General features: G+C 66.5%; 59 protein-coding genes and 2 tRNA genes (2 of these 61 only partly in view). 35 read left to right on the top strand and 26 right to left on the bottom strand.

Annotated features, from left to right (window positions below):
- On the top strand, positions 1-246 hold the end of the coding sequence (locus ACQZF9_RS00575; RefSeq protein ID WP_428311335.1) for a DMT family transporter. The gene continues 675 nt to the left of window position 1, outside the view; only the last 246 of its 921 coding nucleotides appear in the window; its start codon lies beyond the left edge, outside the window; it ends in the stop codon at positions 244-246.
- A 6-nt stretch (positions 247-252) separates the two neighbouring features.
- Here the strand turns inward: ACQZF9_RS00575 and ACQZF9_RS00570 are convergent, their stop codons facing one another.
- Both ACQZF9_RS00570 and ACQZF9_RS00565 read right to left on the bottom strand, forming a co-directional pair.
- Positions 253-1533, bottom strand: a complete 1281-nt coding sequence (locus ACQZF9_RS00570) for an adenylate/guanylate cyclase domain-containing protein (protein ID WP_428311334.1) — start codon at positions 1531-1533, stop codon at positions 253-255.
- Positions 1534-1704: 171 nt separating this feature from the next.
- Complete coding sequence (locus tag ACQZF9_RS00565) at positions 1705-3504, bottom strand: monovalent cation:proton antiporter-2 (CPA2) family protein (protein ID WP_428311333.1); 1800 nt, start codon at positions 3502-3504, stop codon at positions 1705-1707.
- Between the two features lie 202 nt (positions 3505-3706).
- On the opposite strand from ACQZF9_RS00565, the gene ACQZF9_RS00560 reads away from it, so the two are divergent.
- The 5 genes from ACQZF9_RS00560 to zwf all read left to right on the top strand — a co-directional run bounded on the left by ACQZF9_RS00560 (position 3707) and on the right by zwf (position 9242).
- Positions 3707-4330: a type IV toxin-antitoxin system AbiEi family antitoxin domain-containing protein gene (locus ACQZF9_RS00560; protein WP_428311332.1), complete on the top strand. Its 624-nt coding sequence runs from the start codon at positions 3707-3709 to the stop codon at positions 4328-4330.
- Between the two features lie 10 nt (positions 4331-4340).
- Positions 4341-5375 (top strand): phospholipase A, encoded by a 1035-nt coding sequence (locus ACQZF9_RS00555; protein WP_428311331.1) that lies wholly within the window; start codon positions 4341-4343, stop codon positions 5373-5375.
- 54 nt (positions 5376-5429) lie between these two features.
- Positions 5430-5918: a GAF domain-containing protein gene (locus ACQZF9_RS00550; protein ID WP_428311330.1), complete on the top strand. Its 489-nt coding sequence runs from the start codon at positions 5430-5432 to the stop codon at positions 5916-5918.
- Positions 5919-6075: 157 nt separating this feature from the next.
- A complete protein-coding gene (locus ACQZF9_RS00545; protein ID WP_428311329.1) occupies positions 6076-7488 on the top strand; it encodes a GGDEF domain-containing protein in 1413 nt (470 codons plus the stop codon).
- A gap of 293 nt (positions 7489-7781) precedes the next feature.
- On the top strand, positions 7782-9242 hold the full coding sequence (gene zwf, locus ACQZF9_RS00540; RefSeq protein ID WP_428311328.1) for a glucose-6-phosphate dehydrogenase: 1461 nt from the start codon (positions 7782-7784) through the stop codon (positions 9240-9242).
- A 184-nt stretch (positions 9243-9426) separates the two neighbouring features.
- Here the strand turns inward: zwf and ACQZF9_RS00535 are convergent, their stop codons facing one another.
- Entirely contained in the window at positions 9427-11307 is a 1881-nt protein-coding gene (locus tag ACQZF9_RS00535) for an ATP-binding cassette domain-containing protein (RefSeq protein WP_428311327.1), read from the bottom strand.
- An 89-nt stretch (positions 11308-11396) separates the two neighbouring features.
- Here ACQZF9_RS00535 and ACQZF9_RS00530 point away from each other — a divergent pair, with 89 nt between their 5' ends.
- Positions 11397-11588, top strand: coding sequence for a hypothetical protein (locus tag ACQZF9_RS00530; protein WP_428311326.1), 192 nt, complete (start codon positions 11397-11399; stop codon positions 11586-11588).
- Between the two features lie 152 nt (positions 11589-11740).
- On the opposite strand, the gene ACQZF9_RS00525 is transcribed toward ACQZF9_RS00530, so the two are convergent.
- The gene (locus ACQZF9_RS00525; RefSeq protein ID WP_428311325.1) at positions 11741-12397 is read right to left on the bottom strand and encodes a hypothetical protein; all 657 of its coding nucleotides are present in this window, start codon (positions 12395-12397) and stop codon (positions 11741-11743) included.
- Positions 12398-12589: 192 nt separating this feature from the next.
- On the opposite strand from ACQZF9_RS00525, the gene ACQZF9_RS00520 reads away from it, so the two are divergent.
- Positions 12590-14479 (top strand): GSCFA domain-containing protein, encoded by a 1890-nt coding sequence (locus ACQZF9_RS00520; RefSeq protein ID WP_428311324.1) that lies wholly within the window; start codon positions 12590-12592, stop codon positions 14477-14479.
- Between the two features lie 18 nt (positions 14480-14497).
- On the opposite strand, the gene ACQZF9_RS00515 is transcribed toward ACQZF9_RS00520, so the two are convergent.
- A complete protein-coding gene (locus ACQZF9_RS00515; protein WP_428313506.1) occupies positions 14498-16546 on the bottom strand; it encodes a hypothetical protein in 2049 nt (682 codons plus the stop codon).
- Between ACQZF9_RS00515 and ACQZF9_RS00510 the strand changes: the two genes are divergently transcribed.
- Positions 16459-16818, top strand: a complete 360-nt coding sequence (locus ACQZF9_RS00510; protein ID WP_428311323.1) for a DUF418 domain-containing protein — start codon at positions 16459-16461, stop codon at positions 16816-16818. The genes ACQZF9_RS00515 and ACQZF9_RS00510 overlap by 88 nt on opposite strands.
- Positions 16819-16882: 64 nt before the next feature.
- Here ACQZF9_RS00510 and ACQZF9_RS00505 read toward each other — a convergent pair.
- The 8 genes from ACQZF9_RS00505 to acpA all read right to left on the bottom strand — a co-directional run bounded on the left by ACQZF9_RS00505 (position 16883) and on the right by acpA (position 25707).
- A tRNA-Thr gene (locus ACQZF9_RS00505) sits at positions 16883-16957 on the bottom strand.
- Between the two features lie 57 nt (positions 16958-17014).
- A complete protein-coding gene (locus ACQZF9_RS00500) occupies positions 17015-19009 on the bottom strand; it encodes a hypothetical protein (RefSeq protein ID WP_428311322.1) in 1995 nt (664 codons plus the stop codon).
- An 84-nt stretch (positions 19010-19093) separates the two neighbouring features.
- The gene (locus ACQZF9_RS00495; protein ID WP_428311321.1) at positions 19094-19417 is read right to left on the bottom strand and encodes a hypothetical protein; all 324 of its coding nucleotides are present in this window, start codon (positions 19415-19417) and stop codon (positions 19094-19096) included.
- Positions 19418-19529: 112 nt separating this feature from the next.
- Positions 19530-20270 (bottom strand): type III pantothenate kinase, encoded by a 741-nt coding sequence (locus ACQZF9_RS00490; protein WP_428311320.1) that lies wholly within the window; start codon positions 20268-20270, stop codon positions 19530-19532.
- Positions 20267-21214: a biotin--[acetyl-CoA-carboxylase] ligase gene (locus ACQZF9_RS00485; protein ID WP_428311319.1), complete on the bottom strand. Its 948-nt coding sequence runs from the start codon at positions 21212-21214 to the stop codon at positions 20267-20269. Before ACQZF9_RS00485 ends, ACQZF9_RS00490 begins: the two co-directional genes overlap by 4 nt.
- Complete coding sequence (plsY, locus tag ACQZF9_RS00480; protein ID WP_428311318.1) at positions 21211-21894, bottom strand: glycerol-3-phosphate 1-O-acyltransferase PlsY; 684 nt, start codon at positions 21892-21894, stop codon at positions 21211-21213. The genes ACQZF9_RS00485 and plsY overlap by 4 nt, the downstream gene beginning before the upstream one ends.
- Positions 21895-22059: 165 nt before the next feature.
- Complete coding sequence (locus ACQZF9_RS00475; protein ID WP_428311317.1) at positions 22060-23853, bottom strand: M61 family metallopeptidase; 1794 nt, start codon at positions 23851-23853, stop codon at positions 22060-22062.
- 186 nt (positions 23854-24039) lie between these two features.
- Complete coding sequence (gene acpA, locus ACQZF9_RS00470; RefSeq protein WP_428311316.1) at positions 24040-25707, bottom strand: acid phosphatase; 1668 nt, start codon at positions 25705-25707, stop codon at positions 24040-24042.
- Positions 25708-25878: 171 nt separating this feature from the next.
- Between acpA and ACQZF9_RS00465 the strand changes: the two genes are divergently transcribed.
- Entirely contained in the window at positions 25879-27114 is a 1236-nt protein-coding gene (locus ACQZF9_RS00465) for a cytochrome-c peroxidase (protein WP_428311315.1), read from the top strand.
- A gap of 133 nt (positions 27115-27247) precedes the next feature.
- Here ACQZF9_RS00465 and ACQZF9_RS00460 read toward each other — a convergent pair whose 3' ends face one another.
- The 4 genes from ACQZF9_RS00460 to ACQZF9_RS00445 form a co-directional block, all read right to left on the bottom strand.
- A complete protein-coding gene (locus ACQZF9_RS00460; RefSeq protein WP_428311314.1) occupies positions 27248-27547 on the bottom strand; it encodes a DUF6587 family protein in 300 nt (99 codons plus the stop codon).
- Positions 27544-29379, bottom strand: coding sequence for a ferrous iron transporter B (gene feoB, locus ACQZF9_RS00455; protein WP_428311313.1), 1836 nt, complete (start codon positions 29377-29379; stop codon positions 27544-27546). Before feoB ends, ACQZF9_RS00460 begins: the two co-directional genes overlap by 4 nt.
- Positions 29379-29618, bottom strand: coding sequence for a FeoA family protein (locus ACQZF9_RS00450; RefSeq protein ID WP_428311312.1), 240 nt, complete (start codon positions 29616-29618; stop codon positions 29379-29381). The genes feoB and ACQZF9_RS00450 overlap by 1 nt, the downstream gene beginning before the upstream one ends.
- Before the next feature lie 204 nt (positions 29619-29822).
- Positions 29823-30383: a thioredoxin family protein gene (locus ACQZF9_RS00445; RefSeq protein ID WP_428313488.1), complete on the bottom strand. Its 561-nt coding sequence runs from the start codon at positions 30381-30383 to the stop codon at positions 29823-29825.
- A 127-nt stretch (positions 30384-30510) separates the two neighbouring features.
- Between ACQZF9_RS00445 and ACQZF9_RS00440 the strand changes: the two genes are divergently transcribed.
- From ACQZF9_RS00440 to ACQZF9_RS00385, 12 genes are all read left to right on the top strand, one after another.
- The gene (locus ACQZF9_RS00440) at positions 30511-31476 is read left to right on the top strand and encodes an alpha/beta hydrolase (RefSeq protein ID WP_428311311.1); all 966 of its coding nucleotides are present in this window, start codon (positions 30511-30513) and stop codon (positions 31474-31476) included.
- A 198-nt stretch (positions 31477-31674) separates the two neighbouring features.
- Entirely contained in the window at positions 31675-32298 is a 624-nt protein-coding gene (locus ACQZF9_RS00435; protein WP_428311310.1) for a glycine zipper 2TM domain-containing protein, read from the top strand.
- A 63-nt stretch (positions 32299-32361) separates the two neighbouring features.
- Positions 32362-32586 carry a hypothetical protein gene (locus ACQZF9_RS00430; RefSeq protein ID WP_428311309.1) on the top strand — a complete coding sequence of 75 codons (225 nt, stop codon included), beginning with the start codon at positions 32362-32364 and terminating at the stop codon, positions 32584-32586.
- Between the two features lie 110 nt (positions 32587-32696).
- A tRNA-Gly gene (locus ACQZF9_RS00425) sits at positions 32697-32770 on the top strand.
- A gap of 19 nt (positions 32771-32789) precedes the next feature.
- Complete coding sequence (gene thiS / locus ACQZF9_RS00420; protein ID WP_428313487.1) at positions 32790-32993, top strand: sulfur carrier protein ThiS; 204 nt, start codon at positions 32790-32792, stop codon at positions 32991-32993.
- A gap of 18 nt (positions 32994-33011) precedes the next feature.
- Positions 33012-33824: a thiazole synthase gene (locus ACQZF9_RS00415; RefSeq protein WP_428311308.1), complete on the top strand. Its 813-nt coding sequence runs from the start codon at positions 33012-33014 to the stop codon at positions 33822-33824.
- Positions 33821-34432, top strand: a complete 612-nt coding sequence (locus ACQZF9_RS00410) for an FMN-binding negative transcriptional regulator (RefSeq protein WP_428311307.1) — start codon at positions 33821-33823, stop codon at positions 34430-34432. The genes ACQZF9_RS00415 and ACQZF9_RS00410 overlap by 4 nt, the downstream gene beginning before the upstream one ends.
- Positions 34425-35153 carry a tRNA (guanosine(46)-N7)-methyltransferase TrmB gene (trmB, locus tag ACQZF9_RS00405; RefSeq protein ID WP_428311306.1) on the top strand — a complete coding sequence of 243 codons (729 nt, stop codon included), beginning with the start codon at positions 34425-34427 and terminating at the stop codon, positions 35151-35153. Before ACQZF9_RS00410 ends, trmB begins: the two co-directional genes overlap by 8 nt.
- A gap of 128 nt (positions 35154-35281) precedes the next feature.
- Positions 35282-36220: a phosphoribulokinase gene (locus ACQZF9_RS00400; RefSeq protein ID WP_428311305.1), complete on the top strand. Its 939-nt coding sequence runs from the start codon at positions 35282-35284 to the stop codon at positions 36218-36220.
- A 69-nt stretch (positions 36221-36289) separates the two neighbouring features.
- Positions 36290-36583 carry a DUF6763 family protein gene (locus tag ACQZF9_RS00395; protein ID WP_428311304.1) on the top strand — a complete coding sequence of 98 codons (294 nt, stop codon included), beginning with the start codon at positions 36290-36292 and terminating at the stop codon, positions 36581-36583.
- Positions 36584-36633: 50 nt separating this feature from the next.
- Positions 36634-37272: a GNAT family N-acetyltransferase gene (locus tag ACQZF9_RS00390; RefSeq protein ID WP_428311303.1), complete on the top strand. Its 639-nt coding sequence runs from the start codon at positions 36634-36636 to the stop codon at positions 37270-37272.
- A gap of 44 nt (positions 37273-37316) precedes the next feature.
- Positions 37317-37901, top strand: coding sequence for a peroxiredoxin (locus ACQZF9_RS00385; protein ID WP_428311302.1), 585 nt, complete (start codon positions 37317-37319; stop codon positions 37899-37901).
- Positions 37902-37903: 2 nt separating this feature from the next.
- On the opposite strand, the gene ACQZF9_RS00380 is transcribed toward ACQZF9_RS00385, so the two are convergent.
- Both ACQZF9_RS00380 and ACQZF9_RS00375 read right to left on the bottom strand, forming a co-directional pair.
- The gene (locus tag ACQZF9_RS00380; protein WP_428311301.1) at positions 37904-39253 is read right to left on the bottom strand and encodes an AmpG family muropeptide MFS transporter; all 1350 of its coding nucleotides are present in this window, start codon (positions 39251-39253) and stop codon (positions 37904-37906) included.
- Complete coding sequence (locus ACQZF9_RS00375; RefSeq protein ID WP_428311300.1) at positions 39243-40034, bottom strand: exodeoxyribonuclease III; 792 nt, start codon at positions 40032-40034, stop codon at positions 39243-39245. The genes ACQZF9_RS00380 and ACQZF9_RS00375 overlap by 11 nt, the downstream gene beginning before the upstream one ends.
- Positions 40035-40093: 59 nt before the next feature.
- Between ACQZF9_RS00375 and pyrE the strand changes: the two genes are divergently transcribed.
- On the top strand, positions 40094-40741 hold the full coding sequence (gene pyrE / locus ACQZF9_RS00370; RefSeq protein ID WP_428311299.1) for an orotate phosphoribosyltransferase: 648 nt from the start codon (positions 40094-40096) through the stop codon (positions 40739-40741).
- Positions 40742-40838: 97 nt separating this feature from the next.
- Here pyrE and argB read toward each other — a convergent pair whose 3' ends face one another.
- The 3 genes from argB to coaBC all read right to left on the bottom strand — a co-directional run bounded on the left by argB (position 40839) and on the right by coaBC (position 43535).
- On the bottom strand, positions 40839-41705 hold the full coding sequence (argB, locus tag ACQZF9_RS00365) for an acetylglutamate kinase (protein ID WP_428313486.1): 867 nt from the start codon (positions 41703-41705) through the stop codon (positions 40839-40841).
- A 129-nt stretch (positions 41706-41834) separates the two neighbouring features.
- Complete coding sequence (gene dut, locus ACQZF9_RS00360; protein WP_428311298.1) at positions 41835-42293, bottom strand: dUTP diphosphatase; 459 nt, start codon at positions 42291-42293, stop codon at positions 41835-41837.
- A 24-nt stretch (positions 42294-42317) separates the two neighbouring features.
- Positions 42318-43535: a bifunctional phosphopantothenoylcysteine decarboxylase/phosphopantothenate--cysteine ligase CoaBC gene (gene coaBC, locus ACQZF9_RS00355; RefSeq protein WP_428311297.1), complete on the bottom strand. Its 1218-nt coding sequence runs from the start codon at positions 43533-43535 to the stop codon at positions 42318-42320.
- Between the two features lie 71 nt (positions 43536-43606).
- On the opposite strand from coaBC, the gene radC reads away from it, so the two are divergent.
- From radC to mtnC, 10 genes are all read left to right on the top strand, one after another.
- Entirely contained in the window at positions 43607-44281 is a 675-nt protein-coding gene (gene radC, locus ACQZF9_RS00350; RefSeq protein WP_428311296.1) for a RadC family protein, read from the top strand.
- 122 nt (positions 44282-44403) lie between these two features.
- Entirely contained in the window at positions 44404-44781 is a 378-nt protein-coding gene (locus tag ACQZF9_RS00345) for a VOC family protein (protein WP_428311295.1), read from the top strand.
- Positions 44781-45203: an SRPBCC family protein gene (locus tag ACQZF9_RS00340; protein ID WP_428311294.1), complete on the top strand. Its 423-nt coding sequence runs from the start codon at positions 44781-44783 to the stop codon at positions 45201-45203. The genes ACQZF9_RS00345 and ACQZF9_RS00340 overlap by 1 nt, the downstream gene beginning before the upstream one ends.
- 42 nt (positions 45204-45245) lie before the next feature.
- Positions 45246-45932, top strand: coding sequence for a helix-turn-helix transcriptional regulator (locus ACQZF9_RS00335; RefSeq protein ID WP_428311293.1), 687 nt, complete (start codon positions 45246-45248; stop codon positions 45930-45932).
- Positions 45933-46046: 114 nt separating this feature from the next.
- Entirely contained in the window at positions 46047-46283 is a 237-nt protein-coding gene (gene rpmB / locus ACQZF9_RS00330) for a 50S ribosomal protein L28 (protein WP_299698252.1), read from the top strand.
- Between the two features lie 10 nt (positions 46284-46293).
- Positions 46294-46464, top strand: a complete 171-nt coding sequence (gene rpmG, locus ACQZF9_RS00325) for a 50S ribosomal protein L33 (RefSeq protein ID WP_299698253.1) — start codon at positions 46294-46296, stop codon at positions 46462-46464.
- Positions 46465-46596: 132 nt separating this feature from the next.
- Positions 46597-48069 (top strand): magnesium transporter, encoded by a 1473-nt coding sequence (gene mgtE / locus ACQZF9_RS00320; RefSeq protein WP_428311292.1) that lies wholly within the window; start codon positions 46597-46599, stop codon positions 48067-48069.
- Positions 48070-48188: 119 nt separating this feature from the next.
- Positions 48189-48803, top strand: a complete 615-nt coding sequence (locus ACQZF9_RS00315) for a methylthioribulose 1-phosphate dehydratase (protein ID WP_428311291.1) — start codon at positions 48189-48191, stop codon at positions 48801-48803.
- Entirely contained in the window at positions 48800-49363 is a 564-nt protein-coding gene (locus tag ACQZF9_RS00310) for a 1,2-dihydroxy-3-keto-5-methylthiopentene dioxygenase (RefSeq protein WP_428311290.1), read from the top strand. The genes ACQZF9_RS00315 and ACQZF9_RS00310 overlap by 4 nt, the downstream gene beginning before the upstream one ends.
- Before the next feature lie 141 nt (positions 49364-49504).
- Positions 49505-50185 (top strand): acireductone synthase, encoded by a 681-nt coding sequence (gene mtnC / locus ACQZF9_RS00305; protein ID WP_428311289.1) that lies wholly within the window; start codon positions 49505-49507, stop codon positions 50183-50185.
- Between the two features lie 74 nt (positions 50186-50259).
- Here mtnC and ACQZF9_RS00300 read toward each other — a convergent pair whose 3' ends face one another.
- Together ACQZF9_RS00300 and cysQ are read right to left on the bottom strand one after the other, a co-directional pair.
- Positions 50260-50805, bottom strand: coding sequence for a M15 family metallopeptidase (locus ACQZF9_RS00300; protein WP_428311288.1), 546 nt, complete (start codon positions 50803-50805; stop codon positions 50260-50262).
- Entirely contained in the window at positions 50802-51608 is an 807-nt protein-coding gene (cysQ, locus tag ACQZF9_RS00295; RefSeq protein WP_428311287.1) for a 3'(2'),5'-bisphosphate nucleotidase CysQ, read from the bottom strand. The genes ACQZF9_RS00300 and cysQ overlap by 4 nt, the downstream gene beginning before the upstream one ends.
- 38 nt (positions 51609-51646) lie before the next feature.
- Here cysQ and yrfG point away from each other — a divergent pair, with 38 nt between their 5' ends.
- Positions 51647-52324 carry a GMP/IMP nucleotidase gene (gene yrfG / locus ACQZF9_RS00290; protein ID WP_428311286.1) on the top strand — a complete coding sequence of 226 codons (678 nt, stop codon included), beginning with the start codon at positions 51647-51649 and terminating at the stop codon, positions 52322-52324.
- A gap of 97 nt (positions 52325-52421) precedes the next feature.
- Here the strand turns inward: yrfG and rluD are convergent, their stop codons facing one another.
- The gene (gene rluD, locus ACQZF9_RS00285) at positions 52422-53369 is read right to left on the bottom strand and encodes a 23S rRNA pseudouridine(1911/1915/1917) synthase RluD (protein ID WP_428313485.1); all 948 of its coding nucleotides are present in this window, start codon (positions 53367-53369) and stop codon (positions 52422-52424) included.
- Between the two features lie 169 nt (positions 53370-53538).
- Between rluD and ACQZF9_RS00280 the strand changes: the two genes are divergently transcribed.
- Complete coding sequence (locus ACQZF9_RS00280; protein WP_428311285.1) at positions 53539-54483, top strand: outer membrane protein assembly factor BamD; 945 nt, start codon at positions 53539-53541, stop codon at positions 54481-54483.
- Positions 54484-54520: 37 nt separating this feature from the next.
- On the opposite strand, the gene ACQZF9_RS00275 is transcribed toward ACQZF9_RS00280, so the two are convergent.
- Positions 54521-55069: the final stretch of an NAD+ synthase gene (locus tag ACQZF9_RS00275; RefSeq protein WP_428311284.1), read on the bottom strand. It continues 1077 nt past the right edge of the window; the window shows 549 of its 1626 coding nt (coding positions 1078-1626); its start codon lies off the right edge, out of view; its stop codon occupies positions 54521-54523.

Here is a 55069-nt window from a genome sequence, read left to right as displayed (position 1 = left end):
TGGATGCTGTTCACCGGCGTCTGCCTGATCCTCGGCTTGGTCACGTCCTGGGCCGCGAACGCGCTGTGGAACCAGGCCAGCACGCAGTTGCCGGCGCACCTGCTCGGCCAGCTGATCGTGTTTGAAACCATCGCCGGCATCGGCTACGGCGCGCTGTGGAGCGGCGCGCTGCCGTCGGCGACGGTGCTGGCCGGTGCGGCGATCCTGGTTGCCGGCGTCGTCGTCGCGATCGGTGAGCCGCGCTAAGGAACCTTAAAGACTGAAATGCGCGACCGGTTCGCCGAAGCCTTTCAGGTTCAGCGGCGGGCGTTCGCTGGCGTTGCTGCGGCCGGCACCGCGCTGCGTCGCATCATCGATCAGGATTTCGCCGTCCTGCGCCTGCTCGCATAAGCGACAGGCGAGGTTCACCGCCGAGCCGACCGCGGTGTACTCCAGCCGCGACACGCCGCCGATCACGCCGACCGTGACCGCGCCGCTGGCAACACCGACGCCGATGCCAAGGCGCGGCCCGAGTTGGCTCCACTGCGCGATGCAACGCTGGCAGGCCTGGCGCAGCTGCAGCGACAGCTCGGCGGCGCGCGCGGCGTGGTCGGCGAATTCGATCGGCGCGCCGACCAGGATCAGCACGCCGTCGCCGGCGTAGTCCTTGATCGTGGCGCCGTACTGCGCCACCACCTGGCCGACCGCGTCGTAATACTCGCGCAGCACCTGGATCGTCACCTGCGACGGCACCGCGCGCGCAAACACCGAGAAGCCGCGCAGATCGCAGGCCACCGCGGTAATCGTCAGCTGCTTGTCCTGCATCGCCTGGCGCAGACCGCGCTCGGCGACCAGCCGCGCCACTTCCGGCGACAGGAAGCGCGACATGAACGCGCCGCGCTGGCCCTGCATGACGTGGTACTGCACCGCGCCGATCAGCAGGATCATTTCGCCGATCACCACCGACACGGCCGCCAGCTGCGCCGGCAGCACGAAGCCCGACACCATGAACGGCGTACAGCCGGCGAAGGCCAGCAGGCGCAGCCGCTCGCTGCGATCCGGGCGCCGGTTCAGCAGCAGCACCAGCGAGGTCATGCCGGATGCCACCGCCAGCAGCACCGGCGTTGCGAACAGCCAGAAGCCGGCGCGCGTGAACGCGCGGCTGTCGCCGGCCGCGCCGAGAAAATCGTCGACGCGCAGCTGCGGCCACAACAGCGCGAACACGGTATACGCCAGGCCGCTGAGCTGGCCGAAGCGCAGCACGCCATCGCCGAAGCGCGTGTCGAAATCCTCGGGCACCGGCACCGTGCGGCGCACGCGCAGCAGCCATTCGAGCATGGTCACGATGGCCAGGGACTCCGGCAGCGCCAGCCAGCCCGAGGCATGCGCGGCCTCGGCGAGCAGGCCATGGTTGAGCATGATAGCCACGCCGGTGAACGCCAGCGCCGCGGCCAGCGCGCGCGACGTGCTGCTGCGCCGGTCCGCCGACAGGAACGCCAGCGCCATGCCGAGCGCGACCAGCGATACCAGGATCTGCGGGGTGATGGTGGCCAAGCGGTCTCCCTGTGCGGCGTCAGCCTATATCGTCGGGCGGCGGTCCGCTCCCTCGATACGCCGCAGGCGGCGACTCGGGACGAACGGAACTTGGTTGATACATCGCGAAAAAACTCCGTTCGTCCCGAGTAGCCCACGCAGGGGGCGTATCGAGGGACCGGCGCGAAACTCTCAGGCCACCCGCTTCTTCGCCAGCTCATCCACTTCGGGCTCGGCCTCGTTGTCCGAGTCGAACAGTTCTTCCAGCTCGCGATTGGCCTCGCGCGCGGCCTGCATCATCGACTGCTCGTCGCGCGAGCTGGCGAGCTGGCGCATCAGGGTCTTCTGGTCGTGCTGCTGGAACGTGGCGATGGTGCGCTCGATCTGCGCCTCGTTTTCGCCGAGTACCGCCAGCACCTTGCGCGTCATCTCCAGCGACGAGAAGTAGCTGCGCCGTATGACTTTCTTGACGCCCAGGTCCATCAGGTCCAGTGCATGCTGGCGAGTGCGCGCGGTGGCGATGATCGTCAAGCTCGGATAGTGATGGCGCGCGGTCTCGACCACGCGCTTGGATTCCACCGGATCGGCGATCGCGACCACCAGCAGCTTGGCGTCGCCGGTGTGCGCGGCGCGCAGCACTTCGAAGCGCGCGGCGTCGCTGTAGAACACCGGAATGCCGAAGCGGCGCAGAAAGGCGACGTTGTCGGCGTTCTTGTCGAGCACCGAGTAACGGATGCGGCGCAGGCGCAGCACGCGGCCGACGATCTGGCCGAAAGGACCGAAGCCGGCGATCACCACCGGCGCCGCCTCGATGTCGATTTCGTCGAACGGCGGCGGCGCGATCTCCGGCCGCAGCCGCGCGTAGGCCATGTAGACCAGCGGCGACAGCATCATCGACAGCGTCACGCTCAGCACCAGCAGATCCTGCAGCGCGTGATCGAGCAGGCCGGCGCCGGAGGCGACGCCGAACAGCACGAAGGCGAACTCGCCGCCCTGGGCCAGCGACAGCGCCAGCGAGCGCGAGGAATCGTCCGGCAGATGGAACAGCCGGCCGACGATGTAGATCACCACCGCCTTGACCGCGATCAGGCCGATCACCACCGCCAGCACCTGCAGCGGCTCGGCGATCAGCAGGCCGATGTTGGCCGACATGCCGACCGCGATGAAGAACAGGCCCAGCAGCAGGCCCTTGAACGGCTCGATGTCCGCCTGCAGTTCGTGGCGGTATTCGGAGTCGGCGAGCAGCACGCCGGCGAGGAACGCACCCAGCGACATCGACAGCCCGACCGCGTCCATCGCCAGAGCGGTGGCGATCACCACCAGCAGCGCCGCAGCGGTAAAGATTTCCGCAACCTGGATCTTGGCCAGCGCACGCAGCAGCGGCCGCAGCGCGTAGCGGCCGCCGAGCACGGTCAGCACCACCGCGCCGATGGCGGTTGCGACCGCGATCAGCGTCGAGCTGCCGCTGGCATGCGCGTGGCCGCCTTCGCCGGCGGCCAGCGCCGGCACCAATGCCAGGAACGGGATGATCGACAGGTCCTGGAACAGCAGGATCGCGAACGCGCCGCGGCCGTGGCGCGTGGTCAGCTCGCCGCGCTCGGCCAGCATCTGCAGCACGAACGCGGTCGACGACATCGCCAGGCCGAAGCCGGCGATCAGCGCGGTACTCGGCGTCAGTCCGCTGGCGACGGCGATGCCGGCCAGCGCCAGCGTGGTCAGCAGCACCTGCAGGCCGCCGGTGCCGAACACCGCCGAGCGCAGATGCCACAGCCTTGAAGGCTGCAACTCCAGGCCGATGATGAACAGCAGCAGCACCACGCCGAACTCGGAGAAATGCAGGATCGATTCAACGTCCGATATCAGTCCCAGGCCCCACGGCCCGATGCAGACGCCGGCGGCGAGATAGCCGAGCACCGCGCCCAGGCCCAGCCGCTTGAACAAGGGCACGAACAGCACGGCGGCGGCGAGAAACAAGGCGATGTCCAGCAGCATCTTGGGGGTCCTTTCCCTGGTTACGGCGCGTGGCGGGCAGCGTGCGTGATTAGCGCCTTTGGCGGACAGCACACAACACTTTGTCACAATCCTGTTTGAAATTAGTAGCTTGAAAGCATCTCTTGCAATACTTTCAAACTTGTTCTCAAATATATACAGATTTTAAAAACTATTTACGCTTGCGCACACTCAAGCACGCCTGATGGACGAACCCAGCAAATCCGATCGCATCGTCGAGCTTGCGGCCAAGCTCGGAGTGCTGCGCCCGAAGGATTTAGCAGCGGAAGGCATCCAGGCCGAGTACCTGCGTCGCGTCTGCGACAAGGGCTTGATCAAAAAAGTCGGGCGCGGCAGCTACGTGCTGGCCGACAAGCAGGTCACGCCGCACCTGGCGCTGGCCGTCGCCGGCCGCGCGGTGCCCAACGGCGTGATCTGCCTGCGCTCGGCGCTGGCGTTTCACGGCCTTGCCGAACAGCTCACCGACGAAGTCTATATCGCGATCGAGCGGCGCGCGGCACGGCCGCGGCTGGACTACCCGGAAGTGAAGGTCGCGCGTCTCGGCGGCCCGGCATTCACCGAGGGCGTCGAGCATCACGAGATCGAGAGCGTCAGCGTCGCCATCTACTGCCTGGAAAAAACCCTGGCCGACCTGTTCAAGTTCCGCAACAAGATCGGCCCGCATATCGCCGTCGACGCGCTGCGCGCCGGCTTCGCCGCGAACAAGGTCAACAAGGACAAGCTCTGGCATTACGCCAAGCTGTGCCGGGTCGAGCGGGTGATGAAGCCCTATGTGGACGCCCTCGCCTCGCCCAGCTTCGATTTCTGAAGGGACGCTGATGAAACACCTGGCCCTGCTGTCGCTGCTGTGCGCGGCGACCTGTTCCGAGATGCCCGCCGCGTTCGCCGCCGGCGCACCGACGCCGACGCCGGTGCCGGGCTCGCCGGCCGACACCACGCCAGCGCAGCTCGGCTCCGAGCAGCCGCTGATCGTCGCCGATCCGCCTGCGGTCGAGGTCGCGCCGCAGGCGATCAGCCCGACGATCGGCGCGAAAGCAAAAGACGCCGTGGTTTCGGCCCTGCCCTCGGACACGCCGCCGCCGACCGAGAAACAGCTGGACTTCTTCTCGCGCATGCGCGGCGAGGATCCCAATGCGTATTCGATCGTCTCCGTCGCCAAGGGCCTGTCGACGCACAAGCCGATGTTCATCCTGCCGGCGACCTACAGCCCGGACTACGACGGCGCGCAGACCGAAGTGATCTTCGCGATCAGCGCCAAGGTGCAGCTGTTCAGCACCCCGTTCTACTTCGGCTACAGCCAGCGCTCGTTCTGGCAGGTCTACGACTCCGACCGCTCGCGCCCGTTCCGTGAGACCGACTACAACCCCGAGCTGTTCTACCGCTGGACGCCGGACCCGAAAAAGTGGAACTACTGGGGCGCGGACATCGGCGCCGAGCACGAATCCAATGGCCAGGACGTACCGGATTCGCGCTCCTGGAACCGGCTGTACATCGCGCCGTTTCGCGCCGAGGGCAAGTCGCTGTGGTACATCAAGGCCTGGTACCGCCTGCCGGAAGACAAGAAGAAGACACCCGACGATCCCAAGGGCGACGACAACCCCGACATCGAGGACCACTACGGTTATGGCGAGGTGCACTGGCAGCGCCAGCTCGGCAAGCGCCAGGTGCTGCACACGATGGTGCGGATGAATCCCGAAACCGGTCATGGCGCGCTGAACATCAATTACACGATCCCGTCGCGCGACGGCTCGGTGTTCTATCAGGTCTATCTGTGGCAGGGCTACGGCGAAAGCCTGCTCGACTACGATCACGCGATCACGCGCATCGGCCTGGGCGTGGCGTTCTCGCGCTAGGCTTTTTGATGTCATTCCCGCGAAGGCGGGAATGACAAGCTTACGGAGCAGCGCATGTTCGAACTTCAAGACACCAGGTCGCTGCCCAAGCCCGAGCTTTACGCCAGCCTGATAGACCAGGCGACCGGCCTGTTCGCCGGCGAGCGCGACGCGATCGCCAACGCCGCCAACCTGTCGGCGCTGATCTTTCATGGCCTGCCCGACCTGAACTGGGCCGGCTTCTATCTGTACAAGCAAGGCGAGCTGGTGCTCGGCCCGTTCCAGGGCAAGCCGGCCTGCATCCGCATCGCGCTAGGCCGCGGCGTCTGCGGCACGGCGGCCGCGACGCGCGAAACCCAGCTGGTGCGCGATGTCCACGAGTTCCCGGGGCATATCGCCTGCGATGCCGCGTCCAGCAGCGAGATCGTCGTGCCGCTGGTGGCCGGCGAGCGGCTGATCGGCGTGCTCGATCTGGACAGCCCGCGCATCGCCCGCTTCGATGCGGACGATCGCGCCGGGCTGGAGCATCTGGCGGCGCTGTGGGTGGCGGCGTCGGAGGTTTAGGGCGGCGTCGGTCGCGGACAGGGTCCGCTCCTACAGTCGCGAATCGACGGTGCGCAGTAGTCCTGTAGGAGCGGACCCTGTCCGCGTCTGCGCGCCCTCAAGTTCCAGCCGCGCCAGCCGATATGCGATCACCCCCCACTCTACGTGTGTTCGCTCGATGGAGCCCGATCGCTGGCAGCGCCAATACCGTGAGACGGCCGAGGAACTCGAGAAGCGCGAGCGCCACTGGCGCGATACCGAGGAACTGCTGCGGCGCATCGCCAGCCGCTTGTGCATCGCCGCGCGCGGCCAGCACGAGACGCTCGACGAAACGCTGACCCAGGTCATCAGCAGCTTGCGCCGGCCGGCCGAACCGGCGCCGCTGGAATCGCTGCTCGGCCAGCTGACCCAGGCGGTGACGGTGCTCGACCAGAAGCCGGTGTCGGCGCCGGCGATCGTGCCCGTACCGGTCACCGCCACGTCGACGCCGGCCGCCGCGATCGCGCAACCCGCACCGCCTCGCAGCGCGGCCGAACCGTTCTCGGCACCGCCGGCTCTGACCCAGACCTTGCAGCGCCTGCTCGACCGCCTCAGCGATCTGCCGGAAGCAGCAAAGCGCGCCAAGGAACTGCTCGACAAGATCGCCGACCTGCGCGGCCACGACGCGCTGGCGGTCGTCGCGGTGCAGGTCGCCGATCTGGCCGACGCGCAGGCGCAGTCGCTGCGCCGCGAAAAAGTCGAAGCCGACCGGCTGCTGCAGATGTTCAACGAGCGCCTGGAAGACATCGCCGAGCATTTGCGCGGCGAAACCGAGGAGCGCGCCAGCGCCCAGGCCGACGGCCAGGCTTTCGGCCGGCAGCTATTGTCCGAGACCGAGGCCCTGTACACGCATACGCGCGAGGCCAGCGATCTGGCCAGCCTGCAGAGCCAGGTTTACCGGCGTCTGACCGCGATCGACCAGCGCGTACGCGATCACCGTGCGCGCGAGGATGCGCGCGTGGCCACGCATCGCGAGCGCAACGAGGCGCTGCGGCTGCGCATCGAGGAGCTGGAAAACCAGACCCAGGCGCTGAGCCATTCGGTGCGCAAGCTCGAGCGCAAGGCCAGCCGCGACGGCCTTACCGGCGTGCCCAACCGCGCCGCCTACGACGAGCGCGTCGCCACCGAGCTTGCCGCGTGGAAGCGCGACCAGAAGCCGCGCAGCATCGCCGCCTTCGACGTCGACCACTTCAAGTTGATCAACGACCAGTACGGCCACACCGCCGGCGACAAGGTGCTGCAAGTGCTGGCCAAGCAACTCGGCAAACGCCTGCGCGACCACGACTTCCTGGCGCGCTACGGCGGCGAGGAATTCGTGCTGCTGCTCGACGACGTGACGCCGACACGCGCGCTCGCGGTCACCGACAAGCTGCGCCAGACCATCGAGAAGATCGGCTTCCACTTCCGCCAGCTGCCGGTGTCGATCACCGTGTCCTGCGGCGTCACCGGCTTTCGCGAGAACGACACGCCGGAGTCGCTGTTCGAGCGTGCCGACCAGGCGCTGTACCAGGCCAAGCGCGGCGGCCGCAATCGCTGCTGTATCGCGGCGTAGCCCCGCCTTATCGGTCATTCCCGCGAAAGCGGGGATCCAGAGATGCTTTCACTATCCTCCCTTCGTCGTCCTCCGTTCGTCCCGAGTAGCCTCGCTCGCGAGGCGTATCGAGGGAGCGGATCGCGCTGCCTTTCGGTCCCTCGATACGCGGGCAAAGCCCGCTACTCGGGACGAACGGAGCCGAGTGCCGCCGTCACCGGATTCCCGCTTTCGCGGCAATGACGGCGACATTTGGCGTCCGTTTTGCTGTATGAGCTTCCGCCAGGAAAGCTTCACTCATACAAGGACGCGAGATGGCCAAGATTCCACCCGGCGTGGGCCCGCAGTATCCGCAGATCGTGGTGCTGGTCGGCGCCACCGGCGACCTGGCGCGGCGCAAGCTGCTGCCCGGGCTGTTCCACCTGGTCAATGCCGGCTTCATTCCCGGCTGCCGCATCATCGGCCTGTCGCTGGACGAGCTCGACGCGGACCGCTTTCGCACGCTGGCGCGCGATGCGCTCAATGCGTACTCGTCGCGCAAACCCGGCGACGCCGAGTGGAACGCGTTCGCCGCCTGCCTGGACTACGTGCCGATGTCAGCCGGCGCCGCAGTGCTCAAGGCCGCGGTCGAGGAGGCCGAGCGGAGTTTCAGTGGCCAGACCCGGCGCCTGCATTACCTGAGCGTGCCGCCGAGCGCGGCGCTGCCGGCGGTGCACATGCTCAAGGAAGCCGGTCTGGTCGAAGGCTCGCGCGTGATCATGGAAAAACCGTTCGGCACCGACCTGGCCAGCGCGGTGATCTTGAATGCGCGGCTGCATGAAGTCTTTGCCGAAGAGCAGATCTTCCGCATCGATCACTTTCTCGGCAAGGAGCCGGCGCAGAACATCCTCGCGTTCCGTTTCGCCAATGGTTTGTTCGAGCCGATCTGGAACCGCAACTTCATCGACCACGTGCAGATCGACGTGCCCGAGACGCTGGGCCTGGGGACGCGCGCCGGCTTCTACGAGCAGACCGGCGCGTTTCGCGACATGGTGGTCACGCACCTGATGCAGATTCTCGCGTTCATGGCGATGGAACCGCCGACCGCGCTGGCGCCGGCGCCGATCAGCGAGGAGAAGAACAAGGTGTTCCGCAGCATGCTGCCGATCGATCCGGCCAAGGTCGTGCGCGGCCAGTACGCCGGTTATCGCGGTGAAGCGGGCATCGATCCGGCGTCGGAGACCGAAACCTTCATCGCGCTGGAATGCCGCATCGACAACTGGCGCTGGGCCGGCGTGCCGTTCTACCTGCGCACCGGCAAGCGCCTGGCCGAGGGCCAGCGCATCATCTCGATCGCGTTCCGCGAGCCGCCGAAAAGCATGTTCCCGGCCAATTCCGGCGTCGGCGCGCAGGGCCCGGATCATCTGACCTTCGACCTGGCGGACGCCTCGAAAATCAGCCTGAGCTTCTACGGCAAACGCCCCGGCCCGGGCATGCGCCTGGACAAGCTCAGCCTGCAGTTCGCGATGAACGACACGACGCTGATCGGCGACGTGCTCGAAGCCTACGAGCGCCTGATCCTGGACGCGATGCGCGGCGATCACACCTTGTTCACGACCGCCGACGGCATCGAGCGGCTATGGGAAGTGTCGGCGCCCTTGCTCGACAATCCGCCGCCGGTGCGCTTCTACGAGCCGGGCTCCTGGGGGCCGAAAGCGATCCACCAGCTGGTGGCGCCGCATGCCTGGCGGCTGCCGTTCGAGCGGGCCTGGCGGGACAATCGCAAGATCGAGTGAAAGGGCCTGTCGGTCGGATCCAGCCGCTGGTGCCGCCCGCGGGATCCCCGTTCATCCCGAGTAGTCCACGCAATGGACGTATCGAGGGACGCCTGCGCGCTCGCTGCTATCCCTCGATACGCGAGCAAGCTCGCTACTTGGGACGAACGGAAGGTGGGATCGCCGCCAGGACGCAGCGCAGCGGCTACCGCAGCGCTTCCAGCTCTTCCCATCGCGCATAGGCAACGGCCAGCATCTTCGCCAGCTCGTCCAGCCGCTTCTGCACTTTCAGCACCTGGTCTTTCGGCCGCTCGTAGAAGCCCGGCGCGCTGAGTTCGTCGGCGAGCTTGGTCTGCTCGGCCTCCAACTTCTCCAGCTTCTGCGGCAGTTCGTCGAGCTCGCGCTTCTCCTTGTTGTTGAGCGAGCGCGTGATGTTGAGCTTGGCGACCGGCGCAGCAGCGACTGCAGGCGCCGGCTTGCTGCTGTTGTTCGACGACGACGCGCGGCTGTAAGTCGCCGGCCGCTGACGCACCCAGTCCTGGTAGCCGCCGATGTACTCGTTGACCTTGCCGCCACCTTCGAACACCAGGCAGCGCGTGACCACGTTGTCGAGAAACTTGCGGTCATGCGACACCAGCAGCACGGTGCCTTCATAGTCCATCAGCAGTTCTTCGAGCAGCTCCAGCGTCTCCATGTCGAGATCGTTGGTCGGCTCGTCGAGCACCAATAAATTCGACGGCCGCGCAAACAGCTTGGCCAGCAGCAGACGATTGCGCTCACCACCGCTGAGCGCGCGCACCGGCGAGCGCGCGCGGTCCGGCGTGAACAGGAAGTCCTGCAGATAGCCCATCACGTGCTTGCGCGCGCCGCCGATCTCGACGTAGTCCTTGCCGTCGCCGAGGTTGTCGACCACCGAGGCGTTCTCGTCGAGGCCGCCGCGCAGCTGGTCGAAGTAGGCGATCTGCAGATTCGCGCCGAGCTTCATCTTGCCGCTGTCGGGCTGCAGGCGGCCGAGCAGCAGGTTGATCATCGTGGTCTTGCCGGCGCCGTTCGGGCCGATGATGCCGAGCTTGTCGCCGCGGATGATGGTCGTGGTCAGGCTGCGCACGATCTGGCGCTCGCCGTAGGAATAGGCCACGTCATCCGCCTCGGCCACCAGCTTGCCGCTGCGGTCGGCTTCCTGGATCAGCATGTTGGCCTTGCCCTGCACGTTGCGGCGCTCGCTGAACTGCCGTCGCAGTTCCATCAGGCGTTCGACGCGGCCCTGGTCGCGCACCCGCCGCGCCTGGACGCCCTTGCGAATCCAGATTTCTTCCTGCGCCAGGCGCTTGTCGAACACCGCGCGTTCCTGGCTCTCGGCGTGGGCGCGTTCTTCCTTGCGACGCAGATAGTTTTCGTAATCGCCGGGCCAGCTGGTGAGCATGCCGCGATCGAGTTCGAGAATGCGCGTCGCCAGCCGCTGCAGGAACGCGCGGTCATGGGTGACGAACAGGATCGCGCCCGGATAGCCGATCAGGAATTCTTCGAGCCAGGCGATCGCCTCGACGTCGAGATGGTTGGTCGGCTCGTCGAGCAGCAGCAGGTCGGGCTGCTGCACCAGCGCCTGGCCCAGCAGCACGCGGCGCTTCAGACCGCCGGACAGGCTGCTGAAAATCGCTTCCCCAGGCAGATCCAGCCGCGAAATCGTCTCGGACACGCGCTGATCCAGGCTCCAGCCGTCGACCGCCTCGATCTTCGACTGCACGTCGCCGAGCTCATCAAAGCGCTCCTGATCGAGCAGTTCGTGGTACTTGGAGATCAGCGCACCGGCGGCGCCGAGGCCCTGCGCGACCACCGAGAACACCTTGCCGTCGGTGCCGGCTGGCACGTCCTGCACCAGGCGCGCGATGCGCAGGCTCTGCGCCCGGACGACTTCACCGCTGTCGATCGCGACCTCGCCGTCGATGACCTTCATCATCGTCGACTTGCCGGCGCCGTTGCGTCCGATGATGGCGACGCGCTCGCCTTTTTCGATCGAAAAGCCCGCGTGATCCAGCAGGACGGTACTACCCAGATTCAGCGAAACATCACGGAGAGTCAGCAACATGAGGCACGGCAACGCGGCTTTAGGGCGGCCAGTCTAGCCGCTCAGGCTATAGACTGCGCCCTCAAGCCCCTGCTTCGAACCCAGCCGCAATGAGCTTTTTGAACAAACTCTGCTTCTCGATCTGCCTGATCTGCGTCATCGTCGCGATCGGCCTGGCGCTGTCGATGATCTGGCTCAGCCACAGCAACGAGTTCATGTGGAAGAGCCTGGCGACCTGCGGCGTGGTGTTCCTGGGCTCAAGCTTCCTCGCCGCGATCGGCAAGATGTTCGACAAGAGCTGAGCTGATTTTTTGGTGGCGCCCACACACTCCGTTCGTCCCGAGTAGCCCGCAACGCGGGCGTATCGAGGGACCGGATCGCGTCGCATCCCTCGATACGCGGGCAAGCCCGCTACTCGGGACGAACGGGGTGCGCTATGTGATCCAGGAAAAACTCAACCGCCGAAGCTGCTCAGGATGTCGTACCGGATCCCCTCGTTGTCGGCCTGCAGGATCCGCAGCCGCGCATCGCGGAACGCGATTTCGGTCGGCGTTTTAGCGTCCAGCGTGTACTTCAGCTCCTGCGTATAGCTGGGCTTGCCGAGGTCGTTGGTGTAGTCCAGGTAGCGCAGGCTGATCACGTTGTCGGCGCGGCCGAGGTAGATCAGCTCGGACTTGAAACCCTTGGCCATCGCGCCGCCGTCGCCCTTGGTGTAGCCCACCACCGGAACCAGCGGCCGCTTGCTGCTGGCGATGCCCAGGTTGGTGACCATTTCGTGGTCAAAAGCGCCGTCGCCGTCGTTGTCGTAGAGGCAGGCGAAATTCGACGTGATCGGCGTGCAATAGGCGCGCTCGCCATCGACCTTGCGCGCCACCAGCCGCGTACCGCTGCGCAGCTCGAGCCGGCCATCGCCGGCCGGGATCGCCGCCGACAGCGTCGCGGTCGGCGCGGCGCTGTACTGGTAACGGTCCAGCATCACCTCACCGACGCGCGCGCTGCTGGCGCTGCCGACCTGATAGCGGCCGCCGTCACGCGACTCGGTCACGTCCTGGATCTTGGTGCAGGCCGTCAGTGCCAGCAGTACGGCAGCGATCGCAATGAGCTTGTTCATCAAATAGAGACCACGATTGGCGGGTTTGGTGCGGCCGTCGGCCCGATAGCCGAGCACGGATAGGCCGGAGATAATGTGGCAAGCGCGCCGGGCCGGCAAAGCGCCCATACAGCGCGTTACATGGCGTCGGCCGAAGCCAGACAAGAAAACAGTCGATGAGGTGATCATGCGGCAACAGACGGCCCTGCAACGATGAGCGATCCCGCTGCCACCGCGTCGCCCGGCTTGCCCGACATCGACATGAGCGATTTCTTTCGGCCCTGGCAGTCCGGGAATACGGGCACCCGCATTGCAACCATCGGCTGCTCGTTCTCGCAGGCGGTTTTCGACCAGATCGGCGAACAGGGCCTGGTCGCGGTCGAGACCGAAAGCGCTCCTCCCGGTCTGCCGTCCGCGCAGCGGGCCGCGTTTGGCTACGGCCTGAACAGCGCCCGATTCGGCGACATCCGGACGCCGAAACAGTTGCGGCAGCTAGTTGCGATGGCGCACAAACGTTTCAGCCCGACCGAGCTTTCCTGGGAACTGAAAGGACGCTATTACGATCCGTTCCGGCCACAGATCGAGCCTGCCGGCTTTTCCTCACCCGGTGAACTGGAAGCCAGCCGAGAGCGCCATCTGAAAGCGGTTCGCGTACTGCTTCGTCAGGCTGATCTGCTAGTCGTGACGCTGACGTGCACACGGTCCTGGATATCGAAACAGGACGGCGCGGCCATGCCGTTGAGGCAAGAGGCCCTGGGCGATCGCAAAGCCGCTGGCCAATACGAGTTCGCGCCACAGTCGTACAGCCAGGTCTACGACGATCTCAAATGGACGATCCAGTTCATCAACGGCAGGGTCAATCCGAAGCTCGGCATCGTACTGGTGGTTGCGGCTGACGAGCCCGGCCGGCAATCGGACGACGTGTTGTCCATCGTCGAGTCGATGCGGGCGAAGGCCATCCTGACGGCTGCCGCCTCGCAGCTGCAGGCCGACTTTTCCAACGTCGATCATTTCCCCTGCCACGAACTGCTTGCAGCGCCGGCTTTGCACGGCCGGTTTCACGGAGCCGATGGCCAGGGGACCACGCGCCAAGGTCTGCGCTGGCTGACGGACCAATTCTTCAAGGGTCTGCGCACGGCGAACGAACCGTGGTCAGGCAGTGGCGACGAAGAACTCGAGACGCGCGCTTCCGGCAACGCCCCCTATCCGCTCACGACATCGGCCGAAGAAAAAGAGGAGGAGGCCGCTCTGTTCAAGGCCTTGCCTCAGGACTTCAAAAAGCTGACGGTCGGCGTTCTGGGAAGTTGCCGGGTCTATACCCCACTGGGGTTTGCCGACGACTACGGCCGCGTAAAGCGCCGGCACAACGGCGTATTCGGCTACGTACACAACCCCGCGGAAGTCCTGCAGGTCGTGGACGTGTTGCGCGGTGTGGTCAAGGTGCCGCCTGAACTCGCGGCGCTGATGAGCGTCAATCAGGCCGATCCACTGCGCGAAGGTATCGATCTTTTCCAACGAAATTTTGGCGCGGCCGACCTGATCGTGGTCGAGCTGTCGTCGCTGCGCATCGTTCGTTATCGCGGACTGCAGTTGCAGATACACCATGTCCGCAACCTGCTAATCGACAACGGCTTAGCTACACCGGCGTGTTCGATGGAAACGGTGTTCGCCAGCCGACAGGAACGGGTGGCGCGGCTGCGCGGCGAATCGGGCGGACCTAGTAGCGGCAGTACCGCTCTGGCAATTGATCTGCTGCTGCACGCCGAATTCTTCGAACTGAGCGCGGAACAGATCGACGAACTGCTACAAAAGATCGACGCCACCATTGCCAAGCCGATACTGTTTGTCGGCCCCTTTGTCGTCGACTTCGATGGCAATCCGATTGCGCAGCGACAGTTACTGCGCGAGCGCATGCAGCACTACACGAACAGCGCGCTGCATCTGCGCTTTGTCGACCCGACGCCGTTCGTCGCACAACACGGCTATCGCGAATCACTGCGCGATCTTGGCCACTACAACAAGTGTTTCGAGCCCCTGGTCGGGGCCATGCTGGCGGCAGAAATCGACGCCTTCGCCAAGCAGCTGGCGACAGACCGGCGCTGACGCCAGCACGACTGCGGATTAGCGAAAATCGATGGTTTGCGCGTTGCCATCCTTGCTCAGCTTGAACACGGCGTCATTGCCGCCGCCGGATAGAAACGGGCTTTCGATGGAAGGCCCGGGACCGAACGTGATCGGGCGGCCGTCGATTTCCGGCAGGCGGCCCGAATCGCCGTAGAGGCGCAGGCGGCCGGCATGATCCAGCCCGGCAAACTCGGTCGACGCCTTGCTGCTGCTGAGGGGAGCGGCGAGAACCGCGCTCTGGAACGAAGCGAAGTCGGGATATCGATCCCGGGTAGAGGCCTGCAGCACGACCGGCACATAACCGTCGTCGGGAACCAGGATCTGGCCGCCTTCCGCCGACAACCAGCTGTATCCGCCCGAAGCCGGGCGCAGCGCGGCATAGCCGGCGCCATCGACGAACACCCAGCCATCACGCTCCACCCGCTTCAGTTCGCCGGAGAACCAGACCTGCAACGGCCCGCCATTCGCGCTCCACGGCGCCGGCAAAGCCTGCACCAGCTGCGCGCCCCTGCTTTGTACGCCCCACAGCGCGTTGTAGTTGTTCTGCCCTTTGCCGGCGACCTTGAATACGATCCTGGCAGTCTGACTGCCGGCGAACACCAGCCCCGCCCATCGGTTCTGCGAACTGCCGGCGACCCATTGCTTGAACGGCAGCCGTGGCACCTGCGCAAGGCCCATCGAAAACTGCGGTGTGACATAGGTGTATCGCAGCAGGCTGGAATCGTCTGCCGCCACCTGCACAACCCCGCGAGCGCCCTCGCTGGCCGGATCGGCTCGGCCGCGTACCCGGCTCCTGACTTCGTAGGAGCCGCGGCCGGCCGCATCGAGCGCCAGCCGGGAAATCAGCGGCAGCGGCTGATAGTCGCTGGTCGCCAACGCGACCAGCGGCGCCGTCGCATTGGGAACGCGGAAATTGCGAAAACCGAAGTAGAGCCACGCCGCGTCCCACATCGCGTCGCCGTCCTTGAGCGTCTCGCCGTAAGCGCGCGCCTTGCTGCCGCCATGCACGCCGTCCACTTGCTCGACCGCCCACTGCGCCCACCACAAATCAAGCGCATTGCGCGCCAGACGCCGCATTTCGTCGTCGCGGCTGAAATCGGCATACAGATACAAGTTGAAAAGCGTGTACTTGGCATAAGTCGGAGAGAAATACTCCAGGAACAAACCGTGGCGCGCGCGTTCGCGGATGTAGGCTTTCTCGAACTGAGTCCAGGCGGCCAGCTGCGCCGCAGCCGAGCTGCCGTCGCGATAGGTTCTCGCGGCGTAGGTTTCGGATTGGCTCAGGAGATCGGCGGCGGCCCAGCACGAGCTGTCAAATAGCGCCGTGTGATTCTCGGAACCCACGATTTGCCAGACGTGCGCAGGGCGCGTGTCTGCCAACGCGCAATGGCTGCTGGCCCAGCCCCAGAAAGCGTCCGCCACCACGGCCTGCGTGTCCTTGCCGAGCCGTTCCGCGCGCTGCCCGTGGGTACCGAACAGCCGTTGCAGACGATATAGCGTGCCGGCGTAGTTCAGATAGAAATCGTTGGAGTCGCGCTCGTCGTCGATCTTGCCCGGGCGCGATTCCGCGCTCAGCTGTGAATCGGATGCGATACGCAGGTACTCGGCGATTCCGGCTCCGAGTTGCCGGTCGAGTACACGGACCTCGTCAGGCGAGGGGTCAACATACAGCCTGGCGAGCAGGTGACTCAGCAGATTCAGCGAACAGCCCGCCGCCTTTTTCCCCTGCTTCTCGCAGGCGACAGGCATCGCTTCTGCGGCTTCCGCCAGCAGAATCTGGCTCCTGCGCGCGGTTACGCCGAAGTCGTCGTTTTTTGCAGCGCCGCCGGAATCCGCAGCCGACGCAGAAAAATGTGGCAGCAACAACAGCATCGAATAAACAACGACAAGAACCGCCGAGCCGCGAAAGCCGCGGCCACAATTCGTTTTGGTCTGAAGGGGCACGGCGCGCTCCGCTGATGGCAGCGTTACGCTACTCCGAAATGCGTGCTTCCTCCTATCCGACCGAGCCTGCATGGTCAGCTTCGCTCTATCGACGGCGCACATGGCAGCGCGCGCCGGGCGCGCTCGCTCCGATCGGTCCCATGACACTGAGCCATCAGTTCGCGCAAACGCTGATCGGGATCGCGCTGTTCTATGGCATCGGCCTCGGTCTTGGCCCGCAGTACGGTCTGGTCGGCGTCCTGATCAGCAGCATCGCGATCTTCGCCGCGCAGATCGTCTTCAGCCGTTGGTGGCTGAAGCGCTATCGCTACGGGCCGGGTGGAGTGGCTGTGGCGCAGTCTGACTTGCGGAAAGCGGCAGCCGATGCGGCATGAGCCGGATACCAGCATTCAAACAGTCTGAGACCGCGGAGCACGCAGGGGAGCATCAAGTCCGGGATGGTGCCGAGTGAGGGATTTGAACCCCCGACCTTCGGTTTACAAAACCGCTGCACTACCACTGTGCTAACCCGGCCCTGAACTTTTGCGGCCCGCAGTCTAGACCGAGCGCGGGGGCCTGACCAGCGTCGGGCTACCGCGCACGCTCGGCGACCAGCGCCGCATAGCGCGGATCCTGGCGCAGCGGCGCCCACAAGGGGTCCTGACGCAGCAGCGCCGGCGTCAGCGGTGTTGTGTAGCGCACGCTGTAATACGGCCGGGCGAGCAGGCTGCGCAGCGCGTCGAACGCGGCGGCGTGCTGGCCGGCGAGTACATCGGCCTGGGCGAGCGCATCGAGCGCGGTCAAGGAGAATTCACGGTCCGTGGCGGCGATACGGCGCAGTCGCGTGCAGTCCTCCAGCGCCAGCGCGGCGGCATCGGCACCGGCCGCGCTCAGGCACAGCATCGCGCGCAGGTAGACGCCGCCGGAGCTTTCATCGGTGAGGCTGCCATCGTCGAAGCCGCGCAGCAGCGCCAGCGCCTCGGCATAAGTCCGGCGCGCCGCCGCGCCGTTGCCGCTGGCCTGCTGCACGGTTGCCAGCAGCGCGTAGTAGTCGGCGACCGATACGCCGAGCGTGGACACGTCGCCAGCGAGCGCGTCCTTGAGCGCAGCAGCGGCTTCGGAGTAACGCGTCTGGTAGATCAGCTGCAGCATCTGGTAGTCGAACACGTCGACCTGCAGCGGCCGCGGCGACAGGTCGGCGAGTTGGCCCGCCGCCGCGCCGAGGTTGCCGTCTGCCTGCTCGATCAATGCCGCCAGCGCCATCAGTGAGGCGTCGTCGGGGCTGATCTGCAGCGCGCGCCTGACGATGCCGCGTGCGTCACCGAAACGGCGGTCCAGGCCCAGGTAATACGCGTAGGAGCCGAGCAGCTCGAGATTGCGCGGGTCCAGTTCCACCGCATCACGCAGATGCTTCAGCACCGCCGCGGAATCACCCTTGCGCCATTCGATCTTGGCCATCGCGCCGAGCACGTCGGCGTTGTTCGGCAGCCGCGCACTGGCGATGCCGAATGCGGTTTGCGCAGCAGGCAGATCGTGATCGCACATGAAGTGCACGTAACCGGCCGCCAACGCGGTTTCGCCGAGTTGCGGCTGCAGGCGCTGCGCCTGCCTGGCCGCCTGCCGCGCACTGGCGCAGGACTCGGCCGCATTGCCCAGGCCCTGGAACGCGCGCGTGGATTCGGTGCGCGCCAGCTGCGCCCAGGCCAGCGCGAAATCCGGATCGAGCGCCGCCGCCTTGGCGAAGCTGTTCGCCGCGCTCGCCAGGTTCACCGGCTCGAACGAGCGCAACTGGAACGCCAAGCCGCGCAGGTAGGCGTCGTAGGCTTCGGTATTCTGCGTCGGCGTCGCGGAAACCTGTGCGATTTCCGGCGCGGTCAGCCGTGCCTGCAGCACCTCGGCGATCGAGCGCGCGACTTCGCTCTGCGTCTTGAAGATGTCGGTCAGCAGGCGATCGTAGGTTTCCGCCCAGATACTGGTGTCGGTCTGCGCGTCGATCAGCTGCACTTCGATACGCGCCGATCCGCCGTGGCGCTGCACGCTGCCTTCGACGATATGGTCGACGCCGAGCTCGCGTGCGATCTGCTTCAGATCGGCCGGCGCCGACGCGTAGCGCGCGGTCGAGGTTCGCGATATCACTTTAAGCGCGGCGATTTTCGACAGCCGCACCAGGATCTCGTCCTGAATGCCGTCGACGAAATACGCATTGCCGGGATCGCTGCTCAGGTTCTTGAACGGCATCACCGCGATCGACGCGCGCTTTGTGCCGCCACCGTCGCGCTGCCACAGCCAGCTGCCGACCAGCATCACGACCAACACCGCCACCAGGCAGAGCAGGCCGCGATCGACGCTGCCGAACGGGCGCTGCAGCGGGACATCGCCGGTGTCGACTTCGACTTCGCGCCTGAACCCGGACGGCGTCAGCTCATAGAACCAGGACAGCAGGGCGGTGATCGGCAGGCCGATCAGCAGCGCGATCACGACCCAGCGCACTGCCCAGTTCGGCACGTCGAAAAACGGGAATACCTGGGTGGCGATCTGCACCAGCAGCCAGGCCGCGCCCGCGTAGAACGCTAGCGCGCGGAACACGTTCCGGCGCCGCAATTGCTCGATGAACGCTCTCACCTAAGCCGCTCGCTCCGGCGGAGGGAAGCAGGCGACCCGGGCCTGGCCTTACTGCGGCGCGGGAGGAGCCGTGACGCCGGGTGGTTTCTGCGGCGGCGGCGGCACCGGCATGCTGTTGACGGTGCTGCCGCCCGGCGGCTTCTGCGGCGGCGGCGGCGGTATCGGCGCCGCGTTGTCGCCCGAGGCAGGGGTCGCGTGGCCTTTCTTCTTGTGCTTGGTCTTCGCTGGCGGCGGCGTGGCCGGAGCCGGCGCGCTGGCACCGGCAGGCGGCGGCGCAGGCACAGGCTCGTCGGCCGCGAAGGCAGTGGCGGCGAATGAAACCAGGCACAGGGCCAGAGCGGAAGACCACGAACGCGAACGCATGCGGGACATAGCGGCTCCTTCGGGAGCATCGGCAACGAATGGGCGGCGACCAGCGCAACGCGGCGAGCCTAGCACGCAGCCGCGGTTGGCAGAACGGCGGCGTTACTCGCCGAAACTCGCGCTACTGGCGCTCGGCGCGGGCGTAAACCTGCAGTCCCTCAAGCACCAGGTTCGGGCGATGCTGCCACGCGCCTTTCAGATACGGCAGCAGCGTCTCGGCGTCGCCGCCGGTGATAAGGCGGCGACACGGCGGCTCGCCGAGATCGGCGGCGCGGTCGATCGCGCCGAGGCAGCCGAGCATCGCACCCTGGCGCACGCAGGCTTCGGTGTCGCGGCCGAGGCCGCCGTCGTAGCTCGCGTGCAAGTCGCGCGTGGCGAAACGCGTGGCGCCGAGCACGCCGCGTTGCGCGGTCAGCAGGCCGCCGGCGATGATGCCGCCGCGATGCTGACCGCTGGCGTCGATCAGATCGGCGGTCAGCGCGGTGCCGGCGTCGACCACCAGCGCGGAATCCCAGGCCTGGGCACGCGCGGCGAGCATCGCCAGCCAGCGATCGACACCGAGGCGTTCGGGCTCGGCATAGCCACTGCGCAGGCCGGCGAACTCAGCGGTGGAGCGCGCGAAATTCGGTGACAGACGCCAGCGCGTTTTCACCGCCGCGACCAGCTGCGCTTCGATCGCCGAGCCGAGTACGTGCGAGATCCACAGCGCGTTCGGCGCATCGGTTTCGATCGCGGCGATCGCCGCGGCCGCGTCGGCCTGATGCGACACCGCGGCCAACGGCTGCAGCACGCCGGCTGCATCGGCCAGCGCGCCCTTGACGCGGCTGTTGCCGATGTCGAGCAGCAGAATCTTGCCGCTCACTGCACCAGCCTCAGGCTGACGTCGCCGGAATGCACGGCGCGGCGCTCGCCATTGCTTTCGACAATCAGCGCACCGATCTCGTCGACACCGCGCGCGATGCCGTCGAGCGCCGGCGTGCCGCTGATCTGCACCGGCTGGTCGCGGGTCAGATCGAGCGCGCTCCACTGCGCCGCGAACGGCGCGAAGCCCTCGTATTCGAAGCGGCTCAGCACGCCGTGCAGACGATCCAGCAGCGCCACGGCCAGCGTATTGCGCGACACGTTCGCGCCGATAGCTTGGTTGAGGCTGATCCAGGCCTGATCGATGCCGTCGGCCTGCGTGCCGGACATCGCGACGTTGAGGCCGATGCCGACGACGACGCGGCAGGCGCCACCGGCTTCGCCGCGATGCTCGATCAGAATGCCGCCGAGCTTGCGCTTATCGACCCACAGATCGTTCGGCCATTTCAGTTGCACGCGCGTGCAGCCGACGTCGTGCAAGGCCTGCGCGCAGGCGACGCCGACGCTCAGCGGTAGCGCCGTCAGCTGCGGCGGCCAGGCGGCGAACGACCAGGCGAACGACAGATAGATGTTCGCGCCATATGGCGAGCGCCAGGCGCGGCCACGGCGCCCGCGACCGGCGGTTTGATATTCGGCGAACAGCGCCTGCGGATCCTGCGCGGCGGGCGCGTCGAGCAGCTGGCGATTGGTCGAGTCGGTGCTGTCGACGACCGCGACGCGCAGGCCACTGGCCGCCTGCTGCTGCAGCCGCGCGGCATTCAAGCGCTCCAGCGGCTGCGAAAGCCGGTAGCCGAGGCCCTGGCGTGCTTCGACATCGAGGCCGAGTTCGCGCAGCTTGTCGACGCGCTTGGCCAGGCCGGCGCGGGTGATGCCGGCAGTGAGCGCGAGCGCTTCGCCGCTATGCCACTGGCCATCGGCGAGCGTATCCAGCAGGGTTTCGCTCATGGTTTGCGTGCCGCGTTGCGGCGCTCGATCAGGCGGCCGAGCACGCGGGCTTTCTCGAAGCGATGCTCGTTACCGCGCCACAGCCGGCGGATGTTGTCGCGATGCTTGAACAACACCAGCGCCGACATCGTCAGCGTGAACAGCACCGGCGCCGACAGCAGCGGATGCGCATCGACCACCAGCATGTAGAACACCACGGTCGTCGCGGCGCCGATGGTCGCGGCGCTGACGTAGCCGCTGAGCATCACCACCAAAACGAAGGTCAGCAACATCCACGGCAGCGCGGCGATCATCAGCGCGCCGAACACACCGGCCAATGTCGCAACACCCTTGCCGCCCTTGAACCCGAGCGTGATCGGATAGCAGTGGCCGAGCGCAACACCGACACCGCACAGGTATTGCAGCCATTCCAGCGGATAACGAAAGTCGGGCGCGCCCTCGCCCAGCGGCCACGGAATCAGCGGCACCAGCCGCGCCGCGATCACGCCCTTGAGCACGTCGACCAGCAGCACGCTCAGCGCAAAGCTCGCGCCCTGGGTGCGCAGCGCATTGGTCGCGCCGACGTTGCCGCTGCCGAGGCGGCGCAGATCGACGCCGCCGCGCAGCCAGCCGACGATCTGGCCGCCCATCAGATTGCCGATGGCATAGGCGATCAGGAATTTGGTCAGCGCTTCGAACATGCGAGCAACTATACGGCGCCTGGACGCTGTGCTTTGCTCCCCTCTCCCGCTTGCGGGAGAGGGTGGCCCGCAGGGCCGGGAGAGGGCGCCGGCACATTCGCGCTCCAACGCCCTCTCTCCCCGCTGCGCGGGACTCTCTCCCGCAAGCGGGAGAGAGGAACGACGCTACACACCGAGCCAGGCCTTGCGACGCTCCAGCTTGTCGCCGTCGACTTCATCGAGCGTGAACGTCCAGGTATCCAGCGGCGCGGCGACCGGCGTCAGCGTCGTCGACATCAGCTCCTCGCCGCGGAAATAGTCGACGCGAACTTCGACGCCGGCGTCGATCGCATCGAGACGGCGCGTCCAGTTCTGTGCGGTGACGCGCAGGCCGTCGAGGGCGATCAGCTGGTCGCCAGCGGACAGGCCCGCACGCAGCGCCGGGCTGTCGGTCAGAACCGCGGCGATCGTCGAATCGCCCGGCTTCAGACGCAGGCCCGCCCAGACGCCCTGATTGCGGCTCGCGGTGCGCCCGCCTTCGTCGATCGCCGATGTCGACGCCCGCAGCACCGCACCGACGCCGAACTCGGCGAACAGCTCGGCCAGCGGCAGCTCCTCGGTGCTGCGCAAGGCCTTGTCGAAGAACGCGGCCAGATCGACACCGCTGATTTCCTGCGCAACCGCTGCCAGCCCGCCTTCGGGCACGCCGATGTCGCGGCTGCCGTAACGCTGCCACAGCACGCGCATGACGTCGTCCAAAGTCACGCTGGATTTCAGCCGCAACGTCATATCCAGGCACAGCGACACCAGTGCGCCCTTGACGTAGTAGTTGGTGCTGGCGTTGAGCGAGTTTTCGTCGGGCTGGTAGTACTTGATCCAGGTTTCGAAGCTCGCGTCTTCCAGCGTGTGCGCGGTGCGCGCCGGCGAACGCTGCAGCCGCGTCGCCGCCTCGGCGAGCAGATCGAGATACGTCACCGCGTCGATCACGTTCGCGCGCAACAGGAACAGATCGTCGTAGTACGAAGTCGTGCCTTCGTAATGCCAGAGGTCGCGCGTGTAGGCCTCGCGCTGCAGGTCGCTTTCAAGAAACGCCGCGGCGGTGATCCGCTTGACGTTCCACAGGTGAAAGTACTCGTGCGAACAAAGCCCGAGAAACGTGCGGTATTCGCGGCTCAGTTCGGCTTTGCCGACACGCGGAAAATCGCCGCGCGAGCAGATCAGCGCGGTCGAGCTTTTGTGTTCGAGCCCCCCATAACCGGCGGCGACGACGTTGGTCAGGAACAGGTATTGCTCGAAGCCCGGTCCGCGAACCGGCTGCTGGCCGAACATCTCGCGCTCCACATGGCAGATCCTGGCCAGGTCCGCGGTCACACGCGCGGCATCGAGTTCGACGCGCCCCGACAGCACCAGCGCATGCGGCACGCCGTCGACGTCGAAGTCGTAGCGCTGGTAAGGCGCGATCTCGACCGGGGTGTCGATCAGGGTTTCATAGTCGGGCGCCGAATACAGGCCGAAACCGGCCGCGTCGACGTCTTCGGCTTTCAAGGTGGTCGCGACTTTCCAGCCTTCGCAGACGGCGTCAGCCGGCTTGGCGATGCGCACTTCGAAGCGCGCCTTTTCGCAGCCTTGCGCGCAGTAGAACAGCGAGCTGCCGTTGAAGAAGCCGCGGCGCGTGTCGAGGTAGGCCTTGCGTACCGATTCGTCGAAGGCGTTGACGCCGTAGCTCAGCCCGATCTCGCCCTCGCCGCCGATGCGGAAGCGGTTCTTGTCGAGGCGCTCGATGCGCTGCTGCGCACCGCCGCGCGTCGCGCGCAGATCGAGGATGTGCTTGGCGAAATCGCGGACCAGATAACTGCCGCGTATCCAGCCCGGCAGCCGGAACGTGACCGCGCCGCGCAGGCCGTCGATACGGCAGTTCACATCGAAGCGATGGGCGCGCGGGTCGGGAAAAGAGACTTCGAAGCGGACGACTGGGGTCAAGGGTCTGAGCCGTGCAAATCAGGCTCGATTCTACGCCGCCCAGGCGCTTCGGAGTCACATCGCATCTGTAAGCCCTCTCCCACCGGGAGAGGGTGGCGCGACAGCGCCGGGTGAGGGTCTCGCAGAGCCGCGCCAGGCTGGAAGGCCCTCACCCGGCCCTCTCCCGAAGGGAGAGGGAGAGCGGCGCTACTTCAGATTCAGCGCCGGCGTCAGATCGCCCATCGCCTGGCCGCCGGCGGCAACCAGCGCGGTATCGCGCGCCGCCACACCCGGCAGCGGGTCGAGCGCGAAGCGGCGCGTGATCAGGCGCAGGATCGAGGCGGTGTCGTACTGGGTGTGGTCGACCGTGCCCTTCTTCGCCAGCGGCGAGATGATCAGCGCCGGCAGGCGCGTGCCCGGGCCGAGCAGGTCGCCCTTGGGCGGGCTGACGTGATCCCAGAAGCCGCCGTTTTCGTCGTAGGTGATGACGATCACCATGTTGGCCCACTGCGGGCTGGCCTGCAGACGCTGCACCAGGTCGGCGATATGCGCGTCGCCATCGGCGACGTTGGCGTAACCGGCGTGCTGGTTCTGGTTGCCCTGCGGCTTGTAGAACGTGACGGCGGGCAAGGTGCCGGCCGCGGCGTCGGCGACCAGATCCTTGTAGTCCTTCAGGTGCGCGTCACGTTCGGCGGCGTGGGTCGCCGGATCGAAGTTCGCGTAGTAGTTGAACGGCTGGTGATGGAACTGGAAGTTCGGCGGATTGGCGCTGATCGTGGCGCGGTCGCCGGTCGCGGTCGCCACGGTCGAATCCCAGGCACCGGCGTACCAGGCCCAGCTGACGCCCTTGGCGCTCAGCAGATCGCCGATCGTGGTCTGGGTCTGCGGCGGCAGCGTGGTCGGCTTGCTGGTGTCGGCGTAGAGCTTGCTCGTGTCGTCGCCGGCCGGCGCATTGCTGCTCGGCTGATACGCCGGCTGCATCGTGTTGACCGCGCGGAAGCCGTCGCCGGCGCCGAAGTAATCCTTGGGCGCGATGTTGCCGCTGGTGACGAAAGCCGGCGGGCCGTCCAGCGCCGAGGCCGGCGAACTGGTGTTGATCGTCAGCTTCGGCAGGTAGGCGCCGCTGGCGTCGGTGTCGAGCACGGTGATGGTCGGCTTGGCGGCGGCGGTATCCGCGTTCGGATACGTCGGCGCGCAGGCGCAGATCAGGTACTGGTGATTCAGGAACGAGCCGCCGAAAGCGCCCTGGAAGAAGTTGTCGGCCAGTACGTAATCCTTGGCCAGGCTCCACAGCGACATGCGGCTGCCGTCGTAGTAGCCCATCACCAGGCCGCCGGCGTCGGCGTAGCCGGCGAACTTGCTGTTGTCGCGCTTGCCGGTGGTATCGATCTGCATCTGGTTTTCAAAGAAGCGGTGATACAGGTCGCGCGTGACCACCGACTCGTCGACCGGATAGGTCGCGTCGATCATGAACGGCTTGTTGTCGACCTTGTTCATCGTGTCGGCCTGCGACACCACCGGATACTGGCCGGCGGCAGTGAGCCCACCCCAGACCTGCGGCAGCTTGGAAAATAACGTGGCCGAGGCATCGCGATCGGTCTGCGCGACATAGGTACCGCTGGCACTGCTGCTGACACCGGGGATGCCGTTGGCGCCGGGGAAAGTGCCGTAGAGATTGTCGAAGCTGCGATTTTCCGCGTAGATCACGACGATGTTTTTGACCTGAGCCTGCAACGCCGCGGTCACTGCGGCGGTGTCGGGCGCATTGTCGTGATCGTTACTGTTGTTGCAGGCGGCCAGGGTCGCGGCGGCGCCGAGGGCGACCAGCAACGACAAGGGCGCGAGCCGGCGCAATCGGAGATGAGGCTGGTACATGTCTTGGCTTCCTGCGTAAGCTGCGGTGGCGACAGGCGCGCAGTTTTTCGATGCTTGATGACGGTTGCGTGTCTTTCGGCCACCGGCATTGTTTCCGCTTGTTTCGCAGCGTATTTCGCCGCATACGCCAGCTACATAAAACCGTCACTTCGGTTTGTTACAGAGATGACGATGAAACGATTCCTGATCGCGATCCTGCTGGCACTGGCCGGCTGCAGCCCGGACAAAACCGCGACACCCGCCGCAACTCAAGCCCCGGAAACGAGCGCCGCGAGCCAGGCTTTCTATGCCGAGAAATTCTCCCGGCAACCTCAGGTGGCGGCGATGACCGCGCTGGGTCGTCGGATGTTTTTCGACACTTCGCTATCGGCATCTGGCCAACTCGCCTGCGCCAGCTGCCACGATCCGGCGCATGCCTATGGCCCACCGGATTCGCGGCCGGTGCAGCCAGGTGGCAGCGATCAGCAGCAAAGCGGCTTTCGCGCGGCGCCGTCGCTGCGTTACCTGCAAAGCGTGCCGCCATTCACCGAGCACTATTACGAGGAAGACGACGACGACAGCCTCGACCAGGGCGCGGCCGGCGGCCGCACCTGGGACGGCCGCGCACAGTCGGCGCACGAGCAGGCGATACTGCCGCTGCTGTCGCCGCAGGAGATGGCGAACAAGGATGCGGCGACCGTCGTAGCCAGGCTGCGTGCTGCGCCTTATGCCGCGCAGTTTCGCGCCGCGTTCGGCGACGACGTTTTCGACAACGGCGATCGCGCCTGGCGCGCGGCCTTGCTCAGCCTGGAAGTGTTCCAGCAGAGCCCGGCGGAGTTCTATCCCTACGACAGCAAGTACGACGCCTTTCTGCGCCACGAAGTGGCGCTCGGTGAACAGGAGGCGCGTGGGCTGCGTCTGTTTGAGGCCGAGGACAAGGGCAACTGCATCGCCTGCCACCCGAGCCGCGTGCGCGGCGGCGCCTTCCCTGCATTCACCGACTTCGGTTACGTCGCGCTCGGCGTGCCGCGCAATCCGAAGCTTCCGGCGAATGCCGATGCCGGCTTCCACGATCTAGGCCTCTGCGGCCCGCTGCGCACCGATCTGAAGGACAAGGCCGAATACTGCGGCCGCTTCCGCACGCCGAGCCTGCGCAATGTCGCGCAGCGCAAGCTGTTCTTTCACAACGGCGTGTACTCGACGCTGCGCGAGGCGGTGGAGTTTTACGCCAGGCGCGACGTACAGCCGCAGAGGTTCTATCCACGCGGCAAGCCGTTCGACGATCTGCCCGCGGGGTATCGCGACAACATCAACATGGACCCGCCGTTCGGCCGCAAGCCGGGCGACAAGCCGGCGCTGAGCGAAGCGGAGATCGACGATCTGATCGCGTTTCTGGGGACGCTCAGCGACGGTTACAAGAAACCCTGAAGCTTGTTGCCCTCTCCCTCCGGGAGAGGGTGCCCCGCAGGGGCGGGTGAGGGCCTTGCAGGCTCAAACCAGTTTGTGTCCCCCAGCGCCCTCACCCCTGCCCCTCTCCCGGAGGGAGAGGGATTCCGACGCTTCAGTGCTTGCGATGGAAGATCAACGGCTGTTCGTTGGATTTTCTGTCGGAAGAAGCCGTACCGCAGCTACCGCAGCTGCCACAAGCGTCGTCGCCGCCGCTATGACAACCGCCGCCGGATTTCCCCGCCGGCTGCATCAGCGCCGCGGCGCGCGCGTGGCCACGCTGCGCCAGCTGCTTCGCCAGCCAGGCGCGCGGAACCGCCAGCAGCTTCGGCGCGTAACGGCCGAGCATGTAGAAGCCAGCCAGCAGCACGCAGGCGCCGATGATCAGGTACTGCACGAACACCGAAATCGTCATGAGCTCAAGGCCCTCGCGACCTGATACGTGATGAGTGAGGCCAGATACGCCAGCGCGAACAGGTAGCCGGCGGCGATGCCGACGCTTTTCCAGCTGTTGGTCTCGCGGCGGATCACCGCCAGCGTCGACATGCACTGCGGCGCGTACACGTACCAGGCGAGCAGCGACAGCGCCGTCGGCAGGCTCCATTGCGCGGCGATGATCGGCGACAGCGCCGCTTCGGCGGCGTCGCCAGTGGCCGACAGCGCATAGACCGTGGCCAGCGAAGCCACCGCGACTTCGCGCGCCGCCAGGCCGGGAATCAGCGCGACGCAGATCTGCCAGTTGAAGCCGATCGGCGCGAACACGTATTCCAGCCAGTGGCCGATGATGCCGGCGTAGCTGTAGTCGATCGCGTCGCCGACATGGCCCTCCGGCGCCGCCGGAAAGCTCGACAGAAACCACAGCAGCACGGTCAGCGACAGGATGATCGTGCCGACGCGCTTGACGAAGATCGAGCCGCGTTCCCACAGGCCGATCGCGAGATCGCGCAGGTTCGGCAGGCGATACGACGGCAGCTCCATCATCAGCGACTGCTCGGCGACATCGCGCTTGAAATACTTCATCACGTAGGCGACGACCGCGGCCGACACGATGCCCAGCGCATACAGGCCGAACATCACGATGCCCTGCAGATTGAACAGGCCGAGCACGTCGCGGCGCGGCACGAACGCGCCGATCAGCAGCGCGTATACCGGCAACCGCGCCGAGCAGGTCATCAACGGTGCGACCATGATCGTCGCCAGGCGCTCGCGCGGATCCTGGATGCTGCGCGTGGCCATGATGCCGGGAATCGCGCAGGCGAAACTCGACAGCAGCGGAATGAACGAGCGCCCGGTCAGGCCGGCGCCGACCATGATGCGATCGAGCAGGAACGCGGCGCGCGGCAGGTAGCCGGATTCCTCGAGCGCGAGGATGAAAAGAAACAGGATCAGAATCTGCGGCAGGAACACCAGCACGCTGCCGGCACCGGCGATGACGCCGTCGACGATCAGGCTGCGCAGCGGGCCATCGGGCATCGCGCTGCCGATGAAGCCGCCGATCGCCGACATCATCGTCTCGATGCCGTCCATCAGCGGCGCGGCCCAGGAGAACACTCCCTGGAACATCAGGAACATCACCACGCTGAGAATCAGCAGGCCGAACACCGGGTGCAGCAGCACGCGATCGGCGGCGGCGTCGAACGCGGCGATGCGATGCGGCATCGTCACCGTCGCGGCGAGCAGCTTGACGACCTTGGCATGCGCGTCGGCGCCTTCGACGGTCGGCTGCGGCAGCGCCGGCAAAGCGCTGTCGAGCTGCGCCAGAAGATTCGCGGCGCCGCCGCGTTTCACCGCGACGGTCTCGACGATAGTCACGCCGAGCATGTCCTGCAGCCTGGCGCGATCGATGACGATGCCGCGGCGCTTGGCCGCGTCGACCATGTTCAGCGCCAGCAGCATCGGCAGGCCGAGCTCCTGCAGCTCCAGCACGAAGCGCAGATGCAGGCGCAGGTTGGTCGCGTCGACCACGCAGACCAGCAGGTCGGGACGCTGCTCGCCGGTGAAGCGGCCCAGGCAGACGTCGCGCGTCACCGCCTCGTCCGGGCTGGTCGCGGCGAGGCTGTAGGCGCCGGGCAGATCGAGCACCTGCACCAGCTTGCCGCTGGCCGCGGTGTAGCGGCCCTCCTTGCGCTCGACGGTGACGCCGGCGTAGTTCGCGACCTTCTGACGGCTGCCGGTGAGCTGGTTGAACAGCGCGGTCTTGCCGCAGTTGGGGTTGCCGACCAGTGCGATGCGCAAGCCGGCGTCCATCAGGCGCTGTGCTCGACCCGCACGCGTGCGGCTTCGGCGCGGCGCAGCGCGAACTGGGTGAAGCCGATCTGGATCAGCATCGGATCGCCGCCGAAAGGCCCGTTCGCGACCACGCGCACCGCCTCACCCGCAACAAAACCCAGATCGCGCAGACGGCCGGCGATCGGGTCGGACTGGGCCACGTCATCGACGGTCAGGATCACGGCGGACACACCACGGGACAGTTCGGACAGCCGCATCGAAAGCGGGCTCGTTTAGTGAGATGAGAATTGTTCGCATTGTAGAGCAGATGTGGCCGGGCGGCACGGCGGCTCTGCTGCGGGTCCCTCGATACGCCGCTGCGCGGCTACTCGGGACGAACGGGGTTTCCGGCAAGCCGCGAAAAGCTCCGTTCGCCCCGAGTAGCGGGCTTCAGCCCGCGTATCGAGGGGCCAGACCGCGTTTCAAGCCTTCCACTTGATGCTGCAGCCCACGCTCGGCAGCGGATGCGGATCGCAGTCGCGCCCCTCCAGCAGCGCATCCAGTGCGGCCGCCAGATCATCGCCCGTCGCCGGCTTGCCATTGCCCGGCGTGGACTCGTCGAAGCGCCCGGCCCAGGCCAGGCTGCCGTCGGCGGCGAGCAGGTAAAAATCCGGCGTGCAGGCCGCGCCATAGGCGAGCGCCACCTGCTGGCTCTCGTCGTACAGGTAAGGGAAGCCGAAGCCGCGCGACGTCGCCAGCAGGCGCATCGCCGGCGGCGCGTCCTGCGGATAGCGGCTGACGTCGTTGCTGCTGATCGCGACGAAGGCGACGCCGCGGGCCTGATAGTCGTGCGCGCGGCGCAGCAGCGTGTCGAGCACGTGCAGCACGTACGGACAGTGGTTGCAGATGAAGGCGATCACGGTGATGCGCTGCTGGCGCCAGGCATGCAGGCCGAGCAGCTCGCCGCTGACCACGTCCGGCAACTTGAAGTCCGGCGCCGGCGCACCGCGCTGCAGGCTGAAACTGGATTCGGCTCGGGGCATGCGCATCGCGTCGGCAGAAAGGGCACTACCAGTGTCGCGTATCCGCGGGCGTGGCGGCCAGCGCTCGCCGCCGCGACGCGAAGCGCAGGCGCGGCGACCATGTTCAGCCACGGCGGCTGACGCCAAGGTGCGCGTCTTCAATAAGAACGTCCAGAACCCGATGCCCGCCTACGCCAACCCCAAGCCCGTGTCGATCCGCGCGCGCCTGCTTCGCCCGATGATCCGCCTGACCATCGGCCGCGTCATGAGCAGCCCGATGCCGCACGTCAAGCAGCGCCGCGCGCTGATCAAGTCCGCAGCCAGCATGAAGCTGTTTCATGCGCGCGGCGGCAAGATCAGCGAGCAGACCACGGCCGGCGTTCCCGGGCTGCTGGTGACGCCGACCGGCGCGTCCAGTGATCGCACACTGATCTATTTCCACGGTGGCGGCTACGCGGTCGGCGCACCGCAGCTGTACACCTCGATGGCGGCGCGCATCTCGCGTTTGACCGGCGCGCGCGTACTGCTGCCGTCGTACCGTCTGGCGCCCGAGCATCCGTTCCCGTCCGGGCTCGACGACGCGCTCGCGGTGTATCGCGCGGTGCTGGCGTCCGGCGTGCCGGCGCAGCACATCGCCTTCGGCGGCGACTCCGCCGGCGGCGGTCTGTCACTGGCCTGCGCGCTGGCCGCGCGCGATGCCGGCCTGCCGCAACCGGCCGCCATCGTCGCCTACTCGCCGTGGACAGACCTGACCACCAGCGGCGCCAGCATCAAGGGCAACGTGTCGACCGAACTGGTCCTGAGCCCGCGCGAGGCCGAGCGTTTTGTTGCTTCGTATCTCGGTGACCGCGACCGGACCCAGCCGCTGGCCTCGCCGCTGTTCGCCGACTACGCCGGCATCGCGCCGCTGCTGATCCAGGTATCCGCGCACGAAATCCTGTTCGACGATTCGCGGCGCCTCGCCGCCCGTGCCCGCGAAGCCGGCGTCGCGGTCGACCTGCAGATCTGGGACGGCGTCTGGCACGTCTGGCAGGCGATGCCGGCGCTGCTGCCGGAGGCCGATACCGCGCTGGCCGCCACGGCCGCATTCCTGCAGCAGCACTGGAGCCTGTGATTTAGAGTTGTAAATATTCCTTATTTTTGATTAAATAAAACAAGCAAAATGCGACATTCCACTCAGGTGTCATTCAGCCTGCCCGGTAAAGATAGCGACGTGTCGTTACAAACTGTTTTTTAATGCGGACGGGCCCCTAAAGCCGCCCGCCTTGGTCGCCTTCCCACCACGCTTCTAACGCTTCCCAAAGAGATTGCAATGAACAACAAAACGCTGTGCGCTGCGCTGGCTGCGCTGACCCTGCTGACCACCGCCTGCGCACCGCCGGCGGACAAGGAAGCTCAAGAAGCGGCGGATCAGGCCGCTACCCAGGCAGAGGAACTGGCGAAAGCCCAGGCCGATCTGGCGGCGGCGCAGGACGAGGCGGCAAAGAAGCAGGCCGAACTCGACGCCGCCAAGGCCCGTGCCGCCAAGGCCGAGCGCGCCGCGCGCCAGGAGCGCGCCGCCGAACAGCAGCAGCAGTACACGCCGCCGCCGGCCGCGGCGGTGTGCAACGACTGCGGCACGGTGGCGTCGATCAACGAAGTGCGCGCGCGCGGCGAAGGCACCGGCCTGGGTGCGGTCGCCGGTGCGGTGCTCGGTGGCGTGATCGGCCACCAGTTCGGTGGTGGCAAGGGCAAGGATGTGGCCACCGCGGGTGGCGCGGTGCTCGGCGGTGTCGCCGGCCATCAGGTTGAAAGGAGCGCTCGCGCATCGACGTATTACGAAGTCGGCGTGCGCATGGAAAATGGCGGTTATCAGACGGTAAAGGTTGCCAGCGCGGCGGGCATCCAGGTGGGCACTCCGGTTCGGGTCGACGGCAACGACCTGCAGCTGCGGTAAGCCCGCCCGGATCGAAAGCGCCGGCGGCTTGAACGCTGTCGGCGTGACGGGCGGAGAGCGGCAATGTTGAACTGGTTGATCGACGTGGCAACGATGACGGTCGGCGCGCTGTGCGTGGTTGCCTTTCTGTATGGGCTGGTCGCGCGCGACGAGGTCCGCCCCAAGCGCCAGTTCTCGCGGCTGGACCGGCGCGAGATCGAGCGCGGCGACCGCCGTCGCGAAGATCTCGGCCCGCCGACCCCGTTCGAGCGCCGCCTCGGCCCGCGCCGGGTCAGCGAAACGACCTGATTCGGCCGCTGCTTCAAGCCAGACAAAAGGCCCGCTGACGCGGGCCTTTTTCTTGTCCACAGCGCTGTCGCTTAACGGCGCTCGCCACGCGCCGCTACAATGGCGCCACCGCGGGTGTAGCTCAATGGTAGAGCTGCGGCTTCCCAAGCCGCTGACGCGGGTTCGATTCCCGTCACCCGCTCCACTGCCTTCGTCCCGTGACCATGATCATTCAGCTCAACGGCCAGCCTCGCGACGTGCCCGGCGAGTGCAGCGTGCTGCAGCTGATCGAGCAGCAGCTGCATCTGGCGGGCAAGCGGCTGGCGGTCGAAATCAACGGCGACATCATTCCGCGCTCGGGCTTTGCGAGCGCCCTGCTGCGCGACGGCGACCACGTCGAAATCGTGCAGGCCATCGGAGGCGGCTGAGCGGCCGCAGACAGACAAATGAATGCACAGACCATCCCCGACGCGCTGACCATCGCCGGTCGCCCGTATTCGTCGCGCCTGCTGGTCGGCACCGGCAAATACACCGACATGCAGCAGACGCGCGAGGCGATCGAGGCCAGCGGCGCGCAGATCGTGACGCTGGCGATCCGCCGCACGCCGTTTTTCCAGAATGCGGGCGGCCAGAACCCGAACGAACCCAACCTGCTCGACGTGATTCCGCCGTCGCGCTACACGCTGCTGCCGAACACGGCGGGCTGCTACACCGCCGAGGACGCGGTGCGCACCTGCCGGCTGGCGCGCGAGCTGCTGGACGGCCACAGATTAGTCAAGCTCGAAGTGCTCGGCGACGCCAGGACGCTGTACCCGGACGTGCCGGCGACGATCGAAGCGGCGAAGATTCTGGTCAAGGACGGCTTCGACGTGATGGTCTACACCAGCGACGATCCGATCATCTGCAAGCGCCTGGAAGAAATCGGCTGCGTCGCGGTGATGCCGCTGGCCGCGCCGATCGGCTCCGGCCTCGGCATCCAGAACCGTTACAACATCATGAGCATCGTCGAGAACGCGAAAGTGCCGATCATCGTCGACGCCGGCGTCGGCACCGCCAGCGATGCGGCGATCGCGATGGAGCTGGGCTGCCACGGCGTACTGATGAACACCGCGATCGCCGAGGCGCGCGATCCGGTGCTGATGGCCAGCGCGATGCGCCACGGCATCATCGCCGGCCGCGAAGCGTTTCTGGCAGGGCGCATGCCGCGCCGGCGCTATGCCTCCGCCTCGTCGCCGCTCGAAGGCCTGTCGCATCAGTGAGCCTTTACGCTCCCGCGCATTTCGCGCAGAGCGATCGCGCGGCCGCCGAGGCGCTGATCGCGGCGCATCCGTTCGCGACCCTGATCACCGCGCTCGACGGCGCCGAACCGCAGATCTCGCACCTGCCGTTGCTGCTCGAAGGCGATGCGCTGATCGGCCACCTGGCGAAAGCCAACCCGCACTGGCAGCGCTTCGAGCAAGGCACGACGATCGCGTCGACGATCGCAATTTTCCACGGCCCGCATGCCTACGTGTCGCCGCGCTGGTACGCCGAACCCGAGCGCAACGTACCAACCTGGAACTACGCGACCGTGCACGTCAGCGGTCAGCCGCAGCTGCTGGACCGCGACGCGGCGCGCAGCAGCCTGCTGAAACTGACCCAGGCTTTCGATCCGCAGTGGCAGGCCGACGAGGCGACGCTGCAACGGCTGCTGCCCGGCATCGTCGCGTTCCGCATGCCGGTCGCGCGCGTAGAGACCAAATTCAAGATGAGCCAGAACAAGACGGCGGATGATCAGCGCGGCGTGATCGCCGGCCTGCTCGCTGCCGACGACCGCGACGCGGCGAGCGTCGCGCAATGGATGAGGCAGAAGAGCCCGCATGGCTGAGCCGCAAAACCCGGAAGAAAACACCGTTGCCGAAGGCGACAGCGCCGCGCCGCAGCGGCGCATCCGCTCCTACGTGCGCCGCGAAGGCCGCATGACCGACGGCCAGAAATCCGCACTCGAAGATCTGTGGCCGCATTTCGGCATCGACCCACCGGCCGCGCCGCTGGACCTGGCCGCGATGTTCGGCCGCGAGGCGCCGCGCGTGTTCGAGATCGGCTTCGGCAACGGCGACCACCTGCTGTCGCGTGCGGCCAACGAACCCGGCCACGACTTCATCGGCGTCGAAGTGCACCGACCTGGCTGCGGTCGCGTGATGATGCATGCGCAGAAAACCGGGCTGAGCAATCTGCGCGTCTCCAGCCACGACGCGGTGGAAGTGCTGCGCGACTGGATACCGGCCGGCGCGCTCAGCGAGATCGTGATTTATTTCCCCGATCCCTGGCACAAGAGCCGCCACAACAAGCGCCGTCTGGTGCAGCCGCATTTCATGCCGCTGGTGACGCGTGCGCTGGCCAGCGGCGGCCTGCTACGCATGGCCACCGACTGGGAGCCTTACGCGCGGCACATGCTCGAGGTGGTGCGCGGCGTGCCGGAGCTGCTCAATCTGGCGCCCGACGGCGGTTATGCGCCGCGCGCTGAAACCCGGCCGAAAACCCGCTTTGAAGCCCGCGGCGAACGCCTAGGCCACGGCGTCTACGATCTGTTACTGCGCCGTAGCTGAAGTCCGATAGCCCGCCGGCTCGGCGGCATGCTATGAAACGTCGGCAAGGTCGGGCGAGAGCGTGTGAATTGCTCGGCTTTTGGCGCGATGTTCACGCAATCCTCACAGCTCAGCGACGGTCCTGCGTTATGACAGCCAGGCATCCCATCATCGGCGTCACCGGTTCCAGCGGTGCCGGCACCAGCACCGCGCTGCGTGCCTTCGAGCGGATGTGCGCGAGCCTGGCGATCAAGCCGGCGATCGTCGAGGGCGATGCCTTCCACGCCTACGACCGTGAAGGCAACCGCCGCGCGATCGCGCGCGCGCGCATCCGCGGCGAGCATTTCTCGCTGCTCGGGCCCGCCGGCAACCTGCTGCTGCGGCTGGAGACCTTGCTGCGTGAATACGGCGAGACCGGCAACGGCATCAGCCGCCGCTACCTGCACACCGAGGACGAGGCGAAGCTCGCGCGGCAAAGCGTCGGCACGTTCACGCCGTGGATGCCGATCACGCCGGACACCGACCTGCTGTTCTACGAAGGCCTGCACGGCGGCTACGTCGGCGAAGACGCGAACATCGCCGCGCACATGGATCTGCTGGTCGGCGTGGTGCCGATCGTCAACCTGGAATGGATACAGAAAATCCGCCGCGACAACGACGAGCGCGGCAGCACGCCGAGTGAAATCACCAGCACCATCCTGCGGCGCATGCCGGACTACGTGAACCACATCGCGCCGCAGTTCTCGCGCACCGACGTCAACTTTCAGCGCGTGCCGCTGGTGGATACCTCCAATCCGTTCGTCGTGCGCGAAATCCCCGGCAACGAGGAAAGCCTGGTGGTGATTCATTTCAACGAGCACACGCGGCTCAGTGCCGATCTGGACCTGTACGAATTCCAGATTCCCGGCGCGTTCAAATCCAATGCGCAGACGCTGGTGGTGCCGGGCGACCAGATCGAGACCGCGATGGAGGCGATCCTGATGCCGGCGCTGAAAAGCCTGCTGGCGCGGCGCGCGCAGGCGATCGCCACCGCCGGCGCGCAGCCGCCGCTGCCTCCGGCGCCATCGACGGATGCGGCCGCGGCTTGATGCATGCGCCTTTGCGGCGTAGAAGTAGGGCCATCGTTCGAGCAGCACAGCACGCACGGGAGCCGCAAAATGGCGCAATGGCTGAAGGAACCCAATGCCGGCGACTGGTATCAGTCGGCCGGCAATACGTTCGAGATCGTCGGTGTCGACGTCGCCAGCGAAATCGTGCTGGTACAGCACTTCGACGGCGCGCTCGAAGAGATCGAGTTCGACGCCTGGGCGGAACTGGAGGCCGTGCCCTGCGCCGCGCCCGAGGATTTTTCCGGCGCGCTGGATCTGGATGCCGAGGATCGCGAGATCGACCCGATCTCGTCGGCCGGCGACGACGACGCCTTCAAACGCCTGTACATCGATTCGCGATAACGCAGGCGGGCAAAAGCGCCGCCCCGGCGCAAAGGACAGCTGTGATTCTGGTGCCGACGCGGTGGTTCCAAACCTTCCGCACGCCGCGACTGCGGTCCGAATTCAAGTTCCGCCTCGACGACGGCACGCCGGTGCAGGTAAGGCCGCTGCAAGCCGACGACGCGCAGCGGCTGCGCGCCGGCTTTGCGCAAATGTCGCAGCTGGCGCGACGGCGGCGGTTTCTGGCCGACGTCAGCGAGCTCAGCGACCAGCAGATCAGCGAGTTCACCACGCTGGATCAGGTCGACCGTGCCGCCTGGGGTTGCATGAACCGCGAGCGGCCCAAGGAGCCCGGCGTCGGCGTGGCGCGTTATCAGCGGCTCAACGGCGATCGCAAATCCGCCGACGTCGCGATCACCGTGCTCGAGGAATATCAGGGCCGCGGCGCCGGCCTGCTGCTGCACGCCTGCCTGCATCTGACGGCGCATCGCGCCGGCATCCGCCGTTTCTATTACGACGTGCTGCGCGACAACCAGCGCTTCATCGCGCAGATCAAGGCACTCGGCGGCAGGTTCGAGGGCCGCGCGGAGAACATCGAGCGCTGGTCATTGCCGATCTATCACCGTGCCCGAGACGTGCCGGACGCGACCAGCATCGCGCGGCGCTTCTCCGAAATCCTGCTCAAGCTCGGCCGCGCGCCGGCGGCGTAACGGGTACAGTCGCCACTACGCTTTCATCATCACCGGACTCTCAAATGAAAAGCTCCCTGTTCGCCGCTGCCGCTTTGCTGTCGACCGCTTTCGCGATGCCCTCCTTCGCCGCGCTCAAGGAAGGCGACGCCGTCGGCAACTTCAAGGCCCAGGCCTCGCTGGCCGGCAAGAGCTTCGACTTCTCGCTGGCCGATTCGCTGAAGAAAGGCCCGGTCGTGGTGTACTTCTATCCTTCGGCCTACACCGGCGGCTGCAACGTGCAGGCGCATACCTTCGCGGTCAACGCCGACCAGTTCGCCGCGGCCGGCGCGACCATCATCGGCGTGTCGCTGGACAGCATCGCGCGGCTCAATGATTTCTCGAAAGACCCGGAATACTGCGCCGGCAAGTTCCCGGTCGCCTCCGACGCCGATGGCAAGATCGCCAAGTCCTTCGAGCTCAACGTCAAGGACGGCGCCGCCGGCATCAAGGACACGCGCGGCATCGAGATCAACCACGGCTTCGCCGAGCGCACGACGTTCGTGATCACGCCCGACGGCAAGGTCGCCAACGTGATCGGCGGGCTCGCGCCGGCGGCGAATGTGGAGCAGGCGCTGGTGGCGGTGAAGGCGCTTTCGGCGAAGAAGTAGCGCTATTCGGCAAGGCTTGCAGACGTCGGCGCGACCGCGCGCCGACGTACCAGCACCATACACAGCAGCAGAGCCGGAATGCCGATCACCGCGGTGCCGGTGAAGAACAGCGCATACGCGCCCATCAGACCGCGGCTTGGCTCCAACGCTTCGACGATGCCGCCGGACACCACTTTGGCCAGCTTGCCGGGCAGTGCATAGAACGAACTCAGCAATGCGTACTGGGTTGCGGTATAGCCCAGGCTGGTCAGGCTCGACATGTACGCGACCAGCGCGGTGCCGGCGAAGCCGGTCGAGAAATTGTCGATCGCCATCACGATAGAAAACAGCGGCACGTCGGCGCCGTGATACGCCAGCGCCGCGAAAGCCAGATTCGAGCCCGGGCCGACCACCGCACCGATCAGCAGCGTCGGCACGAAACCGAAACGCACCGCGCACAGACCGCCGGCGGCGATGCCGGCGATCGACGCGATCAGGCCGATCGAACTGCGCACCGCGCCGACCACTTCCTTGGCAAAACCCAGATCCTTGTAGAACGGATTGGCCATCGGCCCCATCGCGAAATCTGGCAACCGGTACAACGCGACCGCGAGCAGCATCAGCAGCGCCCAGCGGCCGTGCTCGCGAAAGAACGCGATGAATGGCCCGGCGATCGCGTCGAACAAGCCGCGCGCGGTCCACAGCGTCGGCGCGCGGTCCTTGAGCGCGCTGCTGGTGGGCTCGATCGCACGCAGCGTCGCATACAGCCCGAGCAGCATCAGCACCGCCATCAGGCCATAGGAAGCCGACCAGCCGAGAAAGCCGGCCAGGATCAGGATCAGCGAATCGGCGATCAGCAGCGCGGCGCGATAACCCGTCTGGAACGCCGCGGTCAGCAAGCCCTGTTCGTCGTCGCTGGCAGCGCTTTCGATACGCCAGGCATCGATCACGATGTCCTGCGTGGCGCTGCCAAAAGCGGCAATCAACGCCAGCAATCCGAAGCGCGTCAGCCCATGCTCGGGGCCGACCAGCGCCATCGCGGCGAGCCCGCAGAATACGACCAGTTGTGCCAGCGCCATCCAGCCGCGGCGACGGCCAAGCCACGCTCCGAACAGAGGCGCATCGGCCTTGTCGATCAGCGGTGCCCACAGGAATTTCAGCGAATAGGCCAGGCCGACACCGGACAGCACACCAATCGCCGACAAAGCGACGCCGTCGTCGCGCAACCAGAAACCCAGCGTGTTGCCGACCAGCATGAACGGCAGGCCCGATGAAAAGCCGAGCATCAGCGTGACGCGAACCCGCGCCTGCTTCAGCGCACGCGCCACGTCGCGCCAACCGGCGCGGCGCGGCGCTGGCGCGTCAGACGGCATAGTCGATGATCAGCGGCGCATGGTCGGAAAAACGAGTGGTCTTGTGCACGTGTGCGCTGCGCAGTTTCTCGCGCAGGTCCGGCGTGATCAGCTGGTAGTCGATGCGCCATCCCACGTTGTTGGCGAACGCATTGCCGCGGTTCGACCACCAGGTGTAGCCCTCGCCTTCGGCCTCGGGATGCAGCACGCGGAACGCGTCGACCCAGCCGACGTTGTCGAGCACGTCGCTCATCCACGCGCGCTCGTGCGGCAGGAAGCCGGAGTTCTTCTGGTTGCTGCGCCAGTTCTTCAGATCCTTCTGCGTATGCGCAATGTTCCAGTCGCCGCAGATCACGTAGGAGCGGCCCTCGCCCATCATCTCGCGCAGTTTCGGCTCGAAGAATGTGAGGAAGCGATCCTTGCTCTCCTGGCGCTCCGGCCCGGCCGAGCCCGAAGGCAGGTACAGCGAAATCACCGACAGGTCGCCGAAACGCGTTTCGATGTAGCGGCCCTCGTCGTCGAATTCGGTCGCGCCCAAGCTGGTCAGCACCGCATTGGGCTTGGCGCGCGAATAGATCGCGGTGCCGCTGTAGCCCTTGCGCAGCGCGCTGTTGAAATGCGCGTGCCAGCCCTTGGGCGCGAAAGTGTCCAGGCCTTCGAGATCGGCCGGCTGCGCCTTGATCTCCTGCAGGCACAGCACGTCGGCGTTCTGTTGCTCCAGCCAGTCGAACATGCCCTTGTTGGCGGCCGAGCGGATGCCGTTGCAGTTCAGGCTGATGATGCGCAGCGATGATTTTTTCATCCGCTGAGTTTGCCGCAAAACATACAATGGGCGGAACGCTCGCCACGATTGCCCTGCAGATGAAACCGCACCAGACCGCCTTTCTCGAACTCGCCCTCGAACACGAGGTGCTGAAATTCGGCTCGTTCACGCTCAAGTCCGGGCGCATCAGCCCGTACTTCTTCAACCTCGGCAAGATCGCCAGCGGCGCCGGCCTGCGCCGCCTGGCCGGCGCTTATGCGGATGCGCTGCTCGCCTCCGGCGTCGAGTTCGACCTGCTGTTCGGCCCGGCCTACAAGGGCATCCCGCTGGTCGCCGCGATCGCCTACGCGCTGGCCGAGCGCGGCCGCGACCTGCCGTTCGCCTACAACCGCAAGGAGGCCAAGGACCACGGCGAAGGCGGCGTGCTGGTCGGCGCGGCGGTGGCCGGCAAGCGCGTGGTCATCGTCGACGACGTGCTCACCGCCGGCACCGCGCTGCGCCAGTCGCATGCCTTGCTGCGCGATTCCGGCGCGACCACGGTCGCGGCGATGACCGCGCTGGATCGGCAGGAAGTCGGCCCGAACGGACGCTCGGCGGTACAGGAGCTGGCGGCCGAAGCCGGGATCGCGGTGCTGCCGCTGGTCACGGTGCGCGACCTGCTGGCGCATCTGACGAGCAGCGGCGGCGATGCGGGCACGATCGCGGCGATCAATGCGTATCAGGCGCAGTACGGCGTGAAAGACTGAGCTGCACCTGTAGGAGCGGGCTTGCCCGCGACAGCGGCTGCGACGGCACAGTCGCGGGCAAGCCCGCTCCTACAGGTGCAGCGGCGACACCGGCCGCTCAACCCCTGATCAGCGTGCCGATGCCTTCGTTGGTGAACAGCTCCAGCAGCACCGAGTGGTCGGTGCGTCCGTCGATGATCACCGCGCTCTTGACGCCGCTGGCGACCGCGTCGAGTGCGCACTGGATCTTCGGCAGCATGCCGCCGTAGATCGTGCCGTCGGCGATCAGGCCCTGCACCTGTTGCACGGTCAGGCCGGTCAGCACGTTGCCGGCCTTGTCCATGACGCCGGGAATATTCGTCAGCAGCATCAGCTTCTCGGCCTGCAGCACCGAGGCGAGCTTGCCGGCAACCAGGTCGGCGTTGATGTTGAAAGCCTCGCCCTGCGCGCCGAAACCGATCGGCGCAATGACCGGGATGAAGCCGCCGGCCTCCAGATGCTTGACCACGCGCGGATCGATCGCCTCGACGTCGCCGACCTGGCCGAGATCCTCACCGCCCGGCACCACCAGCTTCTTCGCGCGGATCAGGCCGCCGTCCTTGCCGGACAGGCCCACAGCCTGGCCGCCGGCCTGGTTGATCGCGGACACGATCGCCTTGTTGACCAGGCCGCCGAGCATCATCTCGACCACGTCCATGGTCTCGTCGTCGGTGACGCGCATGCCGTCGACGAAGCGCGAGCTCTTGCCCAGCTTGTCCAGATGCGCGCCGATCTGCGGGCCGCCGCCGTGGACGACGATCGGGTGCATGCCGACCTTGTTCATCAGCACGATGTCGCGCGCGAACGAGGCGATCATGTCGTCGCCCTTCATCGCGTTGCCGCCGTATTTCACGACCAGGGTCTTGCCCGAAAAACGGCGGATGTACGGCAGCGCCTCGGTCAAAACACGGGCGGTGGTCTGGGCGTTGCTCAGGTCGATCGGCATTTGAATGCGGATGTTGTCGGGGTATAGCGCGGTGAGGATTTCGGGAACACCCATGTCGGACTCGCGGCGTTTTGGATGCCGGCAGTCTGTGACGTAGTGATGCCCCGCTCGTTACGAATTCGTGGCGCTTCAGTGACGCCCGGTGTGGCCAAAGCCGCCGCTTCCGCGCTGGCTGGCCTGGAACTCGCTGACCATCTCGAAGTCGGCGCGCACCACCGGCACCAGCACCAGCTGCGCGATGCGCTCGCCCGGCGCCATGCTGAAGCTCGTATCGCCGCGGTTCCAGCAGCTGACCATCAGCTCGCCCTGGTAGTCGGAGTCGATCAGGCCCACCAGATTGCCGAGCACGATGCCGTGCTTATGGCCGAGGCCCGAGCGCGGCAGGATGATCGCGGCCAGCGACGGGTCGGCGATGTAGATCGCCATGCCGGTCTTGATCAGCGTGGTCTGGCCGGGCGCCAGTTCCAGCGGCGCCTCTAACATCGCGCGCAAATCCAGGCCCGCGGCGCCGTCGGTGGCGTAGCCCGGCAGCGGATAGTCGCGGCCCAGGCGCGGATCGAGGATTTTCAGCTGGATCTTCTGTGACATTTTATTGTTTTCGGTTTCGCTTGTTTATTTTTTGACGCTGCGCTGCTGCGCGATCAGCTTCACCAGATCGCGCGCGACCTGCGCCTTGCTAGCCTGCGGCAGCTCCTGGCCGCCGCCATTCCAGTAGACGTGCAGGCTGTTGTCTTCGGCATCGAACGCGCGGCCGCCGCCGACCCAGTTGGCGGCGATCATGTCGAGGCCCTTGCGCTGCAGCTTGCCGCGCGCGTGCTCCTCCAGCTTCTCGGTTTCGGCGGCGAAGCCGACCACGAACAGGTCCTGGTAAGTTCTGCGCACGGTCGCCAGCACGTCGTCGGTGCGCGACAGCGCCAGGCTCAGCTCGGCGTCGTTTTTCTTGATTTTCTGCTCGGCGACCGCCGCCGCACGATAGTCCGCGACCGCGGCCGCGGCGACGAAGATCTGCGCGTCGGCGCTGGCGGCCAGCGCGGCTTGCAGCATGTCGGCCGCGGATTCGATGTCGATGCGGCTGACGCCGGTCGGAGTCGCCAGGTTGGTCGGCCCGGAGATCAGCGTGACTCGTGCGCCCTGGTCGCGCAGCGCCTCGGCGACCGCGTAGCCCTGCTTGCCGGAGCTGCGGTTGCTGAGGAAGCGCACCGGGTCCAGCGGCTCGCGCGTCGGGCCGGCGGTGACCACCGCATGCAGGCCCTTGAGCGGGCCGGACGACAGCAGGTCCGCGACGTTGGCGCGAATGTCGAGCGGCTCGCGCATGCGGCCTTCGCCGACTTCGCCGCAGGCCTGAAAGCCGGCACCGGGGCCGAGCACCTGGATGCCGCGCGAGCTCAGCGTCGCGACATTGGCCTGCGTCGCCGCGTTCGCCCACATCAGCCGGTTCATCGCGGGGGCGACCGCGATCGGCTTGTCGGTCGCCAGGCACAGGGTCGACAGCAGATCGTCGGCCGCGCCGTGCACCAGCTTGGCGATGAAGTTGGCCGTGGCCGGCGCGATCAGGATCAGATCCGGCCAGCGTGCCAGCTCGATATGCCCCATCGCCGCCTCGGCGGCCGCGTCCCACAGCGACGAGCGCACCGGCTTGCCGGACAGCGCCTGGAAGGTCGGCGCACCGACGAAATGCAGCGCCGAGTCGGTCATCACCACTTGCACGTCGGCGCCGGCTTCGATCAGCCGGCGCGTCAGATCCGCCGCCTTGTAGGCCGCGATGCCGCCGGTGACGCCGAGCAGAATCCGGCGGCCATGCAGCGAGGGAATGTTGGCTCTCTGTGACATGGCGCGGATTCTAGCGTTTTGCGCACTTATAAATTCCGCTCTGGGGAATCTTTGACGAGGCGGCAACGACGATGAGCATCCGCGACTGGCCGGCGGGCGAGCGCCCGCGCGAGAAACTGCTGGAGCGCGGCGCGGCGGCGCTGAGCGATGCCGAACTGCTGGCGATCTTCCTGCGCACCGGCATGGCCGGTAAAAGCGCGGTCGATCTGGCGCGCGGGCTGCTGACGCGTTTCGACGGCCTGCGCGGGCTGCTGGCCGCGGATCGCGCGCAGTTCTGCGCCGCCAAGGGCCTGGGCGACGCCAAGTACGCGCAGCTGCAGGCGGTGCTCGAAATGGGCCGGCGCCACCTGGGCGAGGAAATCCGCCAGCGCGAGGCGCTGAACGACCCCAAGACCGTGCGCCGCTTCCTGCAGACGCGGCTGCGCGACCTCGACCGCGAAGTGTTCGCGGCGCTGTTCCTGGATACGCAGCACCGGCTGCTGGCTTATGAAGAGCTGTCGGTCGGAACGCTGGACAGCGCCGCGGTGTATCCGCGCGAGGTGGTCAAGGCGGCGCTGAAATGCGCGGCCTCGGCGGTGATCTTTGCGCACAACCATCCCAGCGGTGTGGCCGAGCCGTCGGCCTCGGACCGCCTGCTGACCGAGCGGCTGACGCAGGCGCTGCGGCTGATCGACGTGCGCGTGCTGGATCACTTCGTCGTCGGCGAGGCGGCGCCGGTGTCGTTTGCGGAGCGGGGTTGGTTGTGACTCGCAGGCCTTGAGTCGCGGACAGGGTCCGCTCCTACAAAGGCGCACCTCTGTACACGCCCGAGGCCTCTACTGACATCAGCCTGTCAGCAGCGCGGGCCGACACTGCACCGCCAACTGCAATGGAGCTGCCCATGATCCTCGGCCTGCGAACCGCCATCTACCCCGCGCCCGATCTTGCCGCCGCCAAGGCCTGGTACACGAAAGTGTTCGGCGTCCCGCCTTATTACGACCAACCCTACTACGTCGGCTTCGCGGTCGGCGGCTTCGAGCTCGGCCTGCTGCCGGACGCGATCCCCGGCGCCGACGGCGCTCAGGCGTTCTGGGGCGTCGACAACGCCGAGGCCGAATACGCGCGGCTGCTGGAGCTGGGTGCCAGGGACCTGGAGCCGCCGCACGACGTCGGCGACGGCATCAAGGTCGGCTCGGTGCTCGATCCTTTCGGCAACCGCCTGAGCCTCATCGAAAACCCGCTGTTCGACACCCGCAGCGTGCGCTGATGAATGCGCCGACGCCGACTTGGCGTGACGAGCGCCGCATCGACATCCACGCGATGCCGCAGCGGATCTGGCAGCTGTTCGTCGACGTCGCCGGCTGGCCGCAGTGGAACGCCGGCATCGAGCGCATCGAGCTGCACGGCGTCTTTGCCGGCGGCAGCTGCCTGGTAATTCAGCCGCCCGGCGAAGACCCGTTCGCCAGCCGCCTGCTCGAGGTACGCGAGAACCAGGGCTTCACCGACGAGACCGTGCTGCACGGCACGCGCCTGCGCGTGCATCACCTGATCGAACCGCTGGACGCACGGCGCACACGCGTGGTGTTCCGCACCGAAGTCTGCGGGCCGTTCGCGGCCGATCTCGGCGCAGCGGCGACCGAGGATTTCGGCGAGGTGCTGGCCGCGCTGAAACAGCACGCCGAGCGCTGATGCCGCTCGATGCCAGCGCGCCGGCCGCTTTAAGCTGTCGGCATGCGCCGCGCCGACCGCCTGTTCCGTATCGTCCAGTACCTGCGCGGCCGGCGCCTGACCACGGCCGCGCAGCTGTCCGGCTGGCTGCAGGTGTCGATGCGCACGGTGTACCGCGACGTGCGCGACCTGACGCTGTCGGGCGTGCCGATCGAGGGCGAGGCCGGCGTCGGCTACCGGCTGGGCGCCGGCTATGACCTGCCGCCGCTGATGTTCGACAAGCCCGAGCTGCAGGCCCTGGCCGCCGGCGCGCGCATCGTCCAGGTCTGGTCCGGGCCGGAAACCGCCAGCGCCGCCGCCTCGGCGCTGGCCAAGATCGCCGCCGCGCTGCCGGAAGACGCGCGCATCGAGCTGGAGCGGACCCGGCTGTATGCGCCGTCCTTCACCTCGCCGGTGCCGGGCGGCCTGTTCGACCGCCTGCACCAGGCGATCAGCCAGCGAGAGGTGATGCGCCTGGGCGAGTACCGCGACCAGCAGGACGCGCTCAGCGAGCGCTGCGTCTGGCCGCTGGGACTGTACTTCTGGGGCGCGGCCTGGACCCTGGCCGGCTGGTGCGAGCTGCGCGACAATTTTCGCCAGTTCCGCATCGACCGTATCGGCTCGCTGGCGCCGGCCGGGCGGCACTATCCCGACCAGGACGGGCGCCGGATCGAGGATTTCGTGCGCTTCGCGCGCAGCGACCGCGGCTGAGCCAGGCTGAAACCCTTGCCGCTGCCGGACTTCGCTGGTATCTTTCGCGACCCTTTTCGGGCCCCTGATGTTTTTGGGTCTGATTCGCGCCCTTTTCAGCTTCGAGGTTGTGTCATGTCCAAAGTCTGTCAGGTCACCGGCAAAAAGCCGCTGGTCGGCAATACGGTTTCTCACGCGAACAATCGCCGCCGTCGCCGTTTTGAACCGAACCTGCATACCCATCGTTTCTGGGTCGAGGCCGAGAAGAAGTTCATCTCGCTGCGCGTGTCGAATCACGGCCTGCGCATCATCGACAAGAAGGGCATCGACGTCGTGCTCGCCGACATTCGCAAGAATGGCGTGAAGGTCTAAGGAGCTAGCCATGGCCAAGAAAAAAGAACGCGAAAAGATCAAGCTGATCTCGACCGCCGACACCGGGTTCTTCTACACCACGACGAAGAACAAGAAGAACACCCCGGACAAATTCGAGTTCAAGAAATACGACCCGATCGTGCGCAAGCACGTCGTGTTCAAGGAAGCGAAGATCAAGTAAGCCGATCCGTCGCCTGCATGGCGACGGCATCGCACAAGGCGCGGCCCTTCGGGTCGCGCCTTTTTGTTGCGCGCACGCTTTATTCACGGTGCGCATGTCGAAGCATCACCTGCGCGGCGTAAGATCGCGTCCATGAACGACGTCGCCGACGCCAGTACCGACAGCAACAGCCAGCGCCATCACTACCGGCACCTGGAACAGGCGCGCGCGCAGGTGATCGAGCTGCTGTCCCGACAGGCAGTCGAGCGCGAACTGCTGCAGCGTTCGGCGTCCGAAAACGGCCGCCAGGACGTGGTTGCGCAGCTGGTCGCGCGCCAGCACCAGGCGGCGCTGGAAACGCGCCTGGCCAGCTTTCACCCGGCCGACATCGCCTTCGTGCTGGAGAGCCTGGACCCGGACGCGCGCGATCTGGCCTGGGCGCTGGTGCGGCCAGAGCGGCGCGGCGCGGTGCTGCTCGAAACCTCGGACGCGGTGCGGCGCATGCTGGTCGCGCACATGGCGCCGGACGACATCGCCGCGGTGGTCGCGCCGCTGGATTCGGAAGACATCGCCGACCTGGTCAGCAGCCTGCCCGACGATGTCGGACAGGCGGTGCTACAGCGGCTCGACAATGCCGATCAGGCCGAAGTGCGCTCGATGCTGTCCTTCCCGGAGGACTCGGTCGGCTCGCTGATGGACCTGGATTTCGTGTCGATGCGCGAGGACACGACACTCGAAGCGGTGTTACGCCTGCTGCGCCGGCGCAAGGTACTGCCGCCGCATACGACGCAGATTTTCGTCGTCAACCGCAGCAATCATCTGCGCGGCGTGCTCCCGCTATCCCGCTTGCTGCTCGGCGAGCCGGATGCCGAAGTGGGCGCGGAAATGACCCGCGACACGATCTTTTTCTACACCGACGACCTGATGCGTGAAGCGGTCACCGCGTTCGAGAAATACGACCTGGTGTCGGCGCCGGTGGTGAATCTGCACAACCAGGTGGTCGGCCGCATCACCGTCGACGCGGTGGTCGATGAGATCAAGGAGCGCGCCAGCACCGAGAGCCTGCGCCAGGTCGGTCTGTCCGAAGAGGAAGACCTGTTCGCGCCGGTGACGCAAAGCGCGCGCAACCGCTGGCCGTGGCTGGGGCTGAACGTGCTGACCGCGTTCGTCGCCTCGCGCGTGATCGGCGAGTTCGAGGCGGTGATCGCGCAGCTGGTGGCGCTGGCCGTGCTGATGCCGATCGTCGCCAGCATCGGCGGCAACACCGGCAACCAGACCATGGCGCTGGTGATTCGCGGCCTGGCGATGGGCCAGCTCGGCGCCAGCCAGCTGCGCAAGATGCTGACCAAGGAGCTGTCGATCGCCGCGCTCAACGGCGCGGTCTGGGGCACGGCACTGGGCCTGTTCACCTTGCTGCTCTACCGCAACCTGCCACTGACCCTGGTCATCGCCGGCGCAACGATTCTCGAACTGCTGGTCGCGGCGCTGGCCGGCGTGTTCATCCCGCTGCTGCTGCAGCGCTTCGGCCGCGACCCGGTGATGGGCTCGTCGGTGATCCTGACCGCGATCACCGACAGCATGGGCTTCTTCATCTTCCTCGGCCTGGCCTCGGTGTTCCTGATCTGAGCCGGCGGAGGCATAAGCAGGCGGCCAAACGATCTTGGCGCTGACGCGACAGATTCATCCATCGCGCGCAAAATTGCCGCATTGATCCAGCTTTCGCCATCCCTTAGAGTCGCGCCCCCATGAATGCCGAGCTTGACTGCTATGCCCGCGACATGATCGCGGCCGGCGCGCTGTTCCATCAGCGCGGCTGGGTGCCGGCGACCGGCGGAAACTTTTCGGCGCGGCTGTCGTCGAATCGCATGCTGATCACCGCCTCCGGCTGGCACAAGGGCGAGCTGACGCCGGATGCCTTCCTGGTTGCGGACCTCGAAGGCCGGCCCGACGACAGCAGCCGCAAGGCCAGCTACGAAACCCTGCTGCATTGCCAGCTGTACAAGATGGATGCCGGCATCGGCGCTGCGCTGCACACGCATTCTGTTGCCAACACCCTGCTGTCGATGCGCCAGTCCAGCGTGCGTCTGGCCGGTTACGAGCTGTTGAAGCTGTTGCCGGGCATCAGCACGCATGACGCGGCAGTGGAAATCCCGGTATTTGAAAACGATCAGGACATCGCGCGTCTGGCATCCGCGATCGATGCCCATATGAAGAAGTCAGCCGCGGCCGCGTATCTGATCGCCGGCCACGGTCTTTACGCCTGGGGCAGTTCGGTGGCGCAAGCACGCCATCGCGTGGAAGCCCTGGAGTTCATGTTCGAGTGCGAGTTGAGGAAGTTAACGTTGGAGAAACACACATGAGTGAACTGCGCATCTATCCAGAAGGTTCCGCCGGCCAGCCGGAGGCCACGTACACGAGCTTCGACGACATCCGTCGCGCGCTCGACAAGATCGGCGTCGGCTTCGAGCGCTGGGAAGCGCGCAAGCAGCTCGACGATCAGGCCAGCCAGGACGAGGTGATCGAGGCCTATCGCGATTCCATCGACCGGCTGATGAAGACCTATGGCTTCAAGAGCGTCGACGTGATCAGCCTGTACGCCAGCCATCCGCAGAAGGAGGCGATGCGCGACAAGTTCCTGCACGAACACACGCACGACGATTTCGAGGTGCGCTTCTTCGTCCAGGGCGAAGGCCTGTTCAACATCCGCAAGGACGGTCGCGTCTACGGCGTGCGCTGCGTCAAGGGCGACCTGCTCAGCGTGCCGGCCCACACCACGCACTGGTTCGACATGGGCCCGAATCCGAACCTGAAAGCGATACGCCTGTTCACGACGCCGGAAGGCTGGGTCGCGAACTTCACCGGCGACAAGATCGCGGATCGTTTTCCGCGCCTCGAAGCGCCGCATTACCCGGCGGCTTGAAGTGGCGATCAAGGCGATCGTGACTGATATCGAGGGGCGAGCCGGAAATAGACGAACGTCCAGTGGACGTTCGTCCCGGCGAGCGCCCGGCCACGGATGGCCGGGCCGGACTGCGGCGCCATGGATGGCTTTGGAGAGCACATGATTCGCGCGATCGTCACTGACATCGAAGGAACAACCACTTCGATCGAGTTCGTGCACAAGAGCCTGTTCCCGTATGCGCGCGCGCATCTGCGCGGATTCCTGCGCGAGCAGGCCGGTGATCCGCTGGTGCAGGCACTGATCGACGATGTCGAAGCGGTCGTGGGCTGGGACCTGTCGATCGACGAAGCCGCCGGCGTGCTGGAGCAGTGGATAGACGAAGACCGCAAGGCCACGCCGCTGAAAACCCTGCAGGGCATGATTTGGAAAGTGGGCTACCAGGCCGGTGAATTGAAGGGTCATGTCTACGCCGACACGCCGGTCTTCCTGCGCCGCTGGCACGAACAGGGCCTGCAGCTCTACGTGTATTCCTCGGGCTCGGTCGAAGCGCAGCAGCTGATCTTCGGCCACAGCGACGCCGGCGATCTGACGCCGCTGTTCTCGGGTTACTTCGACACGCAGGTCGGCGGCAAACGCGAAGCGGCCTCGTATCGCGCGATCATCGAGCGCATTGGCATTGCGGGCAGCCAGGTGCTGTTTCTGTCGGATATCGGCGAGGAGCTCGACGCCGCCCGCGCCGCCGGCATGCAGACCTGCCAGCTGATCCGCGACGCGATCGCCAAGCCGTCCGCGGCGCATCCGCAGGCCGCGGATTTTTCGGAAGTGCGGCTGCCGGCCTGAGCTGCGCTCAAGCCCTCTCCCTCCGGGAGAGGGCAGGGTGAGGGACTCGACATTCGCGCCGATCTGCGACGCCCTCACCCGGCCCTTCGGGCCACCCTCTCCCGGAGGGAGAGGGGACTGAAACACCAGTGCCAGGGCTCGTACAGATAGCCCTGCGGATTGTCGCGCGGATAACTCATCGTGAAGCCATGTCGCGCCGCTTCGCGTTCCAACCACGCGAACGCCGCGGTGTTTTCGAAAGCCTCGTCCAAGCCGCCGCAGCCCGGCGTACCGATGTCGATCGCGCGGCCGCTGTGATGCTCGCTGTAACCCGGCGGCGCGTTGACCTTAAGCGCCATCTCGACGCTCTCGCCTTTCGCCAGACGCGAGCGCAACAGCGCAGCCTGAAACTCGACGCTGCGAAAAGCCGACACCAGCTGCAACGTGATGCCGTCGCCGGCGGCGGCTTCGCGCATCGACAGCCAGGCGCGCGCAGCGGCCGGTATCAACAGCTTGTCGCGGCCGTCGGTGCCCAGGCCGACCGGTGTCAGGCGGTGCGCTTCGCGATGGCGCTGCAGGCCGCGACGACGCAGCAGCGCGCGGTCGATGCCGAATTCCCGCAGCAGCGCGTCGACGCTCACGCCGCAATCGTCGCCAGCAGCGGCTTCCAGTCGACGCTGCAATCGCCGATCACCGCGAACAGCGGATTCAGCAGCGAATCTTTCTGGTTGTAGCGCAGCCGGCTCAGGTCCGGCAGGCGCAACACCAGCGCGCCGGCCTGCTCGGCCACGCATTGACCGGCGCCGGTGTCCCACTCCGAGGTTGGGCCGGTGCGTGGATACAGGTCGGCCTCGCCGGCCGCGATCTGGCAGAACTTCAGCGACGAGCCGCGGCTGCGCGCCTCGTGCGGCGGCGCCGCGGCGAGAAACGCTTCAAGCTCGGGATTCTTGTGCGAACGGCTGACGACGAACACCGGTATCGCCGGCGCCTTGCGCACGTGCAGCTCGCTGCGAACGCCGTCTTTGATCTGGAACGCGCCGACGCCCTGCGCGGCGAAATAACGCACATTCAAGGCCGGCGCGACGACCACGCCGAGCACCGGATAGCCGTCCTCGATCAGGGCGATGTTGACGGTGAAATCGTCGTTGCGCTTGATGAATTCCTTGGTGCCGTCGAGCGGATCGACCAGCCAGTAGCGCGACCAGGCGCGGCGCGTGTCGAAGGCGATGTCGGCGTCTTCCTCCGACAGCAGCGGAATCTGCGGCGCCAGCGTCCGCAGCTCGGCTGCGATGTGCCGGTGCGCAGCCATGTCGGCGAGCGTCACCGGCGAATGGTCGGCCTTCTCGGTGACGCCGAAATCCGCGCTGCCGCGCACCTGCATGATGCGGCGGCCGGCTTCTTCGGCGATCTCGAGCACCGCGGGCAGCAGCTCTGCGAACTTCATCTTCCGACCATTCCGGGGACAGGCTTTATCATACGGACATGAGCCCCATCCGCAGCCACTTCCGCCCCGACTGGAACGCGATCGAGCACGTGCTGCTGGACATGGACGGCACGATCCTGGATCTGGCTTTCGACAACTATTTCTGGATGGAGCTGGTGCCGCAGCGCTACGCGCTGGCGCGCGGCCTGAGCCTGCCCGCGGCGCTGGCCGAGCTGGAGCCGCAGTTCCGCGCGATCGAGCACACGCTGCCCTGGTATTGCACCGACCACTGGAGCCGCGTCACCGGCCTGAACCTGCGCCAGCTCAAGGAAGAAGTGCGCGAACGCGTCGCCTTCATCGGCGGCAGCCTGGCGTTCCTGGAGGCGATCAAGGCTTCGGGCCGGCCGCTGTTGCTGTGTACCAACGCGCACCGCGACAGCTGGGAAGTGAAGCTCGACCAGGTCGGCCTGCGGCCAATGTTCGACGCGATCGTGTCCTCGCACGACTACGGCGCGCCCAAGGAAGACCCGCGCTTCTGGGAGGCGCTGCAGAAGCAGTATCCGTTCGAGCGCAAGCGGGCTTTATTCGCGGACGACAGCCTGCCGGTGCTGCGCGCCGCGCGCGACTACGGTGTCGGCCACATCGTCGCGATGCGCCGTCCGGATTCGACGCGGCCGGCGCGCGAGATCACGGAGTTCGACTCGTCCGACGGGCTGGGGTTTTTGCTGCCGTTGTAGCGGCGCGTCAATCTGCCGCTGTAGGAGCGGACCCTGTCCGCGACTGCGCCGTCCCAGCCTCGGTCGCGGACAGGGTCCGCTCCTACAGGTTCAGCCTCTAGGGATTGAGCTTCTGCTCATCCCGCAGCAACTGCAGCAGCGCCTGGAAATCCGCCGGCGGTTCGTTGGCGAAGCTCAGCAGCTCGCCGGTGACCGGATGCTCCAGCTCCAGCGCGCGCGCATGCAGCGCCTGGCGCGGGAAGGCCATCAAGGCCTCGCGCAGCTTCAGGCTCATGCCGACGCCGCGCGCAACGCGGCCGCCGTAGAGCTGGTCGCCGACGATCGGCCATTTCAGATGCGACAGGTGCACGCGGATCTGGTGGGTGCGGCCGGTCTCCAGCTTCACCCGCAGCAGGGTGTGATGCTTGAAACGCTCCTGCACGCGGTAATGCGTGACCGCCCTGCGGCCGGCGTTGCTGACCGCCATTTTCAGCCGGTCGCGCGGATGGCGGCCGATCGGCAGGTCGATGGTGCTGCCGGCGACGATGGTGCCGGTGATCAGCGCGTCGTACTCGCGGCTGACGTCGCGGCTGGCGATCAGGTCGGCCAGATAGGTATGCGCGGTCACGGTCAGCGCCACCACCAACAGGCCCGAGGTGTCCTTGTCGAGCCGGTGGACGATGCCGGCACGCGGCACCAGCGAGGTCTGCGGGAAGTGGTACAGCAGCGCGTTCTGCAGCGTGTTGTCGCGCTGGCCGGCGCCCGGGTGCACGGTCAGGCCGGCGGGCTTGCGGATGATCGCCAGGGACTCGTCGGCGTAGACCACGTCCAGCGGCAGGTTCTGCGGCAGGATGTCGTAGTTGGCCTCGGGGATTTCGGCGCGCAGGTCGAGCACGTCGCCCTCCTTGACCGGGTCGCGGCCACGCGCCGCCGGTGCGCCGTTGAGCCACAGGCTGCCCTCGTCGATCCAGGTCTTCAGGCGCGAGCGCGAGTGGTCCGGGAACAGCTTGGCCGCGACCGCGTCCAGGCGCTGGCCGGCCAGCTCGGCCGGCACGGTTTCGACCATTTCGACGGTGGATGGAACTGAGCCCTCGGATTCGAGGTCTTCTGGGTCGTCCGGCGCCTCGGCGTTCATCGGCTATACTCCGCTGCGATTCGCAGGCTTGATTTCCATAAAGAGCTTAAGACCGCGCAGCGGCTTCCTTCTTCGCATTTTCTTCGTCCTTCTTCCGAGCATGATGAATTTCCAGCGTCTTCTGGCCGCGGCACTTGCCGCCGCGCTCGTTCTCACGGGCGCCGCCTGCTCCAACTCGAAGAAAAAGGACGACGCTTTTACCGGCCCCGAGAAAAGCGAGGCCCAGCTGCGCGCCGAAGCGGCGGCATTGTACAAGCTGGCGCGCAAGAGCCTCGACCAGAGCGATTTCACCGAAGCCGCCGAGCGTTACGACCAGCTCTCCAAGCGTTATCCGTTCACCGACTACGCCACGCAGGGCGAGATCGAGAAAACCTACGCGCTGTACCGCGGCTACGACGCCGACAAGGCGCTGACCGCGGCCGACAAGTTCATCCGCGAACATCCGCGTAATCCGTCGATCGACTACGTGCAGTACCTCAAGGGCCTGACCAACTTCAACCGCGAGGCGTCCTTCAGCAGCATGCTCGGCGTCAGCAGCGCCAAGGGCGACATCACCAACTATCGGCGCAGCTACGACGACTTCGCGCTGCTGATCCAGAAGTACCCGACCAGCCGCTACGTCGGCGATTCGCGCCAGCGCATGATCTATCTGCGCAACATCCTCGCCGAGCACGAGCTGGGCGTGGTCGAGTTCTATTACGGCAGCCGCGGCGCCTACCTGGCCGCGGCCAAGCGCGCCGAGCAGATCGTCGCGCAGTACCCGGGCGCGCCGGCCAGCTATCGCGCGCTGGATCTGATGGAGAAGAGCTACCGCAAGGCCGGCCTCAACCAGCAGGCCGACGACGCGGCGCGAATTCTCGCGGCGCAGCCGTCCGAAGCAACGCTGGAGAAGCAGTCGGCCGCGGCGGACAACAGCCCGTCGTGGATCGATCGCCTGCTCAAGCGCGACGCCGGCACTGCCGATGCGCCCGCACCGCCGGCGGCAGCCGATCCGAATGCGGCCGTGGTTCCGTCCGAGCCGGCAGCGGCTGCTTCAACGCCGTAACTTCTTACCCTCTCCCCTTGTGGGAGAGGGTTAAAAACTACAAATCCCCGTACTGCGCCGTCAGCGGATAACGCCGCTCGCGGCCGAAAGCGCGGTGCGTGACTTTCGGCCCCGGCGGCGCCTGGCGGCGTTTGTATTCAGAGCGACGCACCAGGCCGGCGACCTTGCGCACGTCGGCCTCGCTGAAGCCCATCGCGACGATTTCCGGAATCGAGCGGCAATCCTCGACATAGGCCTGCAGGATCGGATCGAGCACCTCGTACGGCGGCAGTGAATCCGAGTCCTTCTGCTCGTGGCGCAGCTCGGCGCTGGGCTCGCGCGTGATCACGCGCTCCGGAATCACCGGCTGGCCGGCCGGCGCCAGCGTGTTGCGATAGATCGCGAGCCGGTAGACCAGCGTCTTGTAGACGTCCTTGATCGGCGCGAATCCGCCGCACATGTCGCCGTACAGCGTCGCGTAGCCGACCGCCATCTCGCTCTTGTTGCCGGTGGTCAGCACGACATTGCCGAACTTGTTCGACAGCGCCATCAGCAGCACGCCGCGGCAGCGCGACTGCAGGTTTTCTTCGGTCAGATCCGGCTTGCG

It is taken from the genome of Hydrocarboniphaga sp., assembly GCF_965279055.1.
GTDB lineage: Bacteria > Pseudomonadota > Gammaproteobacteria > Nevskiales > Nevskiaceae > Hydrocarboniphaga.
The sequence above is the reverse complement of the archived record's forward strand: the minus strand, read 5'-3'. Positions and strand labels throughout refer to the sequence as shown.

Coding starts and splice junctions, on each gene's coding strand:
- ACQZF9_RS00565 (WP_428311333.1), bottom strand. CDS start 3,504: ATGCTGCTGGACATCGCCTTGTTTCTCGCCGCCGCCGTGCTGTTCGTG.
- ACQZF9_RS00560 (WP_428311332.1), top strand. CDS start 3,707: ATGGACGAACCCAGCAAATCCGATCGCATCGTCGAGCTTGCGGCCAAG.
- ACQZF9_RS00555 (WP_428311331.1), top strand. CDS start 4,341: ATGAAACACCTGGCCCTGCTGTCGCTGCTGTGCGCGGCGACCTGTTCC.
- ACQZF9_RS00550 (WP_428311330.1), top strand. CDS start 5,430: ATGTTCGAACTTCAAGACACCAGGTCGCTGCCCAAGCCCGAGCTTTAC.
- ACQZF9_RS00545 (WP_428311329.1), top strand. CDS start 6,076: ATGGAGCCCGATCGCTGGCAGCGCCAATACCGTGAGACGGCCGAGGAA.
- zwf (WP_428311328.1), top strand. CDS start 7,782: ATGGCCAAGATTCCACCCGGCGTGGGCCCGCAGTATCCGCAGATCGTG.
- ACQZF9_RS00535 (WP_428311327.1), bottom strand. CDS start 11,307: ATGTTGCTGACTCTCCGTGATGTTTCGCTGAATCTGGGTAGTACCGTC.
- ACQZF9_RS00530 (WP_428311326.1), top strand. CDS start 11,397: ATGAGCTTTTTGAACAAACTCTGCTTCTCGATCTGCCTGATCTGCGTC.
- ACQZF9_RS00525 (WP_428311325.1), bottom strand. CDS start 12,397: ATGAACAAGCTCATTGCGATCGCTGCCGTACTGCTGGCACTGACGGCC.
- ACQZF9_RS00520 (WP_428311324.1), top strand. CDS start 12,590: ATGAGCGATCCCGCTGCCACCGCGTCGCCCGGCTTGCCCGACATCGAC.
- ACQZF9_RS00510 (WP_428311323.1), top strand. CDS start 16,459: ATGGCAGCGTTACGCTACTCCGAAATGCGTGCTTCCTCCTATCCGACC.
- ACQZF9_RS00515 (WP_428313506.1), bottom strand. CDS start 16,546: ATGTGCGCCGTCGATAGAGCGAAGCTGACCATGCAGGCTCGGTCGGAT.
- ACQZF9_RS00495 (WP_428311321.1), bottom strand. CDS start 19,417: ATGTCCCGCATGCGTTCGCGTTCGTGGTCTTCCGCTCTGGCCCTGTGC.
- ACQZF9_RS00485 (WP_428311319.1), bottom strand. CDS start 21,214: ATGAGCGAAACCCTGCTGGATACGCTCGCCGATGGCCAGTGGCATAGC.
- plsY (WP_428311318.1), bottom strand. CDS start 21,894: ATGTTCGAAGCGCTGACCAAATTCCTGATCGCCTATGCCATCGGCAAT.
- acpA (WP_428311316.1), bottom strand. CDS start 25,707: ATGTACCAGCCTCATCTCCGATTGCGCCGGCTCGCGCCCTTGTCGTTG.
- ACQZF9_RS00465 (WP_428311315.1), top strand. CDS start 25,879: ATGAAACGATTCCTGATCGCGATCCTGCTGGCACTGGCCGGCTGCAGC.
- ACQZF9_RS00460 (WP_428311314.1), bottom strand. CDS start 27,547: ATGACGATTTCGGTGTTCGTGCAGTACCTGATCATCGGCGCCTGCGTG.
- feoB (WP_428311313.1), bottom strand. CDS start 29,379: ATGGACGCCGGCTTGCGCATCGCACTGGTCGGCAACCCCAACTGCGGC.
- ACQZF9_RS00450 (WP_428311312.1), bottom strand. CDS start 29,618: ATGCGGCTGTCCGAACTGTCCCGTGGTGTGTCCGCCGTGATCCTGACC.
- ACQZF9_RS00445 (WP_428313488.1), bottom strand. CDS start 30,383: ATGCCCCGAGCCGAATCCAGTTTCAGCCTGCAGCGCGGTGCGCCGGCG.
- ACQZF9_RS00435 (WP_428311310.1), top strand. CDS start 31,675: ATGAACAACAAAACGCTGTGCGCTGCGCTGGCTGCGCTGACCCTGCTG.
- ACQZF9_RS00430 (WP_428311309.1), top strand. CDS start 32,362: ATGTTGAACTGGTTGATCGACGTGGCAACGATGACGGTCGGCGCGCTG.
- thiS (WP_428313487.1), top strand. CDS start 32,790: ATGATCATTCAGCTCAACGGCCAGCCTCGCGACGTGCCCGGCGAGTGC.
- ACQZF9_RS00415 (WP_428311308.1), top strand. CDS start 33,012: ATGAATGCACAGACCATCCCCGACGCGCTGACCATCGCCGGTCGCCCG.
- trmB (WP_428311306.1), top strand. CDS start 34,425: ATGGCTGAGCCGCAAAACCCGGAAGAAAACACCGTTGCCGAAGGCGAC.
- ACQZF9_RS00400 (WP_428311305.1), top strand. CDS start 35,282: ATGACAGCCAGGCATCCCATCATCGGCGTCACCGGTTCCAGCGGTGCC.
- ACQZF9_RS00395 (WP_428311304.1), top strand. CDS start 36,290: ATGGCGCAATGGCTGAAGGAACCCAATGCCGGCGACTGGTATCAGTCG.
- ACQZF9_RS00385 (WP_428311302.1), top strand. CDS start 37,317: ATGAAAAGCTCCCTGTTCGCCGCTGCCGCTTTGCTGTCGACCGCTTTC.
- ACQZF9_RS00380 (WP_428311301.1), bottom strand. CDS start 39,253: ATGCCGTCTGACGCGCCAGCGCCGCGCCGCGCCGGTTGGCGCGACGTG.
- ACQZF9_RS00375 (WP_428311300.1), bottom strand. CDS start 40,034: ATGAAAAAATCATCGCTGCGCATCATCAGCCTGAACTGCAACGGCATC.
- pyrE (WP_428311299.1), top strand. CDS start 40,094: ATGAAACCGCACCAGACCGCCTTTCTCGAACTCGCCCTCGAACACGAG.
- argB (WP_428313486.1), bottom strand. CDS start 41,705: ATGCCGATCGACCTGAGCAACGCCCAGACCACCGCCCGTGTTTTGACC.
- dut (WP_428311298.1), bottom strand. CDS start 42,293: ATGTCACAGAAGATCCAGCTGAAAATCCTCGATCCGCGCCTGGGCCGC.
- coaBC (WP_428311297.1), bottom strand. CDS start 43,535: ATGTCACAGAGAGCCAACATTCCCTCGCTGCATGGCCGCCGGATTCTG.
- radC (WP_428311296.1), top strand. CDS start 43,607: ATGAGCATCCGCGACTGGCCGGCGGGCGAGCGCCCGCGCGAGAAACTG.
- ACQZF9_RS00345 (WP_428311295.1), top strand. CDS start 44,404: ATGGAGCTGCCCATGATCCTCGGCCTGCGAACCGCCATCTACCCCGCG.
- ACQZF9_RS00340 (WP_428311294.1), top strand. CDS start 44,781: ATGAATGCGCCGACGCCGACTTGGCGTGACGAGCGCCGCATCGACATC.
- ACQZF9_RS00335 (WP_428311293.1), top strand. CDS start 45,246: ATGCGCCGCGCCGACCGCCTGTTCCGTATCGTCCAGTACCTGCGCGGC.
- rpmB (WP_299698252.1), top strand. CDS start 46,047: ATGTCCAAAGTCTGTCAGGTCACCGGCAAAAAGCCGCTGGTCGGCAAT.
- rpmG (WP_299698253.1), top strand. CDS start 46,294: ATGGCCAAGAAAAAAGAACGCGAAAAGATCAAGCTGATCTCGACCGCC.
- mgtE (WP_428311292.1), top strand. CDS start 46,597: ATGAACGACGTCGCCGACGCCAGTACCGACAGCAACAGCCAGCGCCAT.
- ACQZF9_RS00315 (WP_428311291.1), top strand. CDS start 48,189: ATGAATGCCGAGCTTGACTGCTATGCCCGCGACATGATCGCGGCCGGC.
- ACQZF9_RS00310 (WP_428311290.1), top strand. CDS start 48,800: ATGAGTGAACTGCGCATCTATCCAGAAGGTTCCGCCGGCCAGCCGGAG.
- mtnC (WP_428311289.1), top strand. CDS start 49,505: ATGATTCGCGCGATCGTCACTGACATCGAAGGAACAACCACTTCGATC.
- cysQ (WP_428311287.1), bottom strand. CDS start 51,608: ATGAAGTTCGCAGAGCTGCTGCCCGCGGTGCTCGAGATCGCCGAAGAA.
- yrfG (WP_428311286.1), top strand. CDS start 51,647: ATGAGCCCCATCCGCAGCCACTTCCGCCCCGACTGGAACGCGATCGAG.
- rluD (WP_428313485.1), bottom strand. CDS start 53,369: ATGGTCGAAACCGTGCCGGCCGAGCTGGCCGGCCAGCGCCTGGACGCG.
- ACQZF9_RS00280 (WP_428311285.1), top strand. CDS start 53,539: ATGATGAATTTCCAGCGTCTTCTGGCCGCGGCACTTGCCGCCGCGCTC.